The 43,120-nt window shown below is 48.6% G+C and carries 46 protein-coding genes; 18 read left to right on the forward strand and 28 right to left on the reverse strand.

All coding sequences use genetic code 11. The features are described from left to right. On the reverse strand, positions 1-323 hold a 323-nt coding region (locus B3K89_RS09010), incomplete at its 3' end, for a hypothetical protein (RefSeq protein ID WP_345907297.1). 164 nt (positions 324-487) lie between these two features. On the opposite strand from B3K89_RS09010, the gene B3K89_RS09015 reads away from it, so the two are divergent. Both B3K89_RS09015 and B3K89_RS09020 read left to right on the forward strand, forming a co-directional pair. After that, on the forward strand, positions 488-841 hold the full coding sequence (locus tag B3K89_RS09015) for a TIGR04076 family protein (RefSeq protein WP_293908782.1): 354 nt from the start codon (positions 488-490) through the stop codon (positions 839-841). Positions 842-937: 96 nt separating this feature from the next. After that, positions 938-1,921: an aldo/keto reductase gene (locus tag B3K89_RS09020; protein WP_345907298.1), complete on the forward strand. Its 984-nt coding sequence runs from the start codon at positions 938-940 to the stop codon at positions 1,919-1,921. A 105-nt stretch (positions 1,922-2,026) separates the two neighbouring features. Here B3K89_RS09020 and B3K89_RS09025 read toward each other — a convergent pair whose 3' ends face one another. From B3K89_RS09025 to B3K89_RS09050, 6 genes are all read right to left on the reverse strand, one after another. Next, entirely contained in the window at positions 2,027-4,312 is a 2,286-nt protein-coding gene (locus B3K89_RS09025) for an alpha-xylosidase (RefSeq protein WP_293894173.1), read from the reverse strand. Positions 4,313-4,321: 9 nt separating this feature from the next. Beyond that, the gene (locus B3K89_RS09030; protein WP_293894175.1) at positions 4,322-5,155 is read right to left on the reverse strand and encodes a carbohydrate ABC transporter permease; all 834 of its coding nucleotides are present in this window, start codon (positions 5,153-5,155) and stop codon (positions 4,322-4,324) included. Further along, positions 5,145-6,038 (reverse strand): carbohydrate ABC transporter permease, encoded by an 894-nt coding sequence (locus B3K89_RS09035; protein ID WP_293894178.1) that lies wholly within the window; start codon positions 6,036-6,038, stop codon positions 5,145-5,147. The genes B3K89_RS09030 and B3K89_RS09035 overlap by 11 nt, the downstream gene beginning before the upstream one ends. Before the next feature lie 73 nt (positions 6,039-6,111). Further along, entirely contained in the window at positions 6,112-7,428 is a 1,317-nt protein-coding gene (locus B3K89_RS09040; protein ID WP_293894181.1) for an ABC transporter substrate-binding protein, read from the reverse strand. 251 nt (positions 7,429-7,679) lie between these two features. After that, positions 7,680-8,684, reverse strand: a complete 1,005-nt coding sequence (locus B3K89_RS09045) for a LacI family DNA-binding transcriptional regulator (protein WP_293894184.1) — start codon at positions 8,682-8,684, stop codon at positions 7,680-7,682. A 138-nt stretch (positions 8,685-8,822) separates the two neighbouring features. After that, complete coding sequence (locus B3K89_RS09050) at positions 8,823-9,464, reverse strand: LysE/ArgO family amino acid transporter (protein ID WP_293894187.1); 642 nt, start codon at positions 9,462-9,464, stop codon at positions 8,823-8,825. 134 nt (positions 9,465-9,598) lie between these two features. Here B3K89_RS09050 and B3K89_RS09055 point away from each other — a divergent pair, with 134 nt between their 5' ends. Beyond that, complete coding sequence (locus B3K89_RS09055) at positions 9,599-9,988, forward strand: VOC family protein (RefSeq protein WP_293894190.1); 390 nt, start codon at positions 9,599-9,601, stop codon at positions 9,986-9,988. Here B3K89_RS09055 and B3K89_RS09060 read toward each other — a convergent pair. Next, on the reverse strand, positions 9,976-10,137 hold the full coding sequence (locus B3K89_RS09060; protein WP_293894193.1) for a hypothetical protein: 162 nt from the start codon (positions 10,135-10,137) through the stop codon (positions 9,976-9,978). The two genes, B3K89_RS09055 and B3K89_RS09060, sit on opposite strands and share 13 nt — an antisense overlap. 51 nt (positions 10,138-10,188) lie before the next feature. After that, complete coding sequence (locus B3K89_RS09065; RefSeq protein ID WP_293894196.1) at positions 10,189-10,314, reverse strand: hypothetical protein; 126 nt, start codon at positions 10,312-10,314, stop codon at positions 10,189-10,191. A 210-nt stretch (positions 10,315-10,524) separates the two neighbouring features. Here B3K89_RS09065 and B3K89_RS09070 point away from each other — a divergent pair, with 210 nt between their 5' ends. Next, the gene (locus B3K89_RS09070; protein WP_293895720.1) at positions 10,525-11,328 is read left to right on the forward strand and encodes a tetratricopeptide repeat protein; all 804 of its coding nucleotides are present in this window, start codon (positions 10,525-10,527) and stop codon (positions 11,326-11,328) included. Between the two features lie 51 nt (positions 11,329-11,379). Here the strand turns inward: B3K89_RS09070 and B3K89_RS09075 are convergent, their stop codons facing one another. Continuing rightward, positions 11,380-12,387, reverse strand: a complete 1,008-nt coding sequence (locus tag B3K89_RS09075) for a PTS transporter subunit IIC (RefSeq protein ID WP_293895723.1) — start codon at positions 12,385-12,387, stop codon at positions 11,380-11,382. Between the two features lie 227 nt (positions 12,388-12,614). Here B3K89_RS09075 and B3K89_RS09080 point away from each other — a divergent pair, with 227 nt between their 5' ends. Continuing rightward, positions 12,615-13,961: a dicarboxylate/amino acid:cation symporter gene (locus B3K89_RS09080; protein ID WP_345907299.1), complete on the forward strand. Its 1,347-nt coding sequence runs from the start codon at positions 12,615-12,617 to the stop codon at positions 13,959-13,961. 24 nt (positions 13,962-13,985) lie between these two features. Here the strand turns inward: B3K89_RS09080 and B3K89_RS09085 are convergent, their stop codons facing one another. From B3K89_RS09085 to B3K89_RS09125, 9 genes are all read right to left on the reverse strand, one after another. Further along, complete coding sequence (locus B3K89_RS09085) at positions 13,986-14,303, reverse strand: MGMT family protein (protein WP_293895728.1); 318 nt, start codon at positions 14,301-14,303, stop codon at positions 13,986-13,988. Positions 14,304-14,376: 73 nt separating this feature from the next. Then, positions 14,377-14,943, reverse strand: coding sequence for a DUF4256 domain-containing protein (locus B3K89_RS09090; protein WP_293895730.1), 567 nt, complete (start codon positions 14,941-14,943; stop codon positions 14,377-14,379). A gap of 212 nt (positions 14,944-15,155) precedes the next feature. Continuing rightward, positions 15,156-15,692, reverse strand: a complete 537-nt coding sequence (locus B3K89_RS09095) for a DUF2179 domain-containing protein (protein WP_293895732.1) — start codon at positions 15,690-15,692, stop codon at positions 15,156-15,158. A gap of 258 nt (positions 15,693-15,950) precedes the next feature. Next, positions 15,951-16,097, reverse strand: coding sequence for a hypothetical protein (locus B3K89_RS09100; RefSeq protein ID WP_345907300.1), 147 nt, complete (start codon positions 16,095-16,097; stop codon positions 15,951-15,953). Between the two features lie 3 nt (positions 16,098-16,100). Beyond that, positions 16,101-16,415, reverse strand: a complete 315-nt coding sequence (locus B3K89_RS09105) for a hypothetical protein (RefSeq protein ID WP_345907301.1) — start codon at positions 16,413-16,415, stop codon at positions 16,101-16,103. 209 nt (positions 16,416-16,624) lie between these two features. Beyond that, positions 16,625-17,560 carry an ArsR/SmtB family transcription factor gene (locus tag B3K89_RS09110; protein ID WP_293909215.1) on the reverse strand — a complete coding sequence of 312 codons (936 nt, stop codon included), beginning with the start codon at positions 17,558-17,560 and terminating at the stop codon, positions 16,625-16,627. 71 nt (positions 17,561-17,631) lie between these two features. Then, positions 17,632-19,122 carry an alpha-N-arabinofuranosidase gene (locus B3K89_RS09115; protein WP_298506773.1) on the reverse strand — a complete coding sequence of 497 codons (1,491 nt, stop codon included), beginning with the start codon at positions 19,120-19,122 and terminating at the stop codon, positions 17,632-17,634. Positions 19,123-19,149: 27 nt separating this feature from the next. After that, the gene (locus tag B3K89_RS09120) at positions 19,150-19,998 is read right to left on the reverse strand and encodes a carbohydrate ABC transporter permease (protein ID WP_293909219.1); all 849 of its coding nucleotides are present in this window, start codon (positions 19,996-19,998) and stop codon (positions 19,150-19,152) included. Beyond that, positions 19,998-20,819 carry a carbohydrate ABC transporter permease gene (locus B3K89_RS09125; RefSeq protein WP_298506768.1) on the reverse strand — a complete coding sequence of 274 codons (822 nt, stop codon included), beginning with the start codon at positions 20,817-20,819 and terminating at the stop codon, positions 19,998-20,000. The genes B3K89_RS09120 and B3K89_RS09125 overlap by 1 nt, the downstream gene beginning before the upstream one ends. Between B3K89_RS09125 and B3K89_RS09130 the strand changes: the two genes are divergently transcribed. Further along, positions 20,818-20,967: a hypothetical protein gene (locus tag B3K89_RS09130; protein WP_298506765.1), complete on the forward strand. Its 150-nt coding sequence runs from the start codon at positions 20,818-20,820 to the stop codon at positions 20,965-20,967. The genes B3K89_RS09125 and B3K89_RS09130 overlap by 2 nt on opposite strands. Here B3K89_RS09130 and B3K89_RS09135 read toward each other — a convergent pair. The 5 genes from B3K89_RS09135 to B3K89_RS09150 form a co-directional block, all read right to left on the reverse strand. Next, positions 20,957-22,249: a sugar ABC transporter substrate-binding protein gene (locus B3K89_RS09135; RefSeq protein ID WP_345907302.1), complete on the reverse strand. Its 1,293-nt coding sequence runs from the start codon at positions 22,247-22,249 to the stop codon at positions 20,957-20,959. The two genes, B3K89_RS09130 and B3K89_RS09135, sit on opposite strands and share 11 nt — an antisense overlap. Before the next feature lie 279 nt (positions 22,250-22,528). Continuing rightward, positions 22,529-22,879 carry a hypothetical protein gene (locus B3K89_RS09140; protein WP_298506759.1) on the reverse strand — a complete coding sequence of 117 codons (351 nt, stop codon included), beginning with the start codon at positions 22,877-22,879 and terminating at the stop codon, positions 22,529-22,531. Continuing rightward, complete coding sequence (locus B3K89_RS09145) at positions 22,876-23,136, reverse strand: hypothetical protein (protein WP_293909403.1); 261 nt, start codon at positions 23,134-23,136, stop codon at positions 22,876-22,878. Before B3K89_RS09145 ends, B3K89_RS09140 begins: the two co-directional genes overlap by 4 nt. A 229-nt stretch (positions 23,137-23,365) precedes the next feature. Further along, a complete protein-coding gene (locus tag B3K89_RS13780) occupies positions 23,366-23,635 on the reverse strand; it encodes a group II intron maturase-specific domain-containing protein (RefSeq protein ID WP_414712348.1) in 270 nt (89 codons plus the stop codon). Positions 23,636-23,691: 56 nt separating this feature from the next. Then, positions 23,692-23,877, reverse strand: a complete 186-nt coding sequence (locus tag B3K89_RS09150; RefSeq protein ID WP_293909406.1) for a hypothetical protein — start codon at positions 23,875-23,877, stop codon at positions 23,692-23,694. Between the two features lie 281 nt (positions 23,878-24,158). On the opposite strand from B3K89_RS09150, the gene B3K89_RS09155 reads away from it, so the two are divergent. Further along, positions 24,159-24,482 carry a P-II family nitrogen regulator gene (locus B3K89_RS09155; RefSeq protein ID WP_293909409.1) on the forward strand — a complete coding sequence of 108 codons (324 nt, stop codon included), beginning with the start codon at positions 24,159-24,161 and terminating at the stop codon, positions 24,480-24,482. On the opposite strand, the gene B3K89_RS09160 is transcribed toward B3K89_RS09155, so the two are convergent. Both B3K89_RS09160 and B3K89_RS09165 read right to left on the reverse strand, forming a co-directional pair. Next, a complete protein-coding gene (locus B3K89_RS09160; protein ID WP_293909412.1) occupies positions 24,451-25,725 on the reverse strand; it encodes an MFS transporter in 1,275 nt (424 codons plus the stop codon). The genes B3K89_RS09155 and B3K89_RS09160 overlap by 32 nt on opposite strands. A 54-nt stretch (positions 25,726-25,779) precedes the next feature. Then, the gene (locus B3K89_RS09165; RefSeq protein WP_345907303.1) at positions 25,780-26,841 is read right to left on the reverse strand and encodes a LacI family DNA-binding transcriptional regulator; all 1,062 of its coding nucleotides are present in this window, start codon (positions 26,839-26,841) and stop codon (positions 25,780-25,782) included. Between the two features lie 453 nt (positions 26,842-27,294). Between B3K89_RS09165 and B3K89_RS09170 the strand changes: the two genes are divergently transcribed. Together B3K89_RS09170 and B3K89_RS09175 are read left to right on the forward strand one after the other, a co-directional pair. After that, positions 27,295-28,386: a lysophospholipid acyltransferase family protein gene (locus tag B3K89_RS09170; RefSeq protein ID WP_345907304.1), complete on the forward strand. Its 1,092-nt coding sequence runs from the start codon at positions 27,295-27,297 to the stop codon at positions 28,384-28,386. Beyond that, positions 28,383-29,801 carry a sodium:glutamate symporter gene (locus B3K89_RS09175; protein WP_345907305.1) on the forward strand — a complete coding sequence of 473 codons (1,419 nt, stop codon included), beginning with the start codon at positions 28,383-28,385 and terminating at the stop codon, positions 29,799-29,801. The genes B3K89_RS09170 and B3K89_RS09175 overlap by 4 nt, the downstream gene beginning before the upstream one ends. Here B3K89_RS09175 and B3K89_RS09180 read toward each other — a convergent pair. After that, positions 29,798-31,534 carry a hypothetical protein gene (locus tag B3K89_RS09180; RefSeq protein WP_293909424.1) on the reverse strand — a complete coding sequence of 579 codons (1,737 nt, stop codon included), beginning with the start codon at positions 31,532-31,534 and terminating at the stop codon, positions 29,798-29,800. The two genes, B3K89_RS09175 and B3K89_RS09180, sit on opposite strands and share 4 nt — an antisense overlap. A 109-nt stretch (positions 31,535-31,643) precedes the next feature. Between B3K89_RS09180 and B3K89_RS09185 the strand changes: the two genes are divergently transcribed. From B3K89_RS09185 to B3K89_RS09205, 5 genes are all read left to right on the forward strand, one after another. Then, a complete protein-coding gene (locus B3K89_RS09185; RefSeq protein ID WP_345907306.1) occupies positions 31,644-33,302 on the forward strand; it encodes a hypothetical protein in 1,659 nt (552 codons plus the stop codon). Positions 33,303-33,473: 171 nt separating this feature from the next. Then, positions 33,474-34,340, forward strand: coding sequence for a sugar ABC transporter permease (locus B3K89_RS09190; protein WP_345907307.1), 867 nt, complete (start codon positions 33,474-33,476; stop codon positions 34,338-34,340). Further along, positions 34,337-35,143: a carbohydrate ABC transporter permease gene (locus tag B3K89_RS09195; protein WP_345907308.1), complete on the forward strand. Its 807-nt coding sequence runs from the start codon at positions 34,337-34,339 to the stop codon at positions 35,141-35,143. Before B3K89_RS09190 ends, B3K89_RS09195 begins: the two co-directional genes overlap by 4 nt. Before the next feature lie 2 nt (positions 35,144-35,145). Continuing rightward, on the forward strand, positions 35,146-36,486 hold the full coding sequence (locus B3K89_RS09200; RefSeq protein WP_345907309.1) for an ABC transporter substrate-binding protein: 1,341 nt from the start codon (positions 35,146-35,148) through the stop codon (positions 36,484-36,486). Further along, entirely contained in the window at positions 36,483-37,289 is an 807-nt protein-coding gene (locus B3K89_RS09205) for a sugar phosphate isomerase/epimerase family protein (RefSeq protein ID WP_293909437.1), read from the forward strand. Before B3K89_RS09200 ends, B3K89_RS09205 begins: the two co-directional genes overlap by 4 nt. Here the strand turns inward: B3K89_RS09205 and B3K89_RS09210 are convergent. Further along, positions 37,276-37,719, reverse strand: a complete 444-nt coding sequence (locus B3K89_RS09210) for a MerR family transcriptional regulator (RefSeq protein WP_293909439.1) — start codon at positions 37,717-37,719, stop codon at positions 37,276-37,278. The two genes, B3K89_RS09205 and B3K89_RS09210, sit on opposite strands and share 14 nt — an antisense overlap. Before the next feature lie 68 nt (positions 37,720-37,787). Between B3K89_RS09210 and radC the strand changes: the two genes are divergently transcribed. From radC to B3K89_RS09230, 4 genes are all read left to right on the forward strand, one after another. After that, a complete protein-coding gene (gene radC / locus B3K89_RS09215; RefSeq protein WP_293909441.1) occupies positions 37,788-38,471 on the forward strand; it encodes a RadC family protein in 684 nt (227 codons plus the stop codon). 578 nt (positions 38,472-39,049) lie between these two features. Then, entirely contained in the window at positions 39,050-40,621 is a 1,572-nt protein-coding gene (locus B3K89_RS09220) for a hypothetical protein (RefSeq protein ID WP_345907310.1), read from the forward strand. Continuing rightward, positions 40,621-42,387, forward strand: coding sequence for a hypothetical protein (locus tag B3K89_RS09225; protein ID WP_345907311.1), 1,767 nt, complete (start codon positions 40,621-40,623; stop codon positions 42,385-42,387). The genes B3K89_RS09220 and B3K89_RS09225 overlap by 1 nt, the downstream gene beginning before the upstream one ends. 511 nt (positions 42,388-42,898) lie before the next feature. Further along, the coding region (locus B3K89_RS09230; protein ID WP_345907312.1) for a hypothetical protein at positions 42,899-43,120 on the forward strand (222 nt) is incomplete at its 3' end.

The following is a 43,120-nucleotide window of genomic DNA, read 5'->3' on the forward strand; positions in this document are numbered from 1 at the left end:
GAGAACTTGATACTGTTGAGATTGATATATACATCTGAAATAATCACCACTCCATACAGCACCAGACCTATATCGATGCAGTACAGAAGAAGTGCCATGGCCAGTGGATCGATGAGTGTAAGCACTGTCCAGTATATGTTCAGCCAGAGAGGGACACTGGTGTTCAGCCTCTGATACGGGAACAACCCGTATGTGAACAAGTCCATTGCATGATTGTACGTCGCGCCAAGAAACGACAACAGGTAGATGATGAACAGGATTTTCACCATATAGGATCTTTTGGTTGAGAAAACATCCATGACAGAAACTCTTGCTGTGCTCATTTCACTCTCTACTTGTTTGACACTACAACCAAGCCTGTAACCGATTAGGATCGTATCCCGTGTGCAAAATCATCGATGCGTACAATGTAACAATGGATGCTTGTATGATATTCTATGCACATTGAAAGTCAAACAGCAAACCCAGTCGTTCAGCGAGGTTGATCATGAAGAAATGGTATGCAGAAGAGTATGAGTGGAACATTGAAGTAACAGGATTCCTTCGTGGTGACCACACCGAGCACTATTGTCGAAACGGTGAAGAAGTAGGAGACATCTACACCTGCACATATGGCTGTCCCGTCAACTCCCAAGACCAGGGCATTTGTTCAAAGGTGATGATGCTCATGTTTCCCATCATGGAAGCAGTACGAAGCGGAGGAGACTTACGGAACATCGGAGGATCGAGCACTTACTGCAAGGATATCGTCTGTCCTGATGGCTGTGTCATCTTCAGGATGACGGCAACTCCCCTTGGCAATGAGAATTTTCATACTGGGAATTTCCATAATCCAGTGTAAACAAGCATCACTTCTCTGCTACAGGAAATGTATTTGCATTCTTAGCTCTTTGCGTATAGGCTTATGGATGATTCTACACGACAGGGAGCATAGGCTATGAATACACGACCATTTGGACCGGACAGAAGACTCGTCTCTGAAGTTGGACTGGGAACCTGGCAAATCGGAGGCTCCTGGGGGACGGTTGACGAAAAAACCGCCATGGGAATCCTTGCTGCTGCAGCAGAAGAAGGCATCACGTTTTTCGATACCGCTGATGTATACGGCGATGGGAGAAGCGAGCAGTTCATCGGAAAGTTTCTCCGTATGCATGCAGACAACCTATTTGTTGCAACAAAACTCGGCAGAGGATCAAACCCCGGCTGGCCTGGGAACTTTACCAGGGAGAACATCATCAAGCATACCGAAGCGTCCCTGAAACGCTTGGGATTGGAACGACTGAATCTTACCCAGCTGCACTGCATTCCTCGTGAAGTCCTGGCAGAGGGCTCCGTCTTTGATACTCTGAGAGAGCTGAAGAAACAAGGCAAGATCGAGCATTTCGGCGCCAGCGTCGAAACTGTCGAGGAAGGCCTGCTTTGCCTTGAGCAGGAAGGAATTGCGTCCCTGCAGGTTATTTTCAACATCTTTCGGCAGAAACCCATCAGGGAACTCTTTGCAAAAGCCAAGGAAAAACAAGTATCCATCATTGCAAGGGTGCCGCTGGCCAGTGGCTTGCTTACCGGCAAGATGCAGAAAACTACCACCTTCGATGCAAGCGACCACCGCAACTTCAACCGTGACGGTGCTTCGTTCAATGTCGGCGAGACTTTTGCAGGGGTCCCCTTTGAGAAGGGAGTTGAACTGGCCGAAGAACTCTCCTTGCTGAAACCTGAAGGAATGACCCTGGCTCAGATGGCACTACGTTGGATCCTGGACTTCGATGCGGTAACCGTAGTAATTCCGGGAGCAAGCCGTCCCTCACAGGTAAGGGCAAATGCTTCGATTTCGAAGCTGCCTCCGCTCAGCAGTGATCTGCATGCAAAGATACAAGCCTTTTATGAAAGCAAGGTAGCCCAGCACATCCGAGGACCTTACTAACAGGAAAGTAGTCTCTACAGCACAAGCTATCGATGCATGACATGCCATCGATGGCTTGTGTCTTGTTTTAATGCAGTGGCGACTTCTTATGATGAACAGTGTCACTCAGGAATCACCCAGATGAATGATCGTACCCAGTATTGATGTTTGGAAATCTGAATAGGTTGCATCAAAACGCAGCTCCCGAATTTTATGTTTCTCCATCTGCCCGGTATGCTGAACAAGTTCCGGGTAGATGGGAATCACAGAATCCTTTTTCACGAATACCGGCAGCAAGGCAAGAGAATAGGCTACATCCTTCAACCATATACCACCTGAAACTACATCCCCACTCCAGAAATCAACCCATTCACCTGCAGGCAGATAGACATCCCTACGACCAGTACTGTTCATAACGGGTGCAATGAGAAACACATCCCCGCAGTAGAACTGGTCATCGATGGACCAACAGATTGGATCATCCTGATGGTGGAAGATAAGAGCCCGTAATACGGGATATCCGGTTTGCGTAGCTTTTCTCCCCTCCTGGGCAAGGTAGGGGATCAAAGCATAGCGGAGCCTCAGCCACTGCCGTGCAAGATCTGCAACTTCGGGGTATTCGTACGGTTCCCTTGCCGTGGTCCCGTGATACCTGAGATGGGAAGTAAAAACTCCCATTTGCGTCCATCGGATATAGAGATCATTGCTCGGCCGGCTGTTCATAAAGCTGGGAATGCCTTGGAAACCCGGAACATCGTGGCTCCAGAATGCGAACCCCGAGAGGCCCAGATGAAGTCCGCCTCTCAACGAGCCGGCCATACCATCCCAGGAACAGGCACAGTCGCCACTCCAATGCAAGGGATAGCGCTGACATCCGATCCAACCCGCCCTGGCCCAGATCATTGCATCAGGTCCTTTCACCTGCCTGCTGATCTCATAGGCTGCCTTCTGGTAGAGCAAGGCATACAAGTTGTGCAGTTTTCGGTACGGCATACCATAGTATGAAGCATGTTCCTCGATCACCTCGCCGAAGTCCGTCTTGATCACTGCAACGCCAAGTTCCAACAGGGGAGCAAGCAGACTCTGATACCAACGAACAGCTTCCGGATTCGTAAAGTCGATGTTCCCATCGAACTCCACTTCGCTGAAATTCGAACCCAATGAAACATGCTCACTTTTAGGAGCTACATACCGATGGTTCTGTGCGGTCGCGTAGTGCTTGGTGTCCTTTGCAATACAGGGAAGCTGCCACAGACTTATCTTTATCCCCTGCTCTTCCATCTCTTTCAGATAAGCCTCAGGCTGCGGGAATCGGGTGGTGCTGAATTCCCACTCACATTTCCAATCCTTTTCAAACCAGCCGGTATCGATATGAATAACATCGCAGGGGAATCCACCCTCGCGCATTCTTTTCACCACAGTTCGAGTTTCATCAGCTGAGAAGTAACTCATCCGGCTCATCCAAGTCCCATATGACCACACAGGCACATCGGAGGGAAACCCGGTAATTCTCCTGTAATTCCACACAACCTGCTCGATGGAATCTCCACCGATGAAGAACAGGTCCAAGCCATCGTCCTCCACCACAGCCTGTGCTGCACGAGTCGAAACATCCGCCAGCGAAAGGCGGACATGGGCTGAGGTCATGATCAACAACCCATACCCTTCACTGGAGATGTAAAACGGTACGTTCTTGTAGGAGCGGCGGCTGTTTACTCCGAGCCCATCGGTATTTTCCAGCACAAACGTTTTCCCTGCCAAATTCATTGCAGCAAAGCGCTCACCGGTACCGACGAACTTTTCATTCGGTTTGGCATGCAACGAATACACCCATCGATCGACAGCATCATCCCGTTCAACGAACCCCAGACTGAACGATTCCGACTGTGAAGGGAAAAAATCATCATAGGCCATGAAAGGAACGGCAGTCTTGCCGTCGGGAAACACCACTGCATCAAAAGTCTGCGGTGGTTCAGGTTGCAGCGTACTCCAGATTTCCGGCTTCTCTTCCTTGGTGTGTATCCGCATCCGGGTCTTGCCATGTTCGTCCAAAAAATCCCAGCCGCTCTCGGTCCCAACCGGACGAAGAGCTTCCTGCTTGAGTGAGGGATCCCATTCCAACATCGGGTTATGGGCATCCGAACTGATGGAATTCCCACCGCCTATTGTCAACCGAACGATGGATGAGCCATACAAACGCACAACCAGTTCGGCACTCTTTGATACCTCCGACTTGGCAGGATGGAGAAACAGATTCTTCATCTCTTGTTTGAGAAAAGGAATCTCAACTACTGCGGCAATGCCTTGTTCATGTACACAGACCGGCCTTCCGGCACGGTATATCGAATCTCTTCGGGCGTCAGGAGCATCCTGATCCAACATATCAAATAGAAAGCGATTTCTTTGTTTCATACTTTTTACTTATCCCTTGACTGAGCCGCTGTAGGCACCCATGGTAATCTGACGCTGGAAAAAAATAAATAATAACAGGGGGACGAGAGAAGCAGACAATATGGAAGCGGACAGTACCGTATCGTCAAGCCCGTATTGGCCCTGCAACATACCAAGGCCCTGGGTGATCGTCCTCAGATGCTCGGTCTGCAACAACAAGAGAGAGAAAGGGAGTTCGTTCCACATCGATTGTGTACCGATGATTATAATAATGACGATCATAGGTTTGGCAATGGGAACCATGATGTAGTAGAGCATCCGATACACACCGGTTCCATCGAGTCGTGCCGACTCGACAATCTCCATGGGAACCGTTGCATAATACGTTGTCATGATATAGGTGCCGAAGGGCCCGAAATATGCCACCCAGACAAGAATCAAGCCCAGATAGTTGTTAACCAGATGCAGCTTTCGACAGACCTGGAAAATCTGGATTGACAGCAACATCTGGGGAAAAATCATGAGAAACAAAACTGCAAGGAACAAAGGAAAGCGGAAACGAAAACGCAACCGGCCGAATGCAAAACCGGCAGTAATGCACACAAAGAGATACAACACCAAGGCGGAGGGAATCAGCAAACAGCTGTTGAGAAAATACCTGAGCATGTTGCCCTTCACCCACACATGGAAGTAATTGCTGAATGTGATGCTTTGCGGCATGAACAACTTGTTGTTGACATACTCAGCAGATGATTTGAGGCTGGTAATCAGTACAAAGAACAACGGGTAGAGGGCCATCAAGGCAAATACCATCAGTACCACATACATGATTGCTTTTACGGTTCTCTCATAGCTATTGGACATCTGAATTCTTCCTCATGAGAGCGACCTGAAACACTGCAATGATTGCGCAAACCACGAACAGAACGCTTGCCCAAGTACTTGCATATCCCATGTTGAATGCGACAAATCCTGCATTATAGATTCCATACTCCAAGGTGAACGTTGCGAACCCCGGGCCTCCGCGTGAGAAGGTATAGATAAAGGGGAAGGCTCTTGCAAGAATCTCAATGAACGACAAAACGATCCAGAACTCAATCGAAAACCGAATGGAGGGAATGGTGACATTCCAGAATGTCCGCCACCAAAGAGCCCCATCGATTTTTGCCGCATCGTACAGTGATTCATCGATGCTGCTCATTGCAGCGAGGAAAAAGATGCAGCCGAAACCCAACCGCAACCAGACTCCATAGACCAAGCCAAGCGTATTGAGAGCCAGGTCGGGCTTGCTCAACCAGTCAAGTGCGAAGGCCTCCAGACCCAGATGGATCAACACATTGTTTATCGGCCCAAGTTTGCGGAACATGATGCTGGATATCATTCCCATGATTACGTAGCCGAGGATGTTCGGCAAATAGATGATAGCCCTGAAGAGAGACCACCCTTTCAGCCCTTCGCGCAGCAGTGCTGAGATGAGAATCGGAAGGATGACACCCAAGGGGATGTAGAGAAGCAGAACCAGGGTGTTCTTGATGGAGATCCAGAATGTCTCATCCGCAAACATGGTGCGATAATTGTCCAGCCCGATGAAAGTCGCCTTACCCATGCCCTTCCATTTGAAAAAGCTCAGATAGATATTGGCAACCACTGGATAGAGTATGAACACAAGCAACAGGAGAAGCAATGGAGCTATGAGCAGATAGGGTTCCATCGACTCTCTCTTCACAATGGATGTAAGGTGTTTCAAGTGCAACCCCCATGCAAAAGTATGGGTTGTCCGATTGCATTTTGCAATTCCAGACAACCCATGGTACGACTGGTTATTTAGCTTTCTGGACGTTGTCCAGCATGCCTTGGGCAGATTCTATGAACTTGTCGATGCTGATCTCATTGGAGACGAAGGCCTGCGCGCAATATCGGTCGAAATTGCCATTGGCATCTTCGTTCAACAAGAGGGTGTTGAAGTCGAGGACAAACGGTTTTTCAAGAATCTTGCCTACAAGAGGATATCCCAAGCTCTTGATGTCGACATTCTTGTTGGGAGAAAGAGCCCCTGTCATGCCCATCCATATGGCATTGCCTTCACCACGTGCATACCCTTCGACCACCTTCATAGCAGCTTCAGGGTTCTTCGACCACTTCATGACGCTATACCCGATACCGGCCGGCTGGCCCACTTGTTGGTCCTTGTATTTAGCCTGGGGGAAATTGATGGTCGGGAAGTAACCGACTGCATCGATGCCCAACGCATCATTGAAGACCTTCCAATGGCAGACATCAGAGAGCATTCCAACAAACATCGCACCCTTGCCCGCAGCAAAATTGTTGGCGGCATCCATGAAATAGGGTGTCGAAGTGCCGGCAGGATCGATATAGCCCTTCTTGAACAGCTCCTGCACAATCTCTGCAGCCCGCTTGAAAGCAGCATTGCCCTTGAAATTCTGTTTGCCGGTCCCGAGGTACTGCACATCGTCACCATAGATGTTTGCCACGAAGCACCTGAAAAGGAAATCGATGGTATACGGAGCGCCCTGCAGTCCGGCGACCATGGGAACAATACCGGCTTTCTTGAGTTTCTCACAGGCAGCCATGAAAGCATCCAGATCAGAAGGGGCTTTCTCAGGATCCAGTCCGGCTTGTTTGAACAGGGCTTTGTTGTAATAGATACCGAAGCCTTGGGTTGTCAGGGGAACCATATGCACTGGTTTTGTTCCGTCCCCGCCCTCCGAACAATAAGCCCAGCTGAACTCGGAGATCTCATCTCTCCATGGCTTGATATACTGATCCATGGCAATGGTGTACTCATCAAATTCATAGGCTTGCACTCCGCCATGGAACATGACGATATCAGGTCCTTGTCCGGCTTGTACTGCTGCACGCACCAACTGATAATAGTTGTCGTTCGGCTGACCGACATGCTTGATGGTAAGACCGGGGTTATTCTGCATGATCAAATCATCAATTTTCTTCATCGCCGGTTGCACGCCTTGAACATCACCATATTTGAAATCCCAAATAGTGATTACCGTAGCTCCGTCGACCTTTGCAGCCCCCTGCTCCTTGGTTCCAGCCGACCAGAGCATTAGGGACGGTAGCAGAAAAAGAAGCACACATACGACCTTAACTCGAATTTTCATACGTTCCTCCTATTACAAATCAACCCTATGGTTGAATGCTTTCTTCCTGTAGAACGACTATCAAGGTTCAATCACCGTCATTTCAAACGGATAAGTACATGTTCATTGGATAAACGCTAAACACGTTTTTGCATATTTTTAATTTAACCGCTTAACTTACTATAGAGACCATTTCTCTTTCCTGTCAAGTAAAAAAGTATATCCATTACCACACAACCTGCATGGAGATTGAAAAAGGCACCTGGTCCGACTCAGCTGCTCTCCCTCTCTACAAGGTGCGTCTGAATGATCTCATGGGAGGGTTGGATCCGTCTCCTTTCTATGACATCGATCAACAAATCAGCAGCTTTGGAGCCGATCTCGTACGCTCCCATGTCGAGGCTGGTTATGGCTGGGGAATGGATCCTGGTAATCATTGTATTTCCTGCACTTACGACGGCAACCCGGGAAGGAACGTGGAGGTTGCTCTCCTTCAAGGCCCTGAGAACACCTACTGCAATTGTATCGTTGAAGGTAACTACAGCGGTGAAATCAGGGATTTCCTTGATGGTTCGCAGAAAAGCCCGATAACCTTGCTCCTCAAGCATAGGCACGTTGATGATCCAATCCTCACTGAAGTTCAAGCCGTTGTCATGGAAGGCCATGCTGTATCCGGTTCGACGCTTTTCACTCTGCGTATACTCAACGTTGCCGTTTACCAGAATGATCTTCCTATGACCCTTTTTAATCAAATAATTTACTATTGCATAATACCCTGCCGTAATATCAGCATCCACATAGAACGAATCATCCCGCTCATTGGGTGTTCCAATTACCACATAGGGAATATTTCTTTGCCGTATGTGATTGATATACACATCATTGATTCTCGGATTCATGATCAATGCACCATCTATGGGCTGGGTCAGGTTCAGGTCAGGATGGTTCTTCGTATTCTCGTTCAAATAATCAGCATACAGATGAATCTGGTATTTTCTGACATGCAGCACGTCAAGAACTCCGGCAAGGATATTGTTGAAAAAGTAATCCTCGCGGATGTTTTGCGTAGGAGAAGCATACAGCCCTACCGACCAAGTCTTCTTGCTCGCGAGATTTCTTGCCGTAATGCTGGGCCTGTAGTCAAGCTCCTCAACAGCTTTCAGAATCTTCTCGGTTACTTCCTGACTGATTTTTCTTTTACCTGAAAGCGCATATGAGACAGTTGCTGCAGAAACACCAACTTTTTGTGCAACCGTTTCAATCGTTACTTTTTTCATAGATTCCTTTCATTATTGTGTTAAACGCTTAAATGATTTTATGGTGATTACCCCCAATTCGTCAACCGGAAAAATCAACAAATCGTACCGGATAAATTGGTTTACCTTCACTTGAACAGTATACACCGATTCAGTCTGCTAAAGAAACTGTTGTTGCAATACTTGAACAATTCCGGTATATGTCAATAGCTTATAGGCAATGCTCCACATGACCAGAAAAATTGCACCGTTGAGGATTCTCCAGGTGATGGTTTTCTTAAACAGAGGTGCAAGAAGCGTCGAACCGTATGCCAAGGTAAAGAACCAGATACATGACATGGTCATCGCCCCGCCTCCGAAGAGCAGCCGACCGGCTCCTTCGTAGGTTGCACTGATTCCCCCCAAGAGAACTACGGTATCGAGGTAGACGTGTGGATTGAGCAGCGTAATCGCCAAGGTCGTCAGGATGACCTGCTTTCGGCTTACAATCCCTACTTCGGATTCCTGCAATCGCTGTCCAGCTTGGAATGCCGAGAACAGGCTCTTAAGACCGTAGAAGAAAAGAAACAACGCTCCCATCCCGGCAGCAATGCCCAGCAGCTTCGGTGATTGTTCGATCAGGCTGCCCATGCCGGCAACACCGGCAGAAATAAGCAGGGCATCGCAGAACGTGCAGATGAGAGCGACAACAAAGCGATGTTGTTTACGTATTCCTTGGGTAAGCACGAAGGCGTTTTGGGCACCGATTGCGATGATCAAGCCTGCACCGGTGGCCATACCGGTAAAGAAAGGTAGTTCCATGCCGGTCAGGGTAGTCAAAACCCTGAATTTTTGCAAAGCATTCTGAGAAAATAGTGGAAAGATTCAAAAAACTCATGAAGCAGAGGGTGCACTAAGAACACTGAACGCCTATACTGTACCCAAGGAGGGAAGCCATGCCTACTTTTCAGGATTTGATTCTCGGGCTCCAACACATCGGCATTCCGACCCATTCACTGGAAAAGACCATCGACTTCTACCAGAGTCTGGGTTTCTCGATCATCCATGCCCCTCTGCATGATCACAAGAGGGTTGCATTCCTCAAGTTGGGGGATGTAGTCATTGAAGCATACGAAAGCGACGAGACAGCCGCCCACACCGGTGCCATCGACCACTTCGCACTGAATGTGAGCGACATACAGGCAACCTATCGTGAGATACGGGCTCTAGGCTATCAGGAACTGGAGAACGGCATCCAGACGCTCCCCTTCTTCAGCCATGGAGTGAGCTACTTTACCATCCAAGGACCGAATGCAGAAAAGGTAGAGTTCGCTCAGTATTTATAAGCATCCACCGCTTTGGCAATCGGATGGCGAATGACTGTCTTTTGGTTCGACCCCTCCACCTTTCTTGGAGCGGAGAGATAGATTTCATGATGGAGCCGGGTATCGGAAAAATCCAGCTGGTAGTTCCGGGTGGCAAGAAATGCATGCATTCTCTCCACCGTTTGAGGTTCGTCGTAGGAGCCGAGGTGAAGAGCCTGTACTCACACCCCCTCCTGGTACCATAAGCCTTCCAACCAAGAGACGACATAGTCGAAGTATCCATCCATGTGATGGTCTCCCTTCCTGCTCATTTTCAGCGTATAGGCTACGACATAGAGCATTTCCACGCTTCTTTGATACTTGCCCCGTGCTTTGTGATGGCTGATAGAATGCTTTGTATTCTTTTTTAAAATCGAATGGCATACGCCCTCCCTGTGGACTGCGGATGCTCTGATGCACTCAAATACTACACCATAATTGAATCATGTCCTTTACTATTTTCAACCTCCGCTTGCATACTATCCTCGATGCCACACACGATAAGGATGATTGAGAAGATGGAAAAAGATATACTGACCTTGCTGGTCATCAAAATCGGCCAAAGTGCTTTCAGGGCAAAAGACTTGGCAAGCGGGAACATTGTTTCGGTAAAGAGTACAAAATCCTATGAAATCGCTGAATGCGACACTGTTACGCTTGAAGTAACCAAAGAGTGGCAGTTCAAGAAAACCACCTACATCAGCGGAGAAGTACTCAGTCATCATTTTGATATGCAGGCACTTGATATCCCAGGCCATGAGTATCATGCGGTAAGGTTGGTTTCAGCGACAGAGTGGTATGAGCCGTATGAATTGAAGGGATTCATTGGAGAGTGCCTGAGAGGCGGAAAGAGAATGTCCTACGCCATGGAGGACTATACCGGGTATGGTTTTTACCAACCCGATTGTGATCCCGTCATAGAAGCCAATGAGAGTGAAACACCAATCATGCAATATGACAAGCTTGCTAAACTCTGGGAAGACTATCCACTCTGCATCGATGCATTGGCTCATATGGCGTATGTGTATTTTCGAGGCCACCGTTTCCTCCGCAATGCCGAAAACTGCCTGAAAACAGCTATCCATATTGCTGAAAAGAATTTCCCTCCACACCTTGACGGCATCTTTCTCTGGTCCGAATTGAACAATCGTCCCTACTTGAGGTCTCTCCACGGTCTGTGTCTGGTAGAATGGAGGATGGGCAACTTTGCTGAAGCAGAACAAATTGCACGAAAAATGCTTCGTCTGAACCCTCCAGACAACCAAGGTGCACGCTTTCTTATCGAGCAAATCATGAAAGGTGAACCTTGGACTGAAGACTGAACTGTACCTATGCCATCCTCATTTCTGCAACAGCATGTCCCCATCCTTGATTCAACCCTTCTTGCGCATGAAGGTGCTGATAAGCAGGGTGACGACGGCAGGAAGGATGAAGTGCATCAAGAGTATGACCGGCAGGGATTGAGGACCCATGACAGCAACAGCATTGAACTGACCGACCAGACCGCTTGTGCCCATGCCGGCTCCTGCGCTGTTGTTTTCCATCTTGAATACCATGGTACTTACCGGACCGAGTATGGCCGCCGTCAAGGTCGGCGGTATCCAAATCAAAGGGTTGTTCCAGATATTGGGAATCTGAAGCATGCTGGTTCCCAGTCCTTGACTGATAAGTCCGCCCAGTTTGTTTTCTCGATAGGAGCTCACGGCAAATCCAATCATCTGACAGCTGCAACCAACGACTGCAGCCCCTGCTGCGAGTCCATCGATGCCGAGGCTGATACAGATGGCCGCACTGCTGATGGGAAGCGTCAGCACCATTCCCACCACCGTAGACACAAGGATTCCCATGGGAAGTGGATACAGGGTGGTCAACAGGTTGATGAAAGAACCCAAAGATGTCATCAGGGCTGCTATCGGAGGGGCTATGAAATGACCGACCAAGCCGCCCCCCACTATGGTTGCAAGGGGGACAACTATAATGTCCACGCCGGTCTTTCCGACAACTTTCTTGGAAATCTCGGCACCGGCCAAAGCAGCCAGCATTGCACCAAAGGGTTCACCCAGGACTACTTTCACCAGAGAGGCCCCCTCTCCCAGCACAAAGGTTCCCGCTCCTACAGCTCCTGCTACAGCACTGCAAAGCACGCCCAACATGGGGGCTTTCACAGCCAGGGCTACGCCCACACCAATGGCCGGCCCGGTCAGGTATTGGGCGACAAGCCCGATCTGCTCCAAAAGCTGCCAACCACTGTAATGTCCGATTTGCTTGATGATAAGACCGATGATCAAGGAGGCAAACAAGCCTTGAGCCATTCCGCTCAACACCTGGGTGATGTACACACCCACCCCCCTGCCATGGTGAGAAGTCTTGCCTTCCGCCATAGAGAGCTCCCATAGAATTGGATTTGGTGGATGACTTGTCAGCTGCAACAACCGTAGCGTTGCACCAGGCCTCCGTTGGTCCCGACTATACCAAGTGAGGGAAATTTAGTAAAGGTCACTCTCCTGCATTCCTTTCCATCCTTCGGTTGCAAGGCACTTGACACTGTCTTCATCTTATTTCATACTATTTCTATAGACTTTATAGTATTTCAAATAAGGGGAAATATATGAGTGTAGTTCTTTGGCTGGGAGTATTCGCACTCTTTCTGGTATCGTTGATTGTGATGGCAAAGCGTTTTACTATTCCGTTCTCGGTACGTGTTTTCGTTTCATTGATTCTCGGGACCCTGTTTGGCCTGTCTCTCTTCTTCTTTGCCGAAACTTCGGTATCGCAGGAAGTCCGACGATGGACAGCACTTGTCGGCAACGGATACGTCGACTTCTTGCGCATGCTGATCATCCCCTTGGTCCCGACAAGCATCATTGCAGGCCTTTTGAGACTGAGCAATACCGCCGAACTTAAAAAACTGGGAGTGAGAACGATTGGACTCTTTCTCTTTACTGCCACAATTGCGGGCATTATCGGGCTGGTGGTAGGTTCCCTGTTTTCGGTGGGAAGCGGCATGGTCGTGGGAGAACTCGCAAAGAGGGAGGCGAACACCATCGGCAATCTCTTCGCCCAGTTCAGGGCTTTCATCCCTTCCAATCCTGTTCGCTCGGCTTCTGAAATGCAGATGATTCCCCTGGTAGTATTCTCGGTGCTTCTTGGTGTCGCAGCCATCACTGTTAAAACGAAACAACCAGAGAAAATCAAACCAATTGAGACACTGCTGGAGAGTTTTTTAGCCATAGTGATGCAGTTGACATCGATGGTCCTCAGCCTGACGCCCTATGGCGTACTTGGTCTTACTTCCTACTGGCTCTCAAGTACCGGCCTGTCTGCATTATTGCAGCTTGGACTCTTTGTCATTGCCATGATAGCCGCATGCTTGCTTCATATGGCATTGGTGTATGGAGGCCTCGTCGCCACGACGGCAAAGATCAACCCCGTAAGGTTTTTCCGGGCTGCAAGCCCAGCCCTTCTCTTGGCCTTTTCCAGCCGCTCCAGCTTGGGTGCCCTGACGATGACCATCAGCACCATGAAAGGCCGCCTCAAAGTCAGCGACCGGGTTGCAAACTTTGTCGGTCCATTGGGAGCTGTCATGAATATGGACGCCTGCGGAGGAATCTTTCCTGCGATGGTTGCAGTCTTTGCAGCAAACGCATTCGGTATCGACCTCACCCTCTCACAGTATGCATTGATCGTAGTAGTATCGATCTTCGCCAGTCTTGGAAGTGCGGCAGTACCCATGGGAGCTACAGCGTTTACCATCATCACCCTCACTACAGTAGGACTACCGATGGAAGCGGTTGGTTTGGTAGCAGGTGTAGACTTTTTGGTTGATATGTTCCGGACCATGACCAATGTAGCCGGCGATTTGACTACCTCGGTGGTTGTGGCCAATTCCCTCGGAGAGTTCGATAAAAACGCTTTTGAAGCACAGGATTTGAAAACAGAGCTGGCATTTGCATAATACAAGATACGCTTGGGACGGAGATCAGGATTCTCCATTCCAAGCGTATAGCTTCATGTCGATTCTCCCGTTATGCAAGAACACAATACCTTCGCTTTCCAGCATGGCTCGCTGCAGTTCTGCAAAGTTTGGATTCGGCAACGATCCATCGGATTTGACCATTCTATGCCAGGGAAGTTCCTCTGGACAGCCGGCCATGGCCCACCCTACAGTTCTTGCCCGCCTAAGGTCGCCCAGCATGCCAGCAATCTGGCCGTAGGTACCGACTTTACCTGCGGGGATACGGGAGACCAGTTCATACACCTGGGCGAAAAACGTTGCTATACAAACCTCTTGTGTCATTGTACACCGATTTCAGACCAACAATGCAAACAGGATTGAAGGCACCCCAGGCCCACATTACTTTTTCTTTCTCCTATACCCTCAACAAACCTCGACACCCCCGTGATGCATAATAGGAGTCAACTCCGTTGTGGTAGATGAACACCCGGCCATATCGGCTATCACCGAAAAGGGCTCCTCCAAGGTCTCTCATCGCCTCGGGGGTTCGAATCCAACTCGAAGATTTCACATCAAAAACCCCGACAGCCTGGAGGCTTCGATACTGCTGCTCATCCAGCAGTTCTATTCCCATAGTTTCAGCCAGGCCGCACGCACTGCCGCTCGGGGGGTTCTTTTTTCGTTTCTCAAGGGCAATTTCGTCATAGCAGAGACTTCTGCGACCAAGAGGACTCTCGACAGAGCAATCGACGAACACGTATGCGTCTGTAACTTTATCGTAACCGATTACATCAGGCTCTCCGCCGGTGCGCTCCATCTCTGAAAGAGCGTACAGCTTCTGTGGCTGGGTCATCAGACGCTGTTCGACAGCAGTCCAGGAAAGTCCCTCATGACGGTTCATATACTGAAGAAACCTCGCCTTGAGCAGGGCAAGGAGTGTTGTCTGTTGCTCATTTGACAATGTGGCATGGGTTGTATTCATACACTGCCTCCTCGCTTTTACGGCTTCCATGGTACTTATATCCTAGTTTTTTACTCAAGATACTCACCAAGTACTGAAGCGTGTTCGTAATCGTATTGAGGTTCCCCAGATCCCCCGCTTTCTTGGAAAGTTTGCATGTGAGGACGTATTCATCCCGGCAGCCAGCTGACACCAAGCAATGGTTCAAGTCCCCTGCTTTGCCGTAAGCGTTCCTATTTTCTGGAAATGTATCCACCACTGATGATCTTGGAGTCGTTGACTACGACAACGGCCCCTGGCAACATGGTGTTTACGAGGTTTACCGCCTCTGCAATACGCTTGCGTTTGAGATGCAGCATCAAAATGTCACGGTTGCCGTTGCGGCCCGTACCCTTTACGACTGTCACCGCAAAGTTGTCCTTGCGAAGGGTGTCTGCCAGCTCAACACTCGACGGCCCTTCAGGCACGATGACTTGGATCGAACTGAGGCCGAAGGCAAGCTTGTCCTCGAACCACGAGCCCATGTAATTGCCGACGGCAAAAGCAAGAGCAAAAACAATCATCCTCATGGGGTCTTCCTGGAACCCATCCAGAACAGTCCCAGTTATCAAGAGCCATAAGCCGCTATCGAAAAAAGCAACTATGGTTCCCTTGACCCGTTCTCCCCGGTTGATGAGAACCATGCGGATCGTAGACACCGTTACTTCCAATATTTTCCCAAAAAAGATGATGACATAAATCCAAATGCCCAAGTCGTCCAAGAACTCCATACCTACTCCTTCAGCGTAGCTACTCTATGCAAGTATAGATGAAGTCTGAATGAATTGGTAGTAAGTTTGAAGGAGGAAGGATATATCAATGCACTGCACACGTTGCACTCTTGCATACCCAAAGGCTGGAAATTGCTGACAGGCTGTATCCTGTTTCAAATAACGCAAACACGTCATAGTACTATCTGCCGTGCATCAGTTTGGTACATCAAGGAAAAGGTGAAATGAAGCCAACCCGGTTTTACCTTCTTCTTCAAATTATGGCTGCTGTCCTGTCTTACGAAGTGCACGGGGCCCAGCAACGGGAGACTTCAGAGCCTCAACCACCGTTCCATCGTTGAGATCGAGCCTTTGCACCAGGTGGTCCAGGGCTTTCTCAGCCTCGAGGTATCCAAAGCGGATCATGGCCTACACAAGATTGCCTGCAAGGCATGGAATAACTTCCGACTTCCTTCCCCTCCAATTTTTGGGGTTGTACCCGCCATCTTCCAACTCCTCGGAGTTCTGAAGCAGGTGTAGAATCGACGGTTGGTCTGCTGACAGCAAGATTGTACCATCAGCTCGGACAAGTTCGGTACAAAACCGGCCTGCTATATTGTAGGCTTGGCTTGCAACACCCGATTGTCTTGATTCGGTCAGGGTATCATAGCGCACCGAAGGATAGTTCTCTTCCAACAACCACGCGAGAAGCTCTTCAGAAGCATAGGAGTGCCACTTGTTCATGTAAGACATTGAAGGCCGATGAGGTGCTTGGCGTTTTCGAGCCCCTCATCAGCAGCAGCCTTGGAATGTAATAGGTAGCTCTGACTTTCAAAGAGAACAACCCTGCCTCCATCTCAAAGGCAACCCACTCATCTGCTAAAGACTTGGAGCCTTGTCTTCGCCAAACACCAGCTGCCTCCTCAAGATACTGTTCATGCAACCATAGTGTTCTAATACATGTCGTAATCGAGCTTCAGTACGATGTTCTGCGGATAATCACCGAAGTGCTCGCCGAAGAGGCTTACACCGCCGATGAAGCGGGCATCTTCCTTGATTCCGATTTTTACACTGATGAAGCACTGATCCTTGATTTGCAAGGCATCTATCTTCAAGTCGGAAATGTGCTCGTTGTTGAGAAACGTACCATGGGAGTTGACCTTCCAATCGGTGAGCAGTCCATACTGGTTCAGCGATTCAGGCCACCAGGAAGGGTTGAACTTTCCTTTTCGACCACCCAAATCTCCGGGGCTTGTCCACGTCCCCACCTCAACATCGTTGACCCATAGGGTGATATCGCTCGGCCAATCATTTCGATAGAAAGGTGCTTCCGAGCAGGCCTCGAATGAGAGGTCGAACTGCTTGGGAATCCCTCCGTTCACGATGGTGTTGGGAAACCTGTACTCAACAAAACCCTTGTAGAACCAGAGCAGCTGGGCGTTGGTACGGTCGGGATAATAAAAACTGCAGGGCTGGTCGAAAATGCCGATGGTGCTCTTTTCGCTGACCAGACCGCAGGTTGGATGGATTTCACAGTTGACGAAATTTCCGATCGGCATACTCAGCATCACCGAGTTTTCTTTGTTTTCATGTATCGGATTGAGCAGAAGCCTGAACACCACTCTGTCGCATACCCGGCTGCTCACCTTCATGCTGCCGCGGATCCCCGGTTGTGATTCGGTGAAGAGAAGCCCGGCATTCTCAAGAATGCGGACATTCAGTGCGGCGGTTGAAGTAGGAAGACCCAACTGCTCGGCAATCTCATTCACACTGAGACTGCGCTCATTGAGCAGCTCAAGGATGTTGATTCTCGCCTCATTGGCAATAGCCTTCGACACGACCAGCATCTTCTGCTTGTCGGAATAATCAAGAAAAATCTCTTTCAACATCCTACTCTACCTTCTCCTACAGTCGTTTCCTTCATCCTAACACAATGGCAGATTGAGAACAAACACTTCTGCTACCTATGAAACCTCAGGAGGTTCCACGTCAGGGGGGCAATCTGCAGGTTTTCAGTATCAGCATGCAACACCTGCTTCGGCATCACCTCTTCAGGATTCATCGCATCGTTGACAGCGTACAGATTCTCATGTTCCAACACAATATGCTCGACCAGCATATACGAATTGCCAAGACCAGGCAGATCCAGTTCAAGGGACAACATCTCGTGCTCGTGACGGTTCACTACGAACAGGTCAATTTCCCCTGTCTCAGGATGATGCACTACAAGCGCATCGGCATAGGGGATGGTTCCATACTGCCTGTTTTCGTACGATGCAACGTCAACCCGGCTTTCCAATACCTCCCCCCTGCCATATTTGGATGCATAGTAGAACGGCCAATAAATGGTCTGCCTCCAAGCCTTTCCTCCGGTTTCGGTCATGATGGGGGCGATGGTGTTGACCAACTGTGCGATGCAGGCGATTTTGACACGATCGCAGTGCCTGAGCAGACTGTTCAAAAGGCAACCCACCACCAAGGCATCCTCAAAGGTATAGACATCCTCGAGCAGGGAGGGTCCGACAATCCATGGAGTCTGCTGCTTGTCCTTTTCGTGGGAGTGGAACCAAACATTCCACTCATCGAAGCAGAGGTACATCGTTTTCTTGGAGCGCTTTTTTGCCTTGACGTAGTCGCACACATGGACAACGGTATCGATGAAAGCATCCATGCTCGCCGAGCAGGCCAGGAAGGTGGCAATGTCCTTCTCCTCATTGCGGAAATACATGTGGAGCGACAAGTAATCGACCACCTCATAGGTATGGTCGAGCACGGTCTCCTCCCACTCGGGGAAGGTGGGCATAGAGGAATTGGAACTGCCGCAGGCAACCAGTTCAAGTGACGGGTCGAACAGCTTGATCGCCTTGCCCACTTCACAGGCCAGACGTCCATATTCCTCGGCACTCTTATGGCCGACCTGCCAAGGTCCGTCCATCTCGTTCCCCAAGCCCCAGAGCTTGATATCATAGGGTTTTTCCGATCCATGGCTCTTTCTGAGATCGCTCAGATAGGAACCACCTGGATGATTGCAATACTCGACCAGGTCCTTCGCTTCAGCAAGGCCGCGTGTTCCCAGGTTGATCACCATCATCGGCTCGGTCCCCACTTTCTTGGACCAGTGCATGAACTCCTGCAGGCCGAACTGATTCGGATCGAGGGCCTTCCATGCCAAATCAAGCCGGGTCGGGCGGTTTTCCTTGGGACCTATCGAGTCTTCCCAATTGAAATTGGAAACATAGTTTCCTCCGGGAAACCGAACCACCGGAACATCGAGCTCGCGGACAAGGTCCATGACATCGCTACGAAAACCTTCCTCGTCTGCTGCACCGTGATCGGGTTCGTAAACACCCCCATAGACCGCTCGACCAAGTTGTTCAACGAACGAACCAAACAGCCTGGGATCGACCGTCCCTCGGACAAATTGCTTGCTGGCATGTATCGTACACTTCACGTTGCTGCTCCTCTCTGATTTGTTTGCTTAGCCTTTGACTCCGCCTGATGTCAATCCGGCGATGAAGTATCGTTGGAAGAAAATGAAAACCACAATAATCGGCAGGGTGGCTCCAAGAGAACCCATGATCAACAGGTCGTAGTTGTTGCCGTACGGAGTGAGCAAGGTATTCAGTCCGATGGGGAGGGTGAACTTATTGCCGCTTCGGAGCACGATCAAGGGCCATAAGAAGTTGTTCCAGCTCTGCATGGACATGAAAATCGCCATCGCAGAGAAAGCAGGGGGCATGATCGGAACTATGATCCTGAAGAAAATGGCATATTCACTGAGCCCGTCCACACGGCCGGCATCGATCAGATCATGGGGAAGGCCTTCGATGTATTGCTTGAAGAAGAAAATCGCAAAGGGCGAAACCACCATCGGCAGGAAGACACCGAGGAATCGATCCATCAGGTTGACGGAAATCATCAGTTTATAGAGAGGCAGAATCAGGATCTGCATGGGAACAAGCATGAGGAAAATGACCATGGTGGTAACGACTTTCCTCCCCTTGAATCGATAGACAGAGAGACCATAGGCAACAAACGAACTGAAAAAGAGTGCCAGCACTGTTTGGATGAGCATGATCACCAGGCTGTTTCCATACCAGGTGAAGTAGATGCCGTCGCGGATGGTGAACAATCCCTTGAAGTTCTCCAAATTCAAGTCGGTAGGGATGAGCGTCTTTAGCGTGATGCCATAGCGAAGCAGGTCGCGACCCGGGCGAAAAGAGGCCAAGGCCAATGAATAGAGGGGAAGCAGATAGAGAAGGCACAGTGCGATTAAAAGCACATGCTTTGCAATGGACTTGGCCTTGATATGCGGCTTTCCGTTCATTATCGCCTCCCTTCCTCGTCAAAGAAGCCAAAGAATTTCAACAGCGATACGCTGAGGGTGAAAACGATGATCAGCAGCACTATCCCGATGGCACTGGCCATACCCATCTCTCCCTCCTGAAAGCCTTTATTGTAGAGGTGGCCGACGATGGTCAAGCCTACATTGTTCGGTGACGGCTTGCCCGCCCAGAGGATGAAACTCTCCTCAAACATGGCAAACCCGCCGAAAATACTGATTGTGGTCACAAAAATGGTGGTTCTCTTCAACAGCGGGATGGTAATGCGCCAGAGCTTTTGCAGGCCCGAAGCCCCGTCGATATCCGCCGCCTCATAGAGTTCATCCGGGATGTTCTGCAATCCGGAGAGGAAGTAGATGATGTTCACCCCCACCCAACGCCATAGGGCCAGGATGAGCAGCAGCACCATGGCTTGAGTGGGACCACCGAGCAGCCACTGTCGCGGCTCTGCTCCGAACAGTGCAGCAATTACGTTGACGATGCTTCTCGGACTGGAGGCAAGCAGCAGGCGCATGATGGTTCCTGCGACTACGATGGAGACCAGGCTGGGAACATAGAGTATGGATCGATACAGCGAATTGTACGTACGGTTGCCTGTGTTGAGCAACACCGATAGCAACAAGGGAATCGGAATCAACAAGGCAATCGTATACACCGTATAGCGGAAGCTGTTGTGCAAGGCAACTTTGAATTCAGGATTGTTCAGCTTCCCGTAATTGCTCCAGCCGATGAAATCCACCTGTCCGGGATACACCTGCTGGAAACTCATCACAAAGGTACTGATAATGGGATAGAGATAAAACATGAAAAAGGATAGGACAAACGGCAGTATGAATACATACGGCGCTATCTTCATTGAATTTACTGGTGATCTGTTCGACATCCATCCCTCCTCTGTACAGGATACGCCGGAAAAGTTCCCGGCGCATCCAAAACCAATGGTCAGCGGGTAAGATCGGCAGCTTCTTTCAAAGCCTGGGCAGGAGTCTTGATCTGCTGTTGCAGAACTTGAATCATGACCGTTGACTTCAATCTGTCAATTACGGCAGGAAGCTTTTCCTTGATATTGACACCCTGGATCTCATCCTTGATAGCGAGCAGCATGCCGAAGATGTCATCATTGAGATAATATTCGGTGAACTTATTGGGCTGTTTCATGATCGGGTCATCCCACACATCCCAACGGGGAGGATCGAAACCGAGGTCGGTCCAGATCAAGAGATTTCCTTCCCTGGAGCCCTTTGCGAACATCAAGAAGTCCTTGGCGAGCTTCTGGTCTCGTGCCTGCAGGGTGACCGAAGTACCGGTTCCACCCATGCCTGCAGAGCGGGAGCCGCCAACGGTCCAGCTGGGCATCGGCAGAATCAGGATTTTCCCCTTCAGGTCGGGCATATAGTCGGTGAAGCGGTTCATGTACCACATGGGCATCCAGACGGAGGCGGCACCGCCATCATTCATAAAGCCATAGTACTCTTCAGCATGATGGAACCCGCCAGGGGCTGCAATTGCGGCACCACTGTTCATCAGGTCCTTGAGATACTGCAATGTCTTGACGTTCGTGGCATTATCCAGAATGACATTGCCGTCCTTGTCCAGGAAGTCCGAACCCTGCTGGGCGACCAGCGGCCAGAAGGACCAGTGTTCGGTTACCTCCAGAGTGGTCATGGGTTTGCCTGTCTTTGCCTTTACCTGCTTGGCTGCAACCATGTAGTCATCCCATGTCTTGATCTTGTAGGGATCCACACCTGCAGCCTTCAGGATCTCCATGTTGTAATAGATTACTGAAGCACCAACATGGAACGGAAGGCCATAGTTCTTGCCGTCCTTGCTGTAGATGTCCAGTCTTGCAGTAACGAACTTGTCCCGGACGGGATCGATCACATCGTTGAGCGGAGCCAATTGGATGTTCCCCTTCAGGAAGTTCGGATACTTGGCGATCTCGATATCAACAATATCAGGAGCACCGGTCCCGGCCTGCAGGGAAACGAGCAATTTTGTGTGCATGTCCTCATACGGCAGCACTTCGCCCACGAATTTGATCTGGCGGTCCGGGTTCTGCTCATTCCAAAGTTTTGCCATCTTCTCATAGAACGCAAGATGCAGGTCCTGGAACGTCCAGAAACTCACTTCGGTTACTCCGGCATCTGTAGGTTTTGCGCTTTCTGCCGACCCGGCACCGAAAACCAGTCCAACCATACCGACTATAAGCATGGTTACCAGAATGATTCTCTTCATACTACTCTCCTTTTTTTAGAACAATTATTTTGTTCTTTTCTAGATTTCTAACCTCTTAACAACAATATTTTTGTTCCTTTTAGTGTAGTATAAATCGGTTTCATCAGTTGTCAATACATTATATTATGAGTTTTTATATTTTATTACAAAGAAATAGAAAGAGTATTGTAAAAGATTTGCATATCCTTCGTGTAATCTTATTATTACAATTTTTTTGTTTCAGTACACAACAATGCCATACATGTACCCTGTTCCACCTCCTCCTTGCGGAGGAGCATGTCAAGAATCCTCAAGCAACAACGATGCCCAACAAACTTTTTCAACCGGCTTGCCGTCGCTGATTCTACTGATTCCGTTGAACCATGCTTCAGTACATTGGGTGATGAACGATTCATCATGGATGGGAAAGCCGGAAGCACTGCCGATCATGCAGTCGATGCCGCACATCGGGCACTGAAGCGTCTTGTCCAGAGGAGGACGCTCCTCGATCCAAGAAAGTTTCTGCTCAATCCGGGGATTGAACGTATGGCCACAGTAGAAACAGGTACAGCTGTCGCTCTCCATAATCTGCTTCTCATTTGCGAACGTTGCTTGGTGGGCCTTCTTGATCAATTCATCGCTGTAGATCATGTGCTTACCTTCCATCCTGCATCAATCAATGCATCAAGGGTCTCATACTCCCCTTCCAATACATCAGTTTCGTAGTTGTAGACTCGATACCGGTAGGAAAGGGCATCCTTGAGAGTAATGTACGCGAAGCGGCCATCCAGATGGTCGAGATAACAACCTTTGTTCGGCTGCATCAGAGAAAAACTGAATGCGACAACATCCACTTTGCTGATGATGTCCCGTGTCAAATCCTGCTGGTCTTTTCTCCATGATTTCATGAGGATATCTCCTATCAAATAGATAATACCCCTAATGATGTGCCAAATGATGTCACAGTTGTTTTTAATTGCAAGAGTTGGTAATCGGGTAGGAGGATGAGCCTTAGTGGATCACCCGTCGTCCCACAGAACTGCACTGTTCGGGATGCGGCTCCTCGTCAGTTTACGCACTCTCTGGCATATAGGTCAGAGAACCATCGCCATCCCTTTTCATAGAGCTTTCTGTTGTTCAGCGTCGTATTAAGGATCCATGAATTTGCAATCCTCCAATATCCTTGTCTACAGTTTCCCATTGCAAAGCCTGATTACGTTCAACACCAAGCCTCTTGAGCTCCCTAAACCGAGTCCTCACCCGTATCCGCCTTCTCAGCCATCGGTCGAGTTTCTTCTGCTTGCCTTTACATTTTGCAAGCTTGAAGTAAGCAATCCAACCTCTGATTAGCTGATTGAGCTTTTCCTGTCGGTATTTTACGGACCAGCCATTGCTTGGCTGTGTTATCTCCTTGTTTCAGCCGTGAGATTCGCTCCTGTCTTCTTGTGAATACAGAGTTCCCATCACTTGTTCTTCGAATCAGAGAAGAATCCATACTCAAGGAATCTGATGCCCTCGATTCTACAGATACAGGCCTTTTCAGGGTTCACTATCAGCTTGAGCACATTCTCAAGATAGCTGGCAGTGCTTTTGAGAGTCCTTTCGAGCAAATCCGTTCGTTTTGCGTCGGTCGTGTTGTTTTCAGACATCCCACACACTCTCGGCTCCCCCTGCCTCATCTACACCCCGGTTCCGTATAGCATTTGGACTTCGATTTGTGATGCAATCTCATCCACCGGGGAATGCCTTATGGGATTTCTGTTCGTCAGGCCAGAAGTTTGACGCCGGCTTTCTTCAGATTCGTCCTCACGGAGGACACCCTTGTCCTTGGCTATGTACTTGGCGCTATCACCCGTACTAGGGACTCCCCCCTTTTCTAGAATGCAAATTTAGGCAATACTACAGTATAGCAACCTTAAGGAGGCACCACATGCATACACCCCATACCCTGATCGCCTGCATTGTAAACAAAGGCATGGCAGAAACCGTTATGGATGCGGCGAGAAAGGCGGGAGCCTCAGGGGGGACCATCCTTTTGGCACGAGGAACCGGCAAGGAAGAGGATGTGAAGTTTTTCGGCTACTCCCTTGTTCCCGAAAAGGAAATGCTGCTTGTCCTTGTGGGTGCAGGCCTGACCGGCAAGGTACTTGAAGCCATCAAGGCGGTACCATCGTTGGTCGAGCCGGGGGCAGGCATAGCATTCTGTGTCGATGTCGAACGCTTTATGACGTTTGGTGAGCCTGAGTCACTGTAGTACGCTCCTGTGGCAGTCGTAAGAGCAGTCCAAGCAACAAACAGATCAACGAAACAGATAGAATCCCCAAACCAACCCCGAACAGGTTACTGAACCAGCCAAGCAGCAAGGCTATTGCCGCTGCGAACAACGACTCCGCCTGCGACTCCACCGACAGACCCGAGGCAAGCGATGTCTGATCCATCCGCTCGCTTACATAGGCGATTCCCATCGGCTTTCGCAGATTCTCCAGAATGTAGATGCCAAGGTAGAGCACTACAGAAAGGACGACATAGGAGAGGTGAAGCAGCAGGCCGCTGACCAACCCAAGGGTGACTCCGATAAGCAGCGTGAGGTTCAACGGTGTCGCCAAGCCGTTGAAATGCGATGCGAATGTCCCTGATTTGCTGGAAGCAAAGGCGGTGGCTGCATAGAGAATAGAATATACAATCCCAATCACCAAGGCGGTGCGTTTCTGATCCTCCCAAGCCAGAAAAATCGGTAGGCTCAAGGCCAACGTCTCCAACAGCGGTTGCAGGTAATCCTTGAACGCCTTGTAGTAGCCGGTGTATAAAGCCTGGCTTGAGATGGTGCGGACCATTGCCAGACTCTTCATGCTGGCAATAAGGGAGCGCATCACCGAGACAAACTCCTCGGTTATGCGCCTGTCACTGGTATGCCGCTTTCCATCGAGGTTCTTGGGATAGGAGAGAATGAGGAAGACGTTGAGCACATAGGGAATTATCGTAAACAGAAAAATCGGAGCATAGGAGCCTTGATAGAGGACCAAGAGAGCGGCAATCAGGGCGGAAACGGCGGCGCCCCGCTGAGACCAGGCACGGGTATGTCCGTAATAATAGGTTTTTTGGTCCTCCCACCCATTGAGCCGGAGGTAATCGAAAATCATCGCCTTATGCGTGCCGGTACGAAAGGCGTCACCAAATGCATAGGCAGCCATTGCAAGCAAGAGGATTTCAAAGCTGTCGGCGAAATAAAAGGTTATGAAGGCGAGAATGTAAGCGAGGAAGGAGAACACCATCGTCAGCCTTCTGCCTACGCTGTCTGCAAAAATTCCCGAAGGAACTTCCGTGAGATTAATCAGCACCTCGCGTGTCGCATAGAGGGTCCCTATTTCTAGATAGCTCAATCCCTTGTCCAAGAAGACAAGCAACATGAACGGCTCATAAAACCGCAGGTCCTTGAGAAACCCGTAAGCACAGAATTTCGCGTACTGCAGGTTCTTGGTGAATGTTTGCTTCGGCATGATTACAACCTAGCATGGGTTGTACCATTGAAATACAAAGAAGTCAAATGCTTCCTACTTGACCGGTGGTATTCCTGTTGAAGTTCGAACGACCAAGCGGTTTTGGTACTCCACGCGCGTTACCGCACCTTGTTCCAATGTACGGGGCTGCTGTCGCTCCATTTTTTCACAGAGAAGACGAACGGCACTCTTTCCTCCCTGGAGGATGTAGTGCTCGACGGTGGTAAGCCCTACCCCGGCGAAGGAGGAAGGATAGATATTGTCAAACCCGCAGACGCTGTAATCGTCGGGGATCGAGAATCCGCTCTCCTTGATGGCATCGATGACACCATAGGCGACCATGTCGTTGATGGCGACCATGGCTGTCACGTCCGGCGTCTCCTTCATGCAGCGTTTTGCCAGGGCATACCCTGTCTGATGCTCGATATCAAGGGTATTGAGCTCGGTAAGCGAGGAAACCTCAGCTGTGTAGAGACTGAGTCTTGCCGGCGGACCGAACTGCTTGATTGCGACATTGAGCCCCTCGAAACGCCTGACGCGGGCGCTGTGTTCGCTGTTGAGACTGGTTGAGAGATAGGCAATTTTCCGATGACCAAGTGAGAGTAGATGATTTGCGACCAAGGTGCCTGCATTGAAATTGTTCACATCCACCGTATCAAGGCCGACATCGTTCTGCTTGTCCCCGACTGCAACAACCGGAACGGTCTTGTTCAACTCCCGAACAAGCTCGGGCTGCTGGGGGATCATGGCAAAAATCACCCCGCCCACCGAAGGTTCTTTGGCAAACTCACAGACTCTCTTCTCCTTGTCGATGTCCCAGTAGGTGGTAAAGAGCACAGTTTCCAAACCACGCACCTTTGCTTCCTGCTCCATGCCTTGGATGATGGAGGCAAAATAGGGATTGATGACCGAAGGACAAACAATGACGACGATCTTGCGGTCCCGCTTGGCGTGTTTGCTTTCATACCCCATTTCACGACTGACGGTATAGACTGCGTTGATAGTCTCATCGGAGAAGCGATTCAAGCTCTTGGAGGCCAGGATCATGGAAACGCTGGCGGAAGAAATACCAACTTTGTCTGCAATATCCTGCAGGGTGACCTTTTTTTTGCGCATCAACGTACCTCATTGCATTCAATGGTTAATATTAAACAGGAATGCGGCTGCTTTGCAAGAAAAAAGAAACCTTGCTTGTATCCCCTATTCTCGTACTTTACCATACATGGCATATAATTACAAATGATATAGGTTGCTTCATTTTTCTAGAAAGAAAATTGCTTCAGCAAAAATTGGTAAAGTTTCAACACCTATACCTTACAACCAACACTATTCAGGACCTGAAAACAAGTCTTATGCCCTTGGGTGCAAGCTGGTGATGGTGGAGTAATACATGTTCTTTTCACAGATTATTCACATCTTTCAAACGCTTGTTGATGGACAACCTCCCACTGAATGTATAGTATTTATACATAGATGAGGATACTGTCCAAAAAACCATTGTTTATACGGATTGCTCAGCCAACGTATGGTGCTTATCTTCTGAAACGGAATCATGTAGAACTCGTTGGTATGCAACAGCTTTCCGAACTGCAGCCACCATTTCTGGTGATTGGCAACCACGTCCACACCTTGGATTCTTTTCTTATCAGCTCGGCCTCCCCTGTACATATCCGATGGGTAGCAGGAGCGTACCTCTTCAAGCTCTTCGCACTCAGACCCATGCTGGAACGGTGGATCGGAGCCATCTCCAAACAACAGGGACGCAACGACTTTTTCACAATCCGCGCAATCGGGGATGCGCTCAAAAGCGGTGACATCGTAGGACTTTTCCCTGAAGGAACCCGCACATGGGATGGGGAACCGGTGGGATTCGACCAAGCGATCGCCAAGCTGGTTCGCATGTTCAAAGTACCTATTGTTGTCATGCACCTCGAGGGCTTCTATGGGCTCAAGCCCCGATGGGCGGACAAGAAACGAAAAGGCAATGTGTTCCTGCGGGTTCTCCCCCCGATTATGCCCGACCATATCAGGGAGATGTCGGTAACGGAACTCTATGAACGGCTGCTTGCCGATATCGGCTATTCCTATCGTGATTGGCAGGAGAAAAACCATCTTCCGTATGTATCCAAGCGTGCTGCCGAAGGTGTTGAACAGGTGCTCTATCTCTGCCCTGAGTGCAAGCAAGCCAGCACGATAGTCAGCAAAGGCATTACCATAACCTGCACACACTGCAACTTTGCATCACTGGACCCCTATGACAAGCTGCATACAACCCAAGGCACCCATCACTTCGATGACATTGCCTTCTGGCATGCTTGGGAACGAGAGTATATTACCTTGCCGCAAAGCTCTTCGCTTACGTTCCCGCCGGACAGAGGGGTACTCCTGCAAACCGGCGATGCCAAAAAACTCGTCACCCTGGAGAAGCGCTTTACCCTGCAGATGGATCAAGAGGGAATCCGAATCAAGTCGGAAACCGGGCGTGACATGTTCTTGGCATTTGAATCCATCCAATCGATGATCATCAACGCCAAGAATACCGTGGAACTTTACCACGACAATACGCTCTACAGAATCAGAATCTTCAAACGAGGATGCATACTCAAGTACGTGGAGATGTATCAAGCAAAACGAACGAGTACTGAGGGAGACCAAGCATGAACTGGAACTTTTTCTACCACATCGGCATCATCTCATTCTCGCTGCTGTTTGCAGCACTACTGAGAGCGAGAATTCGATTCTTCCAACGGTTCTTGATCCCGGCCTCGATCATTTCAGGAATCATCCTGTTGGTATTCTATAACTTTGTTGCTCCGCATTGGGGGCTGAGAAATGACTTTCTCGGCGAAATAGTCTACCATCTGCTCAACATTTCCTTCATCTCCATGTTGCTCAGGGTGACCGGCAAGCAAAAACAGGATGGGAAGGCGAAACGGACGCTGGCGGCCAATGTCACTGCGGTAATGGGCCAGTACGGTCTGCAATGCTTTTTCGGTTTGTTGATGACTGCCCTGATGATCGCCACCTTCAAGCCAACGCTCAATCCTGCCTTCGGTTTCACCCTCCCCCTCGGCTTTGAGCTCGGACCCGGACAAGCTTATTCCATCGGCATGGGGTGGGAGCAAATGGGTTTCAGGGGAGCTTCCTCAGTAGGATTGACGATGGCTGCCATCGGATTTCTGATTGGCAGTTTCGGCGGTGTGGTTCTCATAAACCAAGGTCTCAAACGAGGCTGGATCGGCAAGGAACATGCACAGCGCATCAACAACAAGAGTGTACGGACCGGGTTTTTCAGCCGCCTCGATTACGAACGGCCCGTAGGCTCCTATCTTTCCACCGATGGCGAGTCGCTTGATTCGTTGACCTACCATATTGCCTTGGTCATGGCCACCTACTTGATCAGCTGGGGTTTTCTCACCGGCTTGACATTCCTGCTCAACCTCATCGGCCCTTTGGGAGCCGATCTTGCAGAGAGCCTTTGGGGCATAAACTTCATTTTCAGCGCTTTCTGTGCCTTGGGAGTGAAGATGATCATGCGGTTTTTCAAGGTGGAAACCACGATAGACAATGCAACGTGCAACCGCATCAGCGGGTTGTCGGTCGACCTGACGGTCGCCTCAAGTCTCGGTGCCATCTCCTTGGTTACCGTACAAGGCTACTGGCTTCCAATTCTCATTCTTACTCTCACCGGTATGTTCATCACCCTCGTCATTCTGCCTTGGTACTGCTCACGCATCTACGATGACCATAAATTCTTCCGAATGCTCGTCATCTATGGAACCGCAACCGGCACGCTTCCCACCGGTCTGGCTCTGCTGAGGGTGGTCGACCAGGAGTTCGAAACTCCGGTGGCAACCGACTACCTCTACTCGGTAGGTATCGTATTCCTCCTGGCCATACCCATTATTCTGAGTATCAACCTGCCGGCTTTCAGCGTCACCAGAAACAATTCAATGCTGTTCACCTTGGCAATCGGCATCAGTGCATTCTATCTGTTGGCATCCTTCGTCTCCTACCTCCTGATCGCAAAAAAACGTTCATTTGCCAAGGTAGGGAACTTGTTCTATACCGATTAGTGAATTGGTGAAATCAGTGCCTTCAACATCGGGGTGGCTTGTATCGTATACAGGCCTCTCGTTCGTTTCTCCCCTCTTGGCCGCTCGGCAACACTGCACAACGAGGTTTGGATAAAGCATTTGAATACCACCCTGCTCAACAGTTCAACATATTCATCAAATTCGTAAGTACGGAAGAACAGGGGAAAGAGCTTGAAGATTTCTAAAGCGATGGAGCGTACCAGGACAGGTCTGTCGCTCAGATGCAACAGGATCCACAGCAACATATTCAGACTCATGTAGCCGAGGGTTTCATCCTCGAATTCCTCAAGTGCACGATCCTCAAGAAAACCAAAGAGACCTTCCTCTTCCACCTCCTGCAGATAGCGGTCCTGCGTGTAGCCATGAAATCTCTCAATCAACTCTTCAGGCTCCTGAAGCAGGAAACGCGAGGAATCATACAAGTCATCGCCAAAACCTTTTCGCTGGGAGCCCGGCGGTACCGGCCATCCATCAAGCTCGTACTGCTTCTCTTCCTCGGGCACGTTATAGGAGTATTTGGCCATGGTCTTGTGCAGCTGGGCAATAAACTCCTCCACCAGCTCAACATCAACACCTGCTTTATGTGCTTCTTTTTCAATTTCGAACTGTTTTCCAGAATTGAGTGCCTCGATGTACTTGGCCATCACCTTGTTCAAGGCGTCAATTTCCTTTTTGTCCGCAGGTTCCACCTCTTTTTCGTCTCCAGCCAGCTTGAAGGGATCCCAAGGCATTGGATAATCCTGTTCCAGGTTCATGACCAAGGGGACGGAAAGCCGATACAAAGGCTCTGTGTCAGGATGGCCGACAATCCGGCAGAGCAAGGAAAAAGCATCCGCTGCGAAGGCAAAAATCAACCAATGCTGCTTCAGTTGGAATATGCGAAAATTGAGCAACTCCGGGTGCTCTAGCAAGTCAGAAGGTCCATACTTCTCAACCATATCTTCATCGGCTTCTTCAAGAATGTATTGCGTTGCACCATCCTTTGATTGAATCGACCAGAACGGTGATTGGAAGTCATAGCTAAGCTCATCCACATATGCCATGTGAATCAGCATCTCTTTACCCTGCGTGGTAATCGAAGGAATGAAAGAAAGGTAATCCCAATAGTATAAAGCCTGTGGATACTCTTTCAAAACCCCATCCAAGCCATCCTTGGCATACAGATCAGCATCGAACATTCGGCAGGTAAAAACAATATCATCGGCTTGCAATGAGTTGTAATGGATCAGCCCGGCACACTGCAGGCAAAGCCCGTTGTCCAACATCAGGGTCACATACGTGACATTACGGCTCTCGCGTCTCTCCTGCAACATCTCCAAGCTTGGGGAGCAAAACAAGTAGTGGGTATCTGTCAGCAGATCTGCAATCTCAAACAATTCCGGTTTCTTCCTTTCAACTATCCTGAAAGCAAGGAAGAACCCAGGTTTAAGCGCCCAATGGGATAGCACCTGCCGGGTCTGTGGAGGCAGCACAGTATCGTTGTTCTGCAATAGTCTTCTCAGTTGGTCTGCATTCCCCATCGTCTGGCTAATTATGTATTGGTCAAGAATGCCATACCTGTACGCTTTATTGTCCGGTTCTTTCTCCATAAGGAATGATACCAATGCATCCACATCCAATTTGGACGCATAATCTTCAAACATCGAGACAATCACTTCATATTGTGTATCGTAGAGATCACATCGGCTTTCCCAATCTTGTGGTATGTTCATACTGAGGAGTATTCCATATATAGTAGTTTCTGAAAAGCAGGGAACCTTTTCATTTTGCCTCTCATGCTCTACAGTACACACAAGCACACCTTGTAAAGAGGACTCCAAAATGAAGGTTCGCACGTGTTTCATAGTACTATTGGTAATTTCAGCCAGCTTGCTCTTTGGCTCATATTCCCCGTCCCAAATCCCTCTCGATTCTCCAATCTATCAGGAGATCGACCTCCTGTATCGTCTTCATGGCATTCCCCTCCCCTCTGCATCCCGTCCTTGGAATACCAACGAAGCTGTTCAAATATTGAACATGCTTCCCCAACAAAGTCCTTACCAGGAACTGAAAGAGCAAGCATGGCAGAGAATTCAAACAAACAAGACTGACAACTTCTCCGCCAAAGTAACTCCAACACTGGCCCTGGAAGCCTACACCCACACCAACAGTACCGACTTCAAGACCTTTGATGATTGGATATACAGCTACGATGAGAGACAACCTCTCTTAGACTTCAGCGTTTCGCTGCAATTCAGCAAGTCCTTCCTTTTAGAGACTTCGCTGCAGGCAGGCGTGGGAGGATATACTGCGAAGTATAAGGATATAGAAAAAAACTTGGAAACGTATGGTATTGGAGCAATACTCAACCAAGGATCAGCCACGCTTGTTACTTCGGCTTATCTGTATCGACGTATCTTCAACACCAATATACCCACAGCAGACAAGACCTTGGAACCAGACTTTCCCAGACACAGTCAGTTGACGTATGCAGGACCCTGGTATGCGATAAGCCTGGGCAGAGGCCCTCTCTCCTGGGGGCAGGGGGGCAGTGGCAACTTGGTCATTGGAAATCACATCTCCAACCATACCAGCCTTTCAGCCTCCTTCTTCAGCCAGAACACCAAGGTGCAGCTGCTCTATCTTTTCTTCCCAGACCTCAGTACTTCAAATGCAGGAAGCCGAGTATTCTTAGGCCACCGCATCGAGTTCAGGCCTCTTGGTTGGGCACGCTTCTCCATCTCTGAGAACATTATGGCAAATGCCGACAACCTTTCCCCCCAGTACCTCGATCCCACCTATATCTATCACAATATTTACAACCCAGACCAAGTCAACTCCATAGCAAGCATTGAGGCTGACATTGCTCTTGCAAAGGGCTTGTCCCTCCATGGACAGTTTGCCCTCGACCAATACCAGCTCTCTTCTGAGGGAGCGGAAATGGCAAATGCCATGGCATACTTGGGAGGCCTCACCTACGCTTGGAGCCAAGACAAGGGGTATTGGACGGCACTGGCCGAAGTTGTATCAGTAGACCCTGCCATGTACCGAAGAGAAAAAGTCGACTTTCTGGTTGCCAGAGATCTTATGAAGCATGATGACGGAGACCCCGTCATCATCGACTACTTGGGCTATTCATATGGTTCCGACAGCCAGGTCCTGCAGACAAAGCTCTCGTATTATAGACCCAACCTCTTTTCTGCCGAAGGCTCGGTGACCATCCATCGGCAGGGGGAGCTGACCTATGATAAACCGCATCACAAGAACCCGGATACCAATACTGATTCTCCCAATGTAAACGGCCCCTCACCCTCAGGAGACAACATCACCGAACGCCTTATCGTCGGGCTTGCGGGAACCTGCTATACCGATTGGAAGAATCTTGTCCTGTATGCCCAGGCAAACTGGATCGGAAGGCGTATCTATCAAAGACCTACAAAAACGTATGCAGCTGAGGCAAGTGATCTGCAGTTGGTCATGGGCATGAAGATTCGTTTCTAGGATTCCGATAAACCTCACCCTAGGAAAGTGAGCGTCAGCTTTCTGATAGAAAAAGCTGACGCACTCTTTTGCTACGTTAGGTATTTCTTTCTAAATACAATAATTAGGTCCTTGTTCGACTTGCCCTTCCATCAACAAAGGCGGTAGTATCTGCACGGGACCATACTACCGATGAAGAAAAAAACCGCCTCGCTGATCAAACCGTATGTGCTTATACTGCCCGCACTCGCTCTTGCGGTGGTGTTTGCATATCGTCCCTTCATCCTTACCTTGCTCAACAGCCTTCATACAGTCTCCCTTCAAGGCCAAAGACTCTCCTTTGTAGGGCTGGAGAATTATCAGCGGTTGTTCGCCAACCAATCCTTCCAAGCAAGCTTATCAAACACTCTTCGATTCACCCTGTATTTCGTTCCCACCAATCTGATCGTATGTCTGGGGGCCGCCCTGCTCTCCAATAGAAAAGGCAGGTTGGCTACGCTCAATCAAGTGTTTTTCTTCCTGCCCATGGCAGTCGGACTTTCCAGCTCCATGATGATTCTGAAAATGATGTTCAACCCATCCATCGGCATCATAAACCAGCTGTTCAATACCGATATCCAGTGGTTCAATGACAAGAGGGCTGCCATGGCCCTGCTGGTTATCGCCGGAGTCTACCTGGATATCGGACTCAACTTCCTGTTGCTGCAAGCCGCATTGCGAAACGTTCCTTCGGAACTGCATGAAGTAGCCACGATTGAAGGGGCGAACGGCTTCCAAGTATTTCGGTATCTCCAAGCCCCCCTCATCGCTCCAACGTTTGTCTTTGTGCTGATGACCAATATCAAGGATGCGATGCTCATCTCTTCCCCGGTTTTGATTCTCACCGAGGGCGGACCCTTCCGTTCCACCCAGACCTTGGTCTATCAAATGTACCTGGAAGGTTTCAAGAGCGGAAACTACGCCATGGGATCGGCAATTGCCACGGTGGTGTTTCTTCTTACCTTTACTGTCCTGCTTTTATTGCTCCACTTGGAACGAAGGAGGGTGTACTACCAATGAAAAAAGTAACAGCCCTCGTTGCAACAGTCTTTTCGCTGATAGTAGTCTTCCCCATTTTCTACTCCATCAGCGCCTCGTTCTTCACCTATACCGACTTCACCAGTATTCCGGCGAGGCTTTTGCCTTCACATCCCACGCTTGAGAACTATTACCGGGCTTTCAAGGAGTCGAACCTCGAGCAGTTCTTGGCAAACTCCTTGGTAACGGCATCCTTGGGTACAGCACTGAGAATGGTCATCAGCATTCTCGCCGCATATACCTTCTCCTTCTTCACCTTCAAGGGACGGGATGTATTGTTTGTATTGATTGTGGCAACCATGCTCCTTCCTTCGGATGCGCTCCTGCTAGCCAATTATTCGACCATCAGATCGCTGAGGCTGACCGACACCTATGTGGGAATCATAAGCACCACGCTGCTTGCACCCACCCATATTTTCATGTTGCGCCAATATTTCAAGACTGTGAGCAGCGAGTACCGGGAAGCCGCACTCATCGAAGGTTGCAGCGATGTCCGCTTTCTTACCACCCTCTTGATTCCCATCAGCAAGGCTGTGGTGATCACGCTGGCCATCCATAGTTTCAGTACCATTTTCAATGACTACCTCTGGCCTTTGTTGGTCACCAACAAGGAGAGCATGAGAACAGTCCAGGTGGGTCTGACCATGCTCGGGTTCTCTGAGAATCTCGACTATGGCCCTCAGTTTGCCGCTATAACCTTGTTGATAACCCCGATTCTCATCGCCTTCATTGCGATGCATAAACCAATCCAAACCAGCGTGAGTACACGCTTTGCAGGGAGATAACCATGAAACGATTGATCATCGTAGTACTAGTCCTCTTGGCTACCCAGAGTCTGGCCGCCCTTGGTCAAACAGAAACCCAACGTGATGCGGTAACAACCATCACCTGGTGGCATTCAAACAGCGGCCTTGCCGGCAAAGCCGCTGAAACACTCGTTGATGATTTCAACAACACCGTCGGCAAAGAGAAGAACATCCAAGTCCAAGCTGTCTACCAAGGAAAAGCCAACGATGTACTGACCAAGGCAAAAGCTATTTGGCAGTCTTCCGATACCAGCGACCTACCCGATCTGGTTCAGCTTGATGGGTCTGCCGTCCTTGACATCCGTGACAACCCCAACTTGATCGCCATGGAAGACTTGGCAAAAGCCGACGGGTATGACCTTTCACAGATTATGGAAGCGGCACGGCTTTCCATCACCTACAAGCAGGAAATGATCGCCATGCCGTTCAACAGCTCAACGATTCTGCTCTACTACAATAAAACTGCCTTCGATGAGGTTGGAATTACCACCCCTCCCCGAACCCTCGATGATTTGGCGGAAGTGGCGACGAAACTCAAGAAGACCGACGACAAGGGAAAGGTAATTCGCTACGGCTTTGCCAATGTACCTACCACGTATGAGTTGATGGTGTGGCTTGGCCAGCAGAACGGACTCTCCTACATTACCGATTTTGAGAACGGCCATACCGGCAATCCCACCAAGGTGCTGTTCCACGAAAACGGTACGATGGTCAACTTCCTCACCAAGTGGAAGGCACTCTATGCAACAGGTTCCTTGGAGAATCTTACCAGTGACCTCAATGGGGCGTTTGCCAGCGGCAGGGTCGTCATGATTGTTGCATCCACAAGCAATCTGACCACCATCCATTCGATGGTGGGTGATAGATTCGAGGTCGGGGTCGCTCCCTTCCCAATGGTCGATGAAAAGGCTACCGGAGGGGTGAATGTCGGTGGTGGAGCCATCTATGCCTTGAATAACGGCTCACATAATGAAAGCGCAGCCTGGGAGTTTGTAAAGTTTGCAACCAGTGCAAAGCAGCAGTACGCCTGGCACATCGCAACCGGCTATTTCCCGGTTCACCGTGACACGTATACAATGCCCGAGTTCCAGGCTCATCTAGAGGCCAATCCCCACTACGGGGTTGCAATAAAGCAGTTGCTGGACAGCAATCCGAAGCTGCAGGGCCTCTGGGTCCCCAGTGCCTATCAGATTTATTATGCTTTCCAGAGCGGCATTCTCAAGATGCTGACTGAAAACAAGAGTCCTGAGCAGACCAGCAAGGAGCTCGAAACTGAGATCAACAGCTACTTTGCCGAATTTCAGAGGATGCAGCAGGAGTGAGAATCGCGACGAGCACCAACCTGATAAGCTTCAACCGTGATGGAAGCAAAACCGAGATGGTCCACCTCCTTGGTCTCTATGCCAAGGAGGGCTTCAGGGTGCTGGACTTGAACCTGTGCGAAATGCTCAATCCCAACGGGAGTCTTGCCGGCAGCGGGTGGAAACAGTATGTGGGAAGGCTGAAGGATTTGAAGGGCCAACATGCCCTGACGTTCAACCAAGCTCATGCGCCCTATAGTAACGATGGGCATATCCTTGAAGAGCTGCTTCTCCGCTCGCTGGAGGTATGCCATAATCTGGGTATACCGATTTTGGTGGTTCATCCCACCAAAGGCGGTGTTGAGCAAAATTTGCAAGCATATGAACGCTATGTTCACGAAGCTGAAGAGAAAAACATCATCTTGGCCTTTGAGAATCTGAATGCCGATGACGAAATGACCGAAGTCACAGAGCTTATAGAAATGACAGAGGCTTTCGGCTCCCCCTCTGTCGGCATCTGCTACGACACGGGTCATGCCCACCAAAGAGGTCATGACCTTGCACAGGATATCCACCTGATGGGCAGATACTTGGTGGCAACCCATATTGCCGACAACAAGGGGAAAGAGGATGAGCACCTGCTCCCCTTTTACGGGACCATTGATTGGGATGCGGTTATCAGGGCTTTGACCGAGATCAAGTACAATGGCGATTTGACCTTCGAGTGCATGTTTTTCAACCAACATCTTCCCTTGGATCTGAAGCTCCAAGCCCTGAGGCAGGCTCGGGTTGTCGGAGAGTACTTGCTTTCTAGAGCTCTCTGAACCGGCAGCGGTCCTTGAAGGTGCAACTCTTGCACATCAAGCCGGGGCATTGTTGGAAATCGTCGTTGGTCTCAAGCTGTTGGATGTGCCAGGAGAGGTCTCCCACACGTTTTTCGATGGCAGCCTGCCGTTCCAAGGCTTCACTGAGCTTGCTACGGTACTGACGAAGCAGCTCGTTTCTCCGCTTCTGTCCGGTAGCGTCCTCGCTGCCCATCAGGATGATGGTCCTGATTTCGCTGAGTGAGAAGTCCAGTTCCTTCAGTTCTGCGATTCGATTCAGGTACACAACATCGGCATCGGTATAATAGCGCTGCCCTCCATCGCTGCGATGGTTGGTCTTCAAAAGACCGAGTGACTCGTAGTACCTGATGGTGCGGACGGTCACGTTGCACTTTCTTGCCAGTTCTCCGATACGATACGTTTGTTGCATATATGCTTTGTACCACAACTTTGCATGAGGGCTCAAGCAAAGTGGCACCTTCTTTGCCTTAGCTGTATATGAAATACCTTTTTAGTCATCCAACGGAACAGAAAATCAAGGAAATGGCGGTTTGTGATAGGCCAAGGGAAAGAATGCTCCTGCGCGGTGCAGAAGCTCTCAGCGACCAGGAACTGCTGGCCATCCTCATCGGGAGCGGGAATAAGGAACGGACGGTGAATGCCATCGCAAAAGATGTGATGGAGCTGCTGGATCGAAAAGCTGTCGTAAGCAACGATGAGCTTATGAACATCCCCGGCCTCGGGACAGCCAAGGCGACGTTGATTGCAGCTGCTTTGGAGTTGGGCAGGAGGCGGCTGCCTCCCAAGCGGCGCCAGATTTCGACGCCCTCTGAAATCTATCCGCTCATCCAGCACTATGCTTCAAGAATGCAGGAGCACTTCCTAAGCATCTGTCTTAATGGCGCCCATGAGGTACTGTCGGTCAATGTCTGCTCGGTTGGGTTGGTGAACAGGACGTTGGTTCATCCCAGGGAGGTCTTCACGGAGGCAGTGAGACAACGAGCAACCGCCATCGTGGTAGCCCACAACCACCCCAGCGGCAATCTTGAGCCGAGCATGGAGGACAAGGATGTGACCAGGAGGCTCAGGCAGGCAGGGGACTTGCTGGGCATCAGGATCCTGGACCATCTCATTTTCGGAGAGGAAGGGTTTCTGTCGATGCTGGAGGGGAATCTGTTCTAGAAGGAAGAGCTTTGTACCAGGCGCAACCCCTGCGTAGCCATAAAACCACCTCTTTTCAAGTGGGGGTTGCATCTGGTTTTCTTCTTATCTAAAAACAAGCTATATGAGGTGGACTATAAGGCTGGACGGTGTTGTAAACCGGTATGGTCATAGTCACTGAAAAAGTGTCTCCAAATCGTATTCCTGTCCGCAAGAAAGTGTGTACTGAAACGTACGCATAGCGAACAGAGAAGAGGATTTTATGGATAATCACACCTGGTAGCATGTTTCAGGAAATCGTTAACTGGAGGTATCAATTTATCCTTCCTGTGGAGGATGTGGATTTCCTTCATGGTACCGATAGTTCCTTGTTCGATTTGTGCCCTTTTATCGTATACAAGCACAGGTTTTCGAAAATAAGCAATGAAAATATTACTTTCGGTAAAGGAAACTAAGGAGTAGGATTATGTTGACCAGTTTGGAATAGTTATTGACTTAGGGTATGCGAATAAGCATCTAGAATGAACATCCTGTTCTTTGCATAATAAGTATTGCTGTTTCCAAAGTTTCTTGCTGTGAATATTAATGGGGGGCCTTAAATGACTGAGCAAGACTATAAGAAAATCAGCGTGATTTTTATTGTTGTAATTCTTGTTGGCGTTCTTTCTTGCTTTGGTATCTTAGCTCAAATTAACAAAGACAAGTTATCTACTACACTAGCGAATCAGGCTGATATCAAAACAAACATTCAGAATTTGCAAAACATTACTGATTCAATCGAAGCTGAGTTAACTGTATTTAAAAATACTGTAGAGACTAATCTCAAACAGATAAGGTCTGAGGATCAAAGCATCATGATAGATTTCCAGGCACTTGATAGCGTTGTCGATGAATTGAATGCAAGTGTAAAGACTTTAGACCAGAATGTGAGTCTTTTTAAAGAATATTATGAGGGGCTGGATAATTCAGAATCACCTGAAGCAATTGCAGAAGAGTCCTATAAGCTTGCGACGTCAAATTTAACTGATGCATCTAAAAAGAAATACTATTATCTTAATTCTATATATCATGATCCAACAAACATCGCATATTATGAGGCATATATCAATTTCCTTGATTCAGTAGGAGCCTCCTATGAAGAATATTGGAATCTTTCCAATATCACGGAATCTGCAATGTTACAGATGGCTACTGATGCTATCGAAGGATTGTTTCCAATATATGGGTTGTTAAATGGAAATAGTTTTCTGCAACCTGAGGATTTAGAGATAGGGAACCAAACGGATGAGAGTTTGGCTAAGTGGAAAGCTGCCAAGGACGCCTTTTTTTCTTACTGGAGTTCAAAAACCTTTAACAAAGAAGAGTTTGAACAACGTTATGTGTTGCTGATGGAGAGCTATAGTGCTCTCAATGATCCATCCCAAGAAATCCAATTTGACATTGCTTCAGCTGAAAATATTTACTCCTTGTTTAATTTGTATAGAATTGCGGTTGATAACAAAAGGATATTGGATCAACTTAGTAATCAAGATTTTGAGATCCTTTATAAAGCATCTGAAGTAGCAAGAAACGAAGCTATTCTTGGGTTTCTTGTTCGAGATTTGAGTCTGGATCGAACATATAACTATACGATTACAGGTTGGCAGCAAGAAATATCGAGGATGGAACAATCTCTAGCTGGTAGGTTTGATAAGATATTAATAGATAAAATTTTGTCAAAATGTAGGATTCTCTATGATCTGGCTCAAAAGATAACCTCTGAGACTTTATCCCAACTGGAATCTGAATTTATGAACTTACAGATTCAATATTCGCAAGCCATGGCATCGCTTAAGTCAGATGTATCAACTGAAGAGCGCTCTACGATAGAAAACTTGATGAGGGAGATTTCTCAAGCAATCTATAATCAGCAATTTATTAACTACCAAATTTGGACGAGTGATCGAATTGTTATTCTGAAGGAAGAAGTGGATGCGGCTAGGACCCCTCAAAAACTGGAAAAGCTATACGAAAATGGATTCTTCGAGATTAATCCATCATTATTGATTCCACGCATCAAAACTGCATACGATGCGTTGCTTCAGGATGCGGCTCCAGATAAATCAGCGATAAAAGAATCTGAGTTGATTAAGAAATATATAAAAGCATATAAGGCCCTTGGTGAAGTCTAATGAAAAAGCAGCTTACATCCATTTTTCTATGTATATTTGTAATATTCAACCTTGGAGCAATGCCTGATTTCTTCTTTCAGCTGAATGGCACTGCTGCATTAAAGTACCCTGTTAGTGTGATGACTCCTGTTTCAAGTAGATCATTTAATGCACTGAAAGGTGTTGTGGGGGAGTACTCTACACAAATGGATTATCTTGATCGATTAACTCGAACAGGATGGACTTCAGTAACTCCTAGAACTGGTAGCCAAGGTTTGGATCATTTTTTCATGAAGTTCAATTCCAGTGGTTATGTTGAGGACGTGCTTATTGTCGAGACCAAAATGGGGACTCGATCAGTGAAACAAAGTCTAGGTATGACTTCAGATGACAAGCAAATGTCGCAAACCTGGGTTCAGAGAAGAATCGAGCGTTCAATACTTGCAAAATACGATGAAATTATACAGCTTGATGGATTGAATGAAATCGAGGTTGTTCACCAAGTTCCTAAAGAAAACCTTATATCTTCAAAATTTGCTATTGATAAAGAAGCGTTTTACTTTACAAAGAATGGAGATGACAGAATATATTTCTATGACCGAGCTCAGGAATATACCGATCCAGATGTAAGAATTGGTCAAACCAGGTCAACAAAGAATACAATTCAAGATTTTTCAGATCACAATCTCTATAAACGAAGGGTCGTCAAGTATGTACCAGATAGTGCCCAAGGATTGATACAAGAGACCTATGTGGTAGTTACAAAGAATGGGGTCGATGATTATGAACTTCTAGATTCAAATAGATTTCCATCTCAGATGCTTGAAAAAATTGTTGATTCATCAAGTTATCAAGCGGCTGTAATTTCAACTTATGCTCTAGCGGATTCTTCGTTTTATTCTGATTTGACTACTACAGAGAAAATTCGTTTAATGAATTCTGACATCGATAAAACCATTGCAAGGAAAATGTTTAAACCAAAAGCAAACATTGAAGCCTTGAATAGAAAACTGGGATTAAACCCAAATACTCCAATTACATCATTGGATTTTTCAGACTCTGAGTGGCGGAAGATCTCAACAGTTGAATTCAGCGATCTGGATGATGGTACTCGTATAAAACTTAGGAATGCATCACGACAAATGACCGCCCGACAGGTAACCATTGGAGGCCTGGAAGGTGCGGCTTTGGGTTTCTCCATAAGTATCTTGGGTCAGATGATTCTGAACAAATCACTTTCAGATATCAATTGGCAAGAAGTTGGAGTATCTGCTGGTATAGTCGGGTTTAGTATGGCGGCAAGCAAGCTTTCTGATATGAGCGGAAGTCTTATTAAAGGAAAATTGATATCTTCATCAAACAAGTTTGCTCGGGTGATGAGTAAAAATGCACCGATTACCTTGGGATTCGGTGTGGATTTGCTAGTTGACTCGGGCTTTGCTTTTTATAATTACTACAATGGAACATACAGTTTGAACCAAACCCTTGCTGATATTGGTTTCAATGCAGCTATGAATGTCCCCATTTATTTTCTCAGTACTTTGGTAAGTAATCTTACAGCAGGAGTAATAGGCGGATCTTGGGGAGGGCCGATCAGTATGGCAGCAGGTCTAGCTGTAGGTGTAATGGTTAGTTTTGGTAGCACCTTCGTTTTCAATCCAATCAAGAATGAAATTGAGATTCGCGATATCTTTGCTGATTTGTCCAAACCTAATAAGGACGATACTGTCCAGTCTTGGACTATTACATATCTGAAAGAGTTGGGAGCTGTAACTGCCAGTCTATGAGTGGGGTTTGGCCGTCATTATATGGTGTTTTAGTCAGGATATTAAAACTTGTGTTAGAGTCGACCGAATTTAACTCCCGGGGGGTTGTCTCCGCCTGACGCCAATAGAACAGCCCCGACCAGGTCTCAAGAACTGAGAACAATCACCCCGAGATAATTGATAAAGCCTGTTTCGAACGGGTCCAAGAGATGAGAAGGCTCAGGACCAATGTCATCTTTGATAAACAAAGAAACAAGTTCAGCGTGAACACCCACTACAGCATGAAACGCCCATTGGATGTGATTAAAGACCAATCTGAGCCTGAAGAAGCTTGAGCTGGCATTCTTATTGTCATTTCTTGGCTGATAGCCATAGAATCTGGGACCAATTTCACGTAATTTTCAAGTTGTGCCAAAAATTAAATTGTGTAACCCCCTGAGCCCCTAAAAAAGTAGGCTGTTTTTAAGAATTAGTGACTGTGACACTCTGTATCACCCCTGATGCAATAGACTGTCATCAGGAGGCAAGAGATATGGCCTACATGACAGCAGATGCACTTGTCGAGCGGATGAAAGGGATTCCTGAGTTCATTCTCAGCAAGATTGCCGAAATACTCGACTGCTATGACAAGGAAACCGCCGTTGCTGAAGGATTCCTGTTCGAGCGTTGCCCAAAATGTGGAGCAATCCACCCGAGGATCACAAAGGGCGGCAAGCAGATGTTCAGGTGCATGGATTGCCGGCGGCGGTTCACC

Origin of the sequence: Sphaerochaeta sp. UBA5849, assembly GCA_002432715.1 — a bacterium.
GTDB lineage: Bacteria > Spirochaetota > Spirochaetia > Sphaerochaetales > Sphaerochaetaceae > Sphaerochaeta.

Excerpts from the sequence above, each read along its gene's own strand:
- B3K89_RS09060 (WP_293894193.1), bottom strand. The coding sequence starts at position 10,137 with ATGCATGCATTTCTTGCCACCCGGAACTACCAGCTGGATTTTTCCGAT.
- B3K89_RS09145 (WP_293909403.1), bottom strand. The coding sequence starts at position 23,136 with ATGAAATCATGGAGAAAAGACCAGCAGGATTTGACACGGGACATCATC.
- B3K89_RS09180 (WP_293909424.1), bottom strand. The coding sequence starts at position 31,534 with ATGAACATACCACAAGATTGGGAAAGCCGATGTGATCTCTACGATACA.
- B3K89_RS09085 (WP_293895728.1), bottom strand. The coding sequence starts at position 14,303 with ATGACACAAGAGGTTTGTATAGCAACGTTTTTCGCCCAGGTGTATGAA.
- B3K89_RS09140 (WP_298506759.1), bottom strand. The coding sequence starts at position 22,879 with ATGATCTACAGCGATGAATTGATCAAGAAGGCCCACCAAGCAACGTTC.
- B3K89_RS09030 (WP_293894175.1), bottom strand. The coding sequence starts at position 5,155 with ATGTCCAATAGCTATGAGAGAACCGTAAAAGCAATCATGTATGTGGTA.
- B3K89_RS09190 (WP_345907307.1), top strand. The coding sequence starts at position 33,474 with ATGAAGAAAAAAACCGCCTCGCTGATCAAACCGTATGTGCTTATACTG.
- B3K89_RS09165 (WP_345907303.1), bottom strand. The coding sequence starts at position 26,841 with ATGCGCAAAAAAAAGGTCACCCTGCAGGATATTGCAGACAAAGTTGGT.
- B3K89_RS09200 (WP_345907309.1), top strand. The coding sequence starts at position 35,146 with ATGAAACGATTGATCATCGTAGTACTAGTCCTCTTGGCTACCCAGAGT.
- B3K89_RS09090 (WP_293895730.1), bottom strand. The coding sequence starts at position 14,943 with ATGAATACAACCCATGCCACATTGTCAAATGAGCAACAGACAACACTC.
- radC (WP_293909441.1), top strand. The coding sequence starts at position 37,788 with ATGAAATACCTTTTTAGTCATCCAACGGAACAGAAAATCAAGGAAATG.
- B3K89_RS09135 (WP_345907302.1), bottom strand. The coding sequence starts at position 22,249 with ATGAAGAGAATCATTCTGGTAACCATGCTTATAGTCGGTATGGTTGGA.
- B3K89_RS09050 (WP_293894187.1), bottom strand. The coding sequence starts at position 9,464 with ATGGAACTACCTTTCTTTACCGGTATGGCCACCGGTGCAGGCTTGATC.
- B3K89_RS09045 (WP_293894184.1), bottom strand. The coding sequence starts at position 8,684 with ATGAAAAAAGTAACGATTGAAACGGTTGCACAAAAAGTTGGTGTTTCT.
- B3K89_RS09095 (WP_293895732.1), bottom strand. The coding sequence starts at position 15,692 with ATGGAGTTCTTGGACGACTTGGGCATTTGGATTTATGTCATCATCTTT.
- B3K89_RS09105 (WP_345907301.1), bottom strand. The coding sequence starts at position 16,415 with ATGAACAAGTGGCACTCCTATGCTTCTGAAGAGCTTCTCGCGTGGTTG.
- B3K89_RS09170 (WP_345907304.1), top strand. The coding sequence starts at position 27,295 with ATGCAACAGCTTTCCGAACTGCAGCCACCATTTCTGGTGATTGGCAAC.
- B3K89_RS09015 (WP_293908782.1), top strand. The coding sequence starts at position 488 with ATGAAGAAATGGTATGCAGAAGAGTATGAGTGGAACATTGAAGTAACA.
- B3K89_RS09160 (WP_293909412.1), bottom strand. The coding sequence starts at position 25,725 with ATGCCGAAGCAAACATTCACCAAGAACCTGCAGTACGCGAAATTCTGT.
- B3K89_RS09120 (WP_293909219.1), bottom strand. The coding sequence starts at position 19,998 with ATGAACGGAAAGCCGCATATCAAGGCCAAGTCCATTGCAAAGCATGTG.
- B3K89_RS09075 (WP_293895723.1), bottom strand. The coding sequence starts at position 12,387 with ATGGCGGAAGGCAAGACTTCTCACCATGGCAGGGGGGTGGGTGTGTAC.
- B3K89_RS09220 (WP_345907310.1), top strand. The coding sequence starts at position 39,050 with ATGACTGAGCAAGACTATAAGAAAATCAGCGTGATTTTTATTGTTGTA.
- B3K89_RS09150 (WP_293909406.1), bottom strand. The coding sequence starts at position 23,877 with ATGTCTGAAAACAACACGACCGACGCAAAACGAACGGATTTGCTCGAA.
- B3K89_RS09185 (WP_345907306.1), top strand. The coding sequence starts at position 31,644 with ATGAAGGTTCGCACGTGTTTCATAGTACTATTGGTAATTTCAGCCAGC.
- B3K89_RS09225 (WP_345907311.1), top strand. The coding sequence starts at position 40,621 with ATGAAAAAGCAGCTTACATCCATTTTTCTATGTATATTTGTAATATTC.
- B3K89_RS09155 (WP_293909409.1), top strand. The coding sequence starts at position 24,159 with ATGCATACACCCCATACCCTGATCGCCTGCATTGTAAACAAAGGCATG.
- B3K89_RS09130 (WP_298506765.1), top strand. The coding sequence starts at position 20,818 with ATGAAAAAGGATAGGACAAACGGCAGTATGAATACATACGGCGCTATC.
- B3K89_RS09055 (WP_293894190.1), top strand. The coding sequence starts at position 9,599 with ATGCCTACTTTTCAGGATTTGATTCTCGGGCTCCAACACATCGGCATT.
- B3K89_RS09070 (WP_293895720.1), top strand. The coding sequence starts at position 10,525 with ATGGAAAAAGATATACTGACCTTGCTGGTCATCAAAATCGGCCAAAGT.
- B3K89_RS09125 (WP_298506768.1), bottom strand. The coding sequence starts at position 20,819 with ATGTTTTATCTCTATCCCATTATCAGTACCTTTGTGATGAGTTTCCAG.
- B3K89_RS09195 (WP_345907308.1), top strand. The coding sequence starts at position 34,337 with ATGAAAAAAGTAACAGCCCTCGTTGCAACAGTCTTTTCGCTGATAGTA.
- B3K89_RS09025 (WP_293894173.1), bottom strand. The coding sequence starts at position 4,312 with ATGAAACAAAGAAATCGCTTTCTATTTGATATGTTGGATCAGGATGCT.
- B3K89_RS09020 (WP_345907298.1), top strand. The coding sequence starts at position 938 with ATGAATACACGACCATTTGGACCGGACAGAAGACTCGTCTCTGAAGTT.
- B3K89_RS09175 (WP_345907305.1), top strand. The coding sequence starts at position 28,383 with ATGAACTGGAACTTTTTCTACCACATCGGCATCATCTCATTCTCGCTG.
- B3K89_RS09080 (WP_345907299.1), top strand. The coding sequence starts at position 12,615 with ATGAGTGTAGTTCTTTGGCTGGGAGTATTCGCACTCTTTCTGGTATCG.
- B3K89_RS09110 (WP_293909215.1), bottom strand. The coding sequence starts at position 17,560 with ATGTTGAAAGAGATTTTTCTTGATTATTCCGACAAGCAGAAGATGCTG.
- B3K89_RS09210 (WP_293909439.1), bottom strand. The coding sequence starts at position 37,719 with ATGCAACAAACGTATCGTATCGGAGAACTGGCAAGAAAGTGCAACGTG.
- B3K89_RS09040 (WP_293894181.1), bottom strand. The coding sequence starts at position 7,428 with ATGAAAATTCGAGTTAAGGTCGTATGTGTGCTTCTTTTTCTGCTACCG.
- B3K89_RS09100 (WP_345907300.1), bottom strand. The coding sequence starts at position 16,097 with ATGATCCGCTTTGGATACCTCGAGGCTGAGAAAGCCCTGGACCACCTG.